The 57,671-nt window shown below is 58.2% G+C and carries 35 protein-coding genes and 5 pseudogenes (2 of these 40 cut by a window edge); 13 read left to right on the top strand and 27 right to left on the bottom strand.

Annotation, left to right across the window (positions count from 1 at the left end; all coding sequences use genetic code 11):
• From QSV46_RS31490 to QSV46_RS31480, 3 genes are all read right to left on the bottom strand, one after another.
• A protein-coding gene (locus QSV46_RS31490) for an aminotransferase class I/II-fold pyridoxal phosphate-dependent enzyme (protein WP_314960766.1) crosses the window boundary here: on the bottom strand, nt 1–1,021 show its 5' portion. It extends 218 nt beyond the left edge of the window; 1,021 of the gene's 1,239 nt are visible here — the first part of the coding sequence; its start codon is at nt 1,019–1,021; its stop codon lies off the left edge, out of view.
• Nucleotides 1,022–2,086: 1,065 nt separating this feature from the next.
• Nucleotides 2,087–3,085, bottom strand: a complete 999-nt coding sequence (locus tag QSV46_RS31485; protein ID WP_314960763.1) for a RimK family alpha-L-glutamate ligase — start codon at nt 3,083–3,085, stop codon at nt 2,087–2,089.
• Between the two features lie 559 nt (nt 3,086–3,644).
• Nucleotides 3,645–4,136 carry a GNAT family N-acetyltransferase gene (locus QSV46_RS31480; RefSeq protein WP_314960761.1) on the bottom strand — a complete coding sequence of 164 codons (492 nt, stop codon included), beginning with the start codon at nt 4,134–4,136 and terminating at the stop codon, nt 3,645–3,647.
• Nucleotides 4,137–4,700: 564 nt separating this feature from the next.
• Here QSV46_RS31480 and QSV46_RS31475 point away from each other — a divergent pair.
• Nucleotides 4,701–5,201 carry a GNAT family N-acetyltransferase gene (locus QSV46_RS31475; protein WP_314960759.1) on the top strand — a complete coding sequence of 167 codons (501 nt, stop codon included), beginning with the start codon at nt 4,701–4,703 and terminating at the stop codon, nt 5,199–5,201.
• Nucleotides 5,202–5,967: 766 nt separating this feature from the next.
• On the opposite strand, the gene QSV46_RS31470 is transcribed toward QSV46_RS31475, so the two are convergent.
• Entirely contained in the window at nt 5,968–6,183 is a 216-nt protein-coding gene (locus QSV46_RS31470; protein WP_314960757.1) for a hypothetical protein, read from the bottom strand.
• A gap of 1,487 nt (nt 6,184–7,670) precedes the next feature.
• Here QSV46_RS31470 and QSV46_RS31465 point away from each other — a divergent pair.
• Nucleotides 7,671–10,361 (top strand): amidohydrolase family protein, encoded by a 2,691-nt coding sequence (locus tag QSV46_RS31465; RefSeq protein ID WP_314960755.1) that lies wholly within the window; start codon nt 7,671–7,673, stop codon nt 10,359–10,361.
• Nucleotides 10,362–11,398: 1,037 nt separating this feature from the next.
• On the opposite strand, the gene QSV46_RS31460 is transcribed toward QSV46_RS31465, so the two are convergent.
• Nucleotides 11,399–11,836, bottom strand: a complete 438-nt coding sequence (locus tag QSV46_RS31460; protein WP_314960752.1) for a cytochrome c — start codon at nt 11,834–11,836, stop codon at nt 11,399–11,401.
• Entirely contained in the window at nt 11,833–13,428 is a 1,596-nt protein-coding gene (locus QSV46_RS31455) for an NAD(P)/FAD-dependent oxidoreductase (protein ID WP_314960776.1), read from the bottom strand. The genes QSV46_RS31460 and QSV46_RS31455 overlap by 4 nt, the downstream gene beginning before the upstream one ends.
• Nucleotides 13,429–14,364: 936 nt before the next feature.
• Between QSV46_RS31455 and istA the strand changes: the two are divergent.
• A pseudogene (gene istA, locus QSV46_RS31450) lies at nt 14,365–15,603 on the top strand (IS21 family transposase).
• Nucleotides 15,604–15,663: 60 nt separating this feature from the next.
• Nucleotides 15,664–16,149: an ATP-binding protein gene (locus tag QSV46_RS41475; RefSeq protein WP_409997230.1), complete on the top strand. Its 486-nt coding sequence runs from the start codon at nt 15,664–15,666 to the stop codon at nt 16,147–16,149.
• Between the two features lie 309 nt (nt 16,150–16,458).
• Here QSV46_RS41475 and QSV46_RS31440 read toward each other — a convergent pair whose 3' ends face one another.
• From QSV46_RS31440 to QSV46_RS31360, 17 genes and pseudogenes are all read right to left on the bottom strand, one after another.
• Nucleotides 16,459–17,196: an outer membrane protein gene (locus QSV46_RS31440; protein WP_314960749.1), complete on the bottom strand. Its 738-nt coding sequence runs from the start codon at nt 17,194–17,196 to the stop codon at nt 16,459–16,461.
• A gap of 217 nt (nt 17,197–17,413) precedes the next feature.
• The gene (locus QSV46_RS31435) at nt 17,414–17,728 is read right to left on the bottom strand and encodes a hypothetical protein (RefSeq protein ID WP_314960748.1); all 315 of its coding nucleotides are present in this window, start codon (nt 17,726–17,728) and stop codon (nt 17,414–17,416) included.
• 1,842 nt (nt 17,729–19,570) lie between these two features.
• Nucleotides 19,571–19,957, bottom strand: a pseudogene (locus tag QSV46_RS31430) (chitooligosaccharide synthase NodC); the annotation flags it as partial.
• An 876-nt stretch (nt 19,958–20,833) separates the two neighbouring features.
• Nucleotides 20,834–21,184: a hypothetical protein gene (locus QSV46_RS31425; protein ID WP_314960746.1), complete on the bottom strand. Its 351-nt coding sequence runs from the start codon at nt 21,182–21,184 to the stop codon at nt 20,834–20,836.
• Nucleotides 21,185–21,805: 621 nt separating this feature from the next.
• The gene (locus QSV46_RS31420) at nt 21,806–22,081 is read right to left on the bottom strand and encodes a hypothetical protein (protein ID WP_314960743.1); all 276 of its coding nucleotides are present in this window, start codon (nt 22,079–22,081) and stop codon (nt 21,806–21,808) included.
• 337 nt (nt 22,082–22,418) lie between these two features.
• Nucleotides 22,419–23,447, bottom strand: coding sequence for an LLM class flavin-dependent oxidoreductase (locus QSV46_RS31415; RefSeq protein WP_314960740.1), 1,029 nt, complete (start codon nt 23,445–23,447; stop codon nt 22,419–22,421).
• A 218-nt stretch (nt 23,448–23,665) separates the two neighbouring features.
• Nucleotides 23,666–24,763, bottom strand: a complete 1,098-nt coding sequence (hisC, locus tag QSV46_RS31410; protein WP_314960737.1) for a histidinol-phosphate transaminase — start codon at nt 24,761–24,763, stop codon at nt 23,666–23,668.
• 255 nt (nt 24,764–25,018) lie between these two features.
• Complete coding sequence (locus tag QSV46_RS31405) at nt 25,019–25,993, bottom strand: nodulation protein NodZ (RefSeq protein WP_314960733.1); 975 nt, start codon at nt 25,991–25,993, stop codon at nt 25,019–25,021.
• Between the two features lie 195 nt (nt 25,994–26,188).
• Nucleotides 26,189–28,192 (bottom strand): carbamoyltransferase, encoded by a 2,004-nt coding sequence (locus tag QSV46_RS31400; RefSeq protein WP_314960732.1) that lies wholly within the window; start codon nt 28,190–28,192, stop codon nt 26,189–26,191.
• Between the two features lie 194 nt (nt 28,193–28,386).
• Nucleotides 28,387–29,175: an ABC transporter permease gene (locus QSV46_RS31395; RefSeq protein WP_314960729.1), complete on the bottom strand. Its 789-nt coding sequence runs from the start codon at nt 29,173–29,175 to the stop codon at nt 28,387–28,389.
• 3 nt (nt 29,176–29,178) lie between these two features.
• Nucleotides 29,179–30,093, bottom strand: coding sequence for a nodulation factor ABC transporter ATP-binding protein NodI (nodI, locus tag QSV46_RS31390; RefSeq protein ID WP_314960727.1), 915 nt, complete (start codon nt 30,091–30,093; stop codon nt 29,179–29,181).
• A gap of 4 nt (nt 30,094–30,097) precedes the next feature.
• Nucleotides 30,098–31,810 carry a nodulation protein NodU gene (nodU, locus tag QSV46_RS31385; RefSeq protein WP_314960724.1) on the bottom strand — a complete coding sequence of 571 codons (1,713 nt, stop codon included), beginning with the start codon at nt 31,808–31,810 and terminating at the stop codon, nt 30,098–30,100.
• 11 nt (nt 31,811–31,821) lie between these two features.
• Nucleotides 31,822–32,451, bottom strand: coding sequence for a nodulation methyltransferase NodS (gene nodS, locus QSV46_RS31380; protein ID WP_314960722.1), 630 nt, complete (start codon nt 32,449–32,451; stop codon nt 31,822–31,824).
• A gap of 24 nt (nt 32,452–32,475) precedes the next feature.
• Nucleotides 32,476–33,831, bottom strand: coding sequence for a chitooligosaccharide synthase NodC (gene nodC, locus QSV46_RS31375; RefSeq protein WP_314960719.1), 1,356 nt, complete (start codon nt 33,829–33,831; stop codon nt 32,476–32,478).
• Nucleotides 33,828–34,487 (bottom strand): chitooligosaccharide deacetylase NodB, encoded by a 660-nt coding sequence (nodB, locus tag QSV46_RS31370; RefSeq protein WP_409997227.1) that lies wholly within the window; start codon nt 34,485–34,487, stop codon nt 33,828–33,830. Before nodB ends, nodC begins: the two co-directional genes overlap by 4 nt.
• A gap of 14 nt (nt 34,488–34,501) precedes the next feature.
• Complete coding sequence (locus QSV46_RS31365; RefSeq protein WP_314960715.1) at nt 34,502–35,134, bottom strand: NodA family N-acyltransferase; 633 nt, start codon at nt 35,132–35,134, stop codon at nt 34,502–34,504.
• A complete protein-coding gene (locus QSV46_RS31360; protein WP_314960713.1) occupies nt 35,131–35,547 on the bottom strand; it encodes a response regulator transcription factor in 417 nt (138 codons plus the stop codon). The genes QSV46_RS31365 and QSV46_RS31360 overlap by 4 nt, the downstream gene beginning before the upstream one ends.
• Before the next feature lie 447 nt (nt 35,548–35,994).
• Between QSV46_RS31360 and QSV46_RS31355 the strand changes: the two genes are divergently transcribed.
• From QSV46_RS31355 to QSV46_RS31330, 6 genes are all read left to right on the top strand, one after another.
• Complete coding sequence (locus tag QSV46_RS31355; RefSeq protein WP_314960712.1) at nt 35,995–36,939, top strand: LysR family transcriptional regulator; 945 nt, start codon at nt 35,995–35,997, stop codon at nt 36,937–36,939.
• A 2,594-nt stretch (nt 36,940–39,533) separates the two neighbouring features.
• A complete protein-coding gene (locus QSV46_RS31350) occupies nt 39,534–40,238 on the top strand; it encodes a MerR family transcriptional regulator (protein WP_314960711.1) in 705 nt (234 codons plus the stop codon).
• Between the two features lie 336 nt (nt 40,239–40,574).
• Entirely contained in the window at nt 40,575–41,096 is a 522-nt protein-coding gene (locus tag QSV46_RS31345) for a hypothetical protein (RefSeq protein WP_314960710.1), read from the top strand.
• 1,254 nt (nt 41,097–42,350) lie between these two features.
• Nucleotides 42,351–43,187, top strand: a complete 837-nt coding sequence (locus tag QSV46_RS31340; protein ID WP_409997226.1) for an SDR family NAD(P)-dependent oxidoreductase — start codon at nt 42,351–42,353, stop codon at nt 43,185–43,187.
• A gap of 175 nt (nt 43,188–43,362) precedes the next feature.
• Nucleotides 43,363–45,186, top strand: coding sequence for a nif-specific transcriptional activator NifA (nifA, locus tag QSV46_RS31335; RefSeq protein ID WP_314960707.1), 1,824 nt, complete (start codon nt 43,363–43,365; stop codon nt 45,184–45,186).
• Between the two features lie 401 nt (nt 45,187–45,587).
• Nucleotides 45,588–46,454, top strand: a complete 867-nt coding sequence (locus tag QSV46_RS31330; protein ID WP_314960704.1) for an electron transfer flavoprotein subunit beta/FixA family protein — start codon at nt 45,588–45,590, stop codon at nt 46,452–46,454.
• Nucleotides 46,455–47,087: 633 nt separating this feature from the next.
• Here the strand turns inward: QSV46_RS31330 and QSV46_RS31325 are convergent.
• The 4 genes and pseudogenes from QSV46_RS31325 to gmd form a co-directional block, all read right to left on the bottom strand.
• A pseudogene (locus QSV46_RS31325) lies at nt 47,088–48,271 on the bottom strand (MFS transporter).
• Between the two features lie 349 nt (nt 48,272–48,620).
• Nucleotides 48,621–50,447: a glutamine--fructose-6-phosphate transaminase (isomerizing) gene (gene glmS, locus QSV46_RS31320; protein ID WP_314960702.1), complete on the bottom strand. Its 1,827-nt coding sequence runs from the start codon at nt 50,445–50,447 to the stop codon at nt 48,621–48,623.
• 218 nt (nt 50,448–50,665) lie between these two features.
• Nucleotides 50,666–51,643: a GDP-L-fucose synthase gene (locus tag QSV46_RS31315; RefSeq protein ID WP_314960699.1), complete on the bottom strand. Its 978-nt coding sequence runs from the start codon at nt 51,641–51,643 to the stop codon at nt 50,666–50,668.
• Complete coding sequence (gene gmd / locus QSV46_RS31310; RefSeq protein WP_314960696.1) at nt 51,624–52,709, bottom strand: GDP-mannose 4,6-dehydratase; 1,086 nt, start codon at nt 52,707–52,709, stop codon at nt 51,624–51,626. The genes QSV46_RS31315 and gmd overlap by 20 nt, the downstream gene beginning before the upstream one ends.
• A 3,287-nt stretch (nt 52,710–55,996) precedes the next feature.
• On the opposite strand from gmd, the pseudogene QSV46_RS31305 reads away from it, so the two are divergent.
• The 3 genes and pseudogenes from QSV46_RS31305 to QSV46_RS31295 form a co-directional block, all read left to right on the top strand.
• Nucleotides 55,997–56,234, top strand: a pseudogene (locus QSV46_RS31305) (biotin synthase); the annotation flags it as partial.
• A 60-nt stretch (nt 56,235–56,294) separates the two neighbouring features.
• Complete coding sequence (panD, locus tag QSV46_RS31300; RefSeq protein ID WP_314960692.1) at nt 56,295–56,648, top strand: aspartate 1-decarboxylase; 354 nt, start codon at nt 56,295–56,297, stop codon at nt 56,646–56,648.
• Between the two features lie 84 nt (nt 56,649–56,732).
• Nucleotides 56,733–57,671, top strand: a pseudogene (locus tag QSV46_RS31295) (aminotransferase class I/II-fold pyridoxal phosphate-dependent enzyme) (its annotated part continues 143 nt past the right edge of the window); the annotation flags it as partial.

The following is a 57,671-nucleotide window of genomic DNA, read 5'->3' as shown; positions in this document are numbered from 1 at the left end:
TGATCGTTCTAATCGGAAGCAATTTGCCTCGCTCGGCCGTGTCGAGGCGCCGGTCAAAGAGGTCGATGCGTTGCGCCAGTCGCTGCTGCCGCTCGCTCAACTCTGCCGAGACATGAATTTTGCACGAGCCAAGTGCTGCGCCGACCGCCGGCAGATTAGGACACTCTGAAAGTCCATCGATAGTTAAGAACCGGCGAAACAAAGCCTCGTGCTCGCTTGTTCCGACCATCAATAGGCCGCCATGTGCACCGAATCCCTCGGAAAGCGACGCCGCTATGCTTGTTCGATGGCCGAGCACTTGCGGAAACTGAGAGCGAGCAAGCCCTTCGCCTTTCCGTCCCGAGATCGATATACCGTGGACATCGTTGATATGGAGAAACAGGCCATAGCGTTCTTGAAGCCGACGCAGTTCAGCTAGCCGCGAATAGCCTCCTTGCGAATAAATATCATCGCATAGATATGCCACTGACGGATTCTCGCGGCACAATCGTTCCAGAGCCTCGAGGTCATTGTGGACAATCGTTTCCACGCGGGCTTCATCAGCGATGATCGGCTTGTAACAGACCAGAGAGCCGTGCTCCAAGCAATCGAACACGACAACCGGCCTTCTTCCGCCTGTCAGTCGGCCCGAACCAAGGATGCGCATCGCTCCTAAATTAGCAAGCAGGAGACTGGAGGAAAGTATGGCGTGCGCACAAAACGTCTGGGATAGCGTGTCCTCGAGTTGTTGAAGAAGGTCCAAACGGACATGCGGTCGGTCGCTGGACCCATCTAATGACTTTTGCGCCTCAATTGCGTCGATCGCCCCTGCGACAACCAACGGATGACGGTCGAGCCCCAGGTAAGAGCGTCGCACGAAATCGATTGCCTGCTGAGGGGCGTCCGCCCCCCTATCGAAATTAAGCGGGCCTGTAGTCGCATAACGTCCATCGACGGCGCTGAGATCTGCTGCATGGGCGGCATCAAAAGAATGCATGCCGTCACCGGCCATACATGCTGTGTTCGGAAAGAGCTCTCTCACGTGGTCTCCTTTAAATGATGCCTTGTTCAGTTTTCATTCTGATCCACCAAAACCGTGCAGCCGTCTGTGCCGCACGAGACTCAGGGACGTCTGGCCGAATGAACTGTGGTGCGACACATGCGGCCAATGAATCAACTAAACCACCGCCGGCCTGCCCTGGACAGCTACTAGATCAGACGGTTCCTACCCGGCAATCATGCCAGGATGTCGAGATGATGAGCATCCGCTGGACACTCAGCGCCTGGGCGCCGTCGCTTGTGAGTACTCACACAGAAGTCGAGGCTTGATATCGGCGCTTGATATCGGCGCCGCTGCGGTAAGTCGTGAGTCGGTGAACACCTAAACACCCACTTCACCGAGGTCTTAGACTCAGACCACCCGTCCTCGATCCCCATCCCGCTGACGATGTCGTGGAGCAAATATCATCCGGCCGAGTCTTTGTCACCTGGGGCATGGTGACGACGCGATGTACCTTGTTGGACGTGCGTGAGGCATGCCGGACGCGTGGACGAGCCCCTCCCTAGAATTGAACGTCGGGATCAGCAATCTCCACGATCGTGCTTCCCATGGAACGTCGCCGAGCGGCCGTCGAGACAACTTTCAGCCGAATGAGCGGGCATAGCGGTATGGTCAGTCATACGTCTACTGATTCAATCCCCACTAGATAGCGCAAAGGCAGCCTTCGCCGGAGTGACACCGCACATCTAGCTTGCGTTCGAAATCCATGACGAAGTCGCGCGCATACTGTAAGGTCACGACGTGGCCGCTGCATCATCGTTTCCCGAAGAGGTGGACGCGTTTAAGCGCTTTTTTCAGTCATCGCTGAGATATTCGAGGCGGAATGGAGCCGGGTACGATTGTAGAAGCCGCCGATTAAAGCGAAGAGATCGCGCGGGTCCGCGGCGCAGGTCTTACAGTGATGATGAACGAACTCTGCGTTCAGTTGTGTGGAAGAAACGCTCATCATCATGGCATCGTCGAAGCAGTTGTCCGTGTCGCCCCAAGACAACGCCGGTAATATGGGCGAACAAAGCACTGAGTTACGTTCATGATTCGTAAGGCACTTCATGACGACGAACTCCTCGCGAAGTGAGCAGTGATTAACTCGGACACTTTGTCCGAGCGGTCTACCCCAGAAGCACACTGCAAGTCGTACAGCCCTCCCGGATTTACAAGATTTATTTCGATTATGTAAGGGTAAGCCATGTCTATCCCTGCGAAATTGATTCCATGTGCCATCAGCTTTCGACCGATCGACTCGGCTAGCTCGATTTCATCTTGATGCAGATCCGCCAGGATAGGCGTTCCTCCTAGTACTATGTTCGACCTGTGATCATCTGGATGACCGACACGACCGTGCCAGGCGGCCGCCTGTCCGCAAGCAACGATGATGCGTTTTTCGCCGTGGACCACTTCGGAAATATACTGCTGAAGAACCGTGTACTCGGCTTTGAAGCCGCCTAGCTCGCCATAGCTATCTTTGTGCGCACTCGTATTTCCGGTAAGGCATTGCAGGATTGCTCGGACATTGGGCCCCTTTGGGGTAAGTAAAAAGACGTTTTGCCCACAGGTGGAATTTGGCGGCTTAGCTACCCACCACTGATCTGAAGTTTCCTGGTAGCGATCCCATAGGAGCGAAAAGTCATTCGATATGTATGAAAGGGCTCTGTTCGCCTTTGGCACGACGTGGCCCAGTGCATGTTTTGGAGTAAGGAACACCAGACCTTCGACGCTGTTAACGAACGACGTGGTCTGAGAAGCCAGCCAAAGCATCTGCCAAATGTCAAGGGATACACGATCCTGAGGATGGCCCATGACCCAGACTAGTTGGCATTCGTCGAGAAAATAGGTAGTTCGAGTTCCTCCTGCCGCGCAGCCGGGATGATAAGGCTCGGCATTTTGAGGGACTAGGGCTCCGTTTGTGGAAAAGCGATAATCGTCTGCCGAAATGGAATTCAACTCGCCGAAAATTACTTCCCATCCCAACCGGCGAAACGCGTTGCTGATAGGGGCGTCGTTCTCGCCTAAACAGTTGAGGGTGTTGGTGAGTATCAGCAGTCTCATTACATTCTCCTAAAGCTGATTCGCATCTGAGTTCCACACCGCGCAGGTACCTCTACTATCAAAATTCAAGCACAGCTCGGTTTGCAGCCCAGCCAGCCTGGACTGGGCTATGGGCGCAGTGCTGCATCAGGCAGACAGCAACTCGCGTGCCAAGCTCATGTTGGTTCAGTAGGCGACTGAGTTCGTCCGAAAAGGTGGCCGTCCATCGAGACGGGCTGGAAGCTTAGATCGGACATGGTTCGTGCCGCTGTCGGGGGTAGGACAGGGATTGTAGAGCGAATGCTCGCGGCCGTGCGCTTGGATGCTTCGCCCGGGTTGGAGCCGCAGGCGCAACAACGTTGTCGGTCGAATCACGACGGCGTGCAAGGAAGCGCATCTCCGCAAAGAAAAGCGCATTTCGCGACAGCAGTGCTGTCCGGTATCCGTGGCCGCCGGCATAGATTTGTGCGGCGCAGGGCGGTTGCAGCCGTTGAGCTGTGGTGGACACAAGGAACGCTGGGCGTTCGATCGGTGCACTTGGAAAGTCTGCTTGGCTGGTTAGCCGGACGGAGGGCCGACATCATCGCAATTGCTTCCACAGCCATACATCATTGTGCCATTCACCTCGAATACGTGAAAGTTCGCGTAACGTTGCGACACGTCGAAATTCGAACAAATTGAAGATTTTGATTGCGCCGACATTTCTTTCCAGGGTGCGGCCCAACAGCGCACGCAGTCCAAACGTTTTGGCGGTCTCAATCAAGTGCGCAAGCATCAGCCTTCCAATCCCCATCTCTCGGTGTTTTTCATCAACGTAACACGAAACTTCGGAGAGTTCCGTATACTCAGGGCGCATTGAGAGCGTGTTTAGGGAACACCACCCGATTACGTTCCTGCCGTCATGTTCATAAACGAAGGCTGTATAGGGGTCTTGATGCTCCTCAAGCCAAGCCAACCGTTCGGTGCGAGTGTCAGGCGACACTCGACTAACGGCAAAGACGCCTGGTGCCATCGCTTGATTGTAGATTGCGGCGATGTCTTCAGCATCCGAACATTTCGCGCGTCGAATCACTAGCTTGTCCCATTTGTTTAATAGCGCGTTGCAGGCTTGAGCGTGCCATGCACGCTACTAGCCTCTCGTCGAACGCGTCCCTTCATTGGTTGGGCAGTTGGACGTCCGATTTCACCCGTGCAAGGAGCGAGTGGAATCGGATTACCTACGTTCAACAATGCGAGTATTAGAACTCTGCACAAGCCATAAGCTCTGGTAGGTTTCGGAAAGTCCGTTATGCGTTAGCCTCGGTATCGAGGGCCTCGGGGCTTTTCTATATTGCTGTCGCTTCCTCAACATTACTGCAGCATGTTGCTTCGGTTTACTGCACAGGAGAGCCGCCGCAAATGCGCAAAAAGCGCAGCAATCCTGGGCTAGCCGATCAGGATTTATGGCGAAAGCGGCGATTGGAAGCCGTAGAGAACTCGGGGGCGTTGCTTGGGTCGCCTGACCGGGTAAAATGCTGTTTTCCAAATAATTCGCCGGTCAAAGTCGGAGTCAGAGTTCGGGGCGCTTCTCTTGAGGAGCATCTGGTGTTTCGCCGAGTCATGCCAGATCCCGATGTTAGACGAATGAGGGCTTCAAATGTGGTACGAACTGCGCCGGCTGCAAACAGGTGATCTACCCGAAGTAACGGACATCTATAATGCCGCGTGTCGGGACAGGGAATCGACGCAAGGAACACGTCCTTGGAGCGTTGCGGAAATGAATCAATTTGTATTCGCGCTTCGTCCCTCATTCGTCTCCTACACGTGTATCAGCAACGGCAACGTGATCGGATGGGCAGCACTTACTCCGCACCATATCAATGAAGGGGTGCGGCAGACGGCGGAAATGTCGCTCTTTGTTCAAGGGGCGTTTCGTCGTAAAGGAGTTGGATCCGCGCTCGCGCATGCTGTTCTGAGTCAACAAAGTACAGCAAATCTACATTGCATCTTGGCAATGACATTTGCTGACGCGCCGAACGTTATTTCTTTTGCAAAGCGAAAATGTAGCCTTTCGGTTGCCGGATGTCTCCCGGGGGCGTTTTCCGACAAGGGGAATAACTACGACATTCTTGTCCTGCAAAGACTTATAGTGCCATGAACTCCACGGAGTATAAATTGGTGTTTCTAGCAGCCGTAGAGTGAACTCCCGCGGACGTGGCTATTCGAAAAGTTGACGTGGGAAGGTGCGAGATGTCGGTCCGTGTGACTGGCTTTCCGCGAGGATTATCCCGAGGTCGCCTGAGTCATCTAATTTGAGAAGATGGTTGGCGTGGGATAATTGGCGTAGCGTCATGCCAACTGGGGCCGGGTGGCGGTACGGGCGACCAAAGGCAGCCGAACGAACTGGAGTTGTGGTTGCCACTATGTAGTCGGGATGCCAGTTTCCGTGCGCGGCACTGGGTAGGCGAGGGCGCGTCCGTCCGACTGCGGCTCTAGGTTTTACCATCATGCGGATGCGGTTGGCACCTACTACTTGCTCGATAGCTTCCGCTTGGATGCGCGTCTTGAGTCGTTTCGCTGCAAGTTCCTCCGAGTCGGGTTCATCCAGCACACAGCATCAGCCGAAAACCTCCTCAGCCGAGTGCCCTTATCTGCATCTTCTTCAGCCGCTTGGCCTTTTTTGGAAGAGGCGGCCCCCGCTCGGACGCTCGCAATGTCGCCAACCGAAACGCCGGCCTCAAGGTCTTTCGAGATCCCGATAGGAGATGCTCTTGGCTAAAGCGACTGCTTCTCAGCTGTGGTTCTCCTCATCGGCCAAAGCGTTCAACATGACCAAACCCTAGGCACAATCTCCCGCGAGTATGCCTTCTCTCTTTGCTTCTCGTCGGGCCGGAAATCTTTATGGGCGCAAACGCGTTGAAGAATTAGAAAATGTCGAGCTCGATCTCTTGCACCAGCTCGACAATACCTTCTGAATCTTGGCCAATGCTGCGCGCGTATTTTAATGCTTGGGCGCGGTTCACGAACAGTCCGCCAAAACGGCCATTCTGGTCGCGAGCAACCCAGGTGCCTCGGCGAGTCCTGCCAACAAGGACCCTGACCCCCGAAGGGATACGCGAAGGAAGTTCATCCAACTTCATTTTCTGTCCGGGAATGTGAAAGTGTTGCTCTGCTCTTCACCCGGGTGCAAATCTCTGCGTGTTGTTTAATCGCGGGTGAGCTTGCTACACATTGGACCAGTATCTCCAGATCGGTGGCGTAATCAGTGCGCTTCGGCAGTGACGAACTGAGGAGCCGGTGGCCCCTGCCGCGGTTATAGCGGCCTGCCTGCAGTGGTTCACTTGCGGCGATGATCATTATACGGCGTGACCTCATTCCAAAGCTTCCTAATCTCTTTCGCGAGGGCGACCAGTTTCGCCCAATCGGTCGAAGCCGCCGCTCTATTGCGATCGAGAAGTGGCCTCCTTACGGGCAGGTTGGCCTGGCAACCGATAGTCGCAACAAGCGCTCGCATATTGCTGTGTCTTATATCAACTGTTTCGGTCGGTAGTTGACTGAGGGCGAATTGCGCGTGGCGCCACGGAGCTGCAACAGCCAGTCAACGGATGACGGTCACATAAGGTTAAGCAAGTACGTGATGCCAACGGGAGAGCGAACACAAGCTTTGGTGGCACGTACGACGGTGAACTGAGGCGTTGAACGGAGTGCGCACTGCGAGCGGTCACGAGGCCTGGCGACCTGTTGCGTCATTACTTTGGTGGGACTCTGTTATTTATAGGGCTGACATTCGATAGAAAATGTGCGGCAGCGTCATTGGGAAGTGGACTGGCCCAATATCTGCTTGGCTTTCGCCGCAACAAACGAAGGAGGAGATCTATGCCACTGCAGCACGCGCGTTCCACAACGCTTGACCAAGCAAGAGCTCTGTTCTTCTTTCGCGTTCACCCGATCGTAAGCAGCGGTATCTTGCCGAAGAGTAGAGTGAGCAATACCGGCGCTTCTTGGAACCGTCGTAATTGCCCCAGTCAGCGAATGTCATAGGGCGAAAGCCCCGAGAGATATGGCTGCCGCTCAAATTTCGTTCCGGATGTCGAACGACTAGGCTCTTGGGCGCCATAGTCCATTCAAGGCCGCGATAGAACGGCCCACGATCGAAGAAAGTTGTTGTATAATGACGACAACCTCACGACGCGCTGTCAGTCGTCGTAAATTATTGTCGATAGGGGGCGGTGCGATACTGGCCCCTTATGGCGCTTCTCTATTCTCCATGTCTCCTTCCAGGGCCGTACACTACGCGACCGTTGTCGAGGGAACGAACATCTCTGCTGCCGTTTCGCCGGACGGGCGTAAGGTCGCATTCGACCTAGCCGGGAGCCTCTGGCTTATTGGCATCGAGGGCGGGGTCGCGCGGCGGTTGACTGACAAATTCGGCGACGTCGCGCAACCGCACTGGAGTCCAGACGGGAAGGAGATCGTTTTTCAATCCTATCGCGACGGAAATTGGCATCTCTGGACAATCTCTGCCGATGGGAGCGGGTTGAGGCAGCTTACGCGTGGTCCGCACGATCATCGCGAACCAAGCTACTCTCCAGATGGTCGACGCATCGCATTCTCGTCGGATCGCGGCATGGGCTACGGCATCTACGCTTTTGATCGGGATACGGGCGCGGTAGAATCGTTGGTCGATTCCGCGACCGAGGAGACCGAGCCGGCCTGGTCCCCAGACGGACGAACGATTGCGTTCGTCACCAACAGGTCATCACTGGACGTGATGGACGAGTTGGGTAACCGGACCACCCTAGCCTCCGTTCACAGCTCAAGAGACATCCTTAATCAAAACGAGGTCCACGCTCCCTCCTGGACTCCCGACGGGGATCTCACCTACCTTATTCTGAACAACGGGGCGGCGCAGTTGCATGGGCCCCGCGGTATTATCGTGCAAGGCGAAGACATTTTTCCTTTTCGGGTGTCATGGTTGCCGACTGGCGAGTTCGTATACACGTCGGGGGGCAAGATCCAGCGGCGCGCCCTGGAGACCACGCAGTCTTCTGTTATTGAGTTCTCCGCGCAGCTTCCAATCGTCAAGCCGAAGTACAAGAAAGTGCGCCGGGACTTCGATTCGGCCGGATCACGTCCGGTTCTCGGTATCGGCAGCCCGGCCTTGTCCCCCGATGGCCGCAATATCGCGTTCCGCGCTCTCAACGATATCTGGACGATGACGATAGGAGACCGGCCGCGCCGCCTTTGCTGCGATGAATTCCACAAATCCGACCCGGCATGGTCGCCTGACGGGCACTGGCTGTCTTATTCAAGTGACCGCGGCGGCAAGCTAGATATCTGGTTGCGCGACCTGCGCACCGGGGAGGATCGCCAACTCACGCACTTGTCCGATGCTGCGTTATCCGGTTCATGGTCGCAGGACGGCAGATCGATCGCTTATTTGGATCAGACCGGCAGTCTTTCTACGATTGAGATCGAGAGCGGCGCTGTTCAGAAAGTCTATGGTCCTTTATGGGAACCGGGCAGGCCGAGTTGGGGACCTGATGGGCGGACAATCGCCCTTGCAGCATTCAAACCTTACTCTGCTAGCTATCGGGAGGGGCTGAGTGAAATCCTGACCGTCGATCGGATAACCGGTGAGGTCGAATACCAGTCCGCTCTTCCACACCGATCGCTCAGTACGCGCGGCGACGACGGGCCTGTGTGGTCACCTGACGGGACGAAGGTCGCTTTCGTGCTGGCCAGTCTGCTGTGGATCGCTCCGGTCGATACCCGATGCCGGCTGACCGGCCCGCCACGTGTGATCAATGCGGAGGTTACGGACGCGCCGACGTGGAGCGGTGACTCCAAAACGTTGCTTTATCTATGTAATGGAGATTTGCGGTTGCTTGCGGCCGACGGGGGAGAGCCGCAAAGCGTACCGCTTTCGTTGCATTGGGCAATGGCCAAACCGGCGGGCCGGACAGTGCTCCGCGTCGCACGCTTGTGGGATGGCCGCAGTCCGGACCTTCGGGAGAATGTCGATATCCTCATCGACTCCAACAAGATCACCGGTATTGTGTCGCAGGACGGCGATGCTTATGGCGACGCCAAAATCGTTGATGCTCCTCGGTCGACAGCCATGCCTGGGTTGATGGACATGCACACCCATCGCCAAATGCAAGGCTATTCATATGGCGACCGGCAAGGCCGGTTGTGGCTTTCGCTGGGGATCACGACAACCCGCTCCGTCGGCTCGCCCGCTTATCACATGGTGGAGGACAGGGAATCCATCGACTCCGGGGCACGGGTGGGTCCACGTCATTTTGCGACGGGGGAGGCGATCGACGGGTCCAGGATATTCTATAATTTCATGCGCCCGGTCACCGAGCAGGGACAGATTGCCCTCGAGTTGCAACGCGCGGAAGCCTTGTCGTACGATCTCGTCAAGACCTATGTCCGATTGGCGCCCGAGACGCAACGCGATGTCATTGCCTGGGCGCATGCCCGCGGTCTGCATGTCACGTCGCACTACCAGTATCCCGCCGCGGCTTTCGGCGCCGACGCGATGGAGCATCTTGGCGCCACCAGCCGGCTCGGTTACTCGCGAAGCATGAGTCGATTGGGAGTCGCCTATCAGGACGTCCTCGAGGTATTCGTGCAGAGCGGCATCTCGTGTACGCCGACCATCTTCACCGCCAACGCATTGCTGGGCGAGGATCGTTCGTGGATCGACGACATCCGGATTAAAACGTTTTATCCCGCGTGGGAGTACGCACGACTCGAAGAACGCGCCAGACTGATGGCAGGTCCAAATGGGCTGACCACGATGGCCGAACTCGAACGCAATGTCGCGCAAGTCAAGGGAGTGTTGCGCGATGGTGGCCGAATCATCACTGGGACCGACGCGCCGATCGATTTCCCGGCCATCAGCTTACATCTCAATCTGCGGGCGATGGTTCGCTATGGTGTGAGTCCATATGAAGCGCTGTTGACGGCAACCCGCTATCCTGGCGAATTTCTTGGCGAACCCTTGGGGACGATTTCCGAGGGGGCGCTTGCCGACATCGTCCTCGTCGAAGGAAACCCGCTGCTGCATATCGAGGATGCCGCAAAGGTCAGCCGTGTGGTCAAGAACGGCCAGGTTTTTAGCGTCAAGGATCTGCTGGTTCCCTTCGCTGCAACGCAAGTTCGTCAGCACGGAAGGAACAAGACGTTGCCGGAAGTTCGGAGAGCCGTGAACGACGCTCGTTTCTGGTGGCACGGAGAGGAATTCGTTGAGAACAGCAGGGCCTGCTGCTGCTGCAGGGCGACACCGCGGCTACGCTGCACGGGTTAGGGTTTGAAATTTTGCGGCGGAGTTCATGATTCGATGCGGCGGTCGGTCTTGGGCCACCTGAAATCATAGTTCTGGAGTAAGCTCACGGCGTTGTGCTCCTTGCAAAGAGTTCCCTCGCTGCAATGATTGCTAGCTGTTTGCCGTATTCGGCAGTGACTGCATCGGAAGAAGTTGGTCTCTTGACGGCGCGACTTGCGATCGTCGTGGACCAGCTTGCGCTTCGGCCAGGGCTGATAACTACTGGGATAGTCCACCCTGTCTCCCCTGAGGCTGGAAAGGAGGACCTGTTCATGGATCGGAATGAAGCACGAGCGGTCTTTGGAAATAAATAGAGAGAGCCTTTTCCACAGCGTCGGCTTTATGGCTCTGCTGACATTGTTCAGCGTGCGAACCTTCGGTGTGATGCCGATGTCGGGCGTTGAAAAAGTGTCCCGAACCCCGGTGGGGATGGAGGCCTAGCAGTGCGACCACGCATTCGGCGGATGATTTCCCTGCGGCAATCCTTGTCGAGCGACACCTCTTCAGCTTCTTCACCTTCTTCACCTTGCTACTCTCGTGGTCGGGCCGCTTCAACCGTAGCATCTGCCTCAGCAGGGCGAGGGCTGTCCGCGGATGCGTGAGTTGTCGACGTTTCATCGCCTACAGCCCCTTCAACGGCGATCATCGCCGGAAAGCTTTCGCTCAGACCGGCTCAAGATTCCGGGAGCAGGCCAGATCACCAACCGCGGCGAAGTTGGCTCACCACCCGCGGTAAGGATGTTCGAAGCCCAAGCTCGCATAGTGACCGCCGAGCTCGCCGACGATCCTGAACGGCTTGCCTGAAACAGCTACGACGCGAAAGTGGCACGTTTGATTTTGTTGAATTTTCCGACGGAGGCGTGTATGAATCGAATGACAGCATGCAACAAGCGCTGCCATCCACAATCCTCGGATAACTGGTATCAACCACTACCCGAAGAACGCCGGCTAACCGACTCCCGGCGGTCTGCCCCGCGAGAGGGGCAAGCAGAACGTCATTCTTCGTTATCTTGCGCCCTTCACCTTCGCGCCGCTTGCACGTCGCTGGCCTTGACTGCATCTGAGTAGCTGTTTCCGAAATGCGTGCGCAGGTAGTTCACGACCGCGGCGATCTGGTCGTCGCTCATCATGTCGCCAAAGGAGGGCATGCCGCGACGGCCGTTGAGGACGACATCGATGACATAAAAGCGCGCTTCGAGATTGCGGTTGGCGACTAGCGGCGGATAGCTGGCTGCGGCGCTCGCGCCCATCGCATCGACCATGTGGCAGCCGCGGCACACATTGACATATAGCTGCTCGCCAGTCGTCTCGACAAAGCGATCGCTGGAGGAAGAATAGTAGCTCTTTAGCGCCTTCGGATCGTTTTGCCCGAGCACGGGATACGACGACCGCAACAACAGCGCCGCTATGGCTGCGAAGGTGACATGCTTAATGCCGCGGACGCATCTTCGCCTCATGGCTTGATCACCCGCTCGTGCAGCCGCGCGATAGCGTCTAGTGAGGAGAGGATCGCGCCTTCCTGCCAGGCCGGCAAGGCCGACACGTGCTCGCCAGCGAGCAAAATGCGCCCGTCGATCCTACATAGATTGCGATAATGCTGCTTGCGCGCCTCCTCTGACCATTGGCCGCTACACCCAAGCGTGAATGGCGCCCGATGCCACGCAACCGCGATGCCGTTCTCGAACTCCGTCCGGTATTGAGGATGGATGACAGCGCCGAACTCGACCGCGCGCGCCACGCGCTCATCCGGCGGCATGGCGGTGAACTCGAAGGCGTTGGCGCTCTCGAAAAGATAAGCACCGAGCAAGATGCCGCGGCCGCACTTGTTGTAGTCGGTGCTGGGATAGCCGATCTCACGGATTGGCAAATCCGTGTAGCTGATGCCGCCATAGATCGCGTCGTCCTCCTCCCAGAATCGGCGTTTAAACTGCAGCCCGACTTTTACCGATGCCCCATAAGGCACGGCATCTATAGCCGCCTTCATCGCGGCGCCGACATTGATAGGCAACTGGCTCAGGATCGACAACGGGATCGTGCACAGGCACCAATCGGCAGTGACCTTTTGCAACTGCGCGGAATTTTTGGCGTCCACGTAGGTCACGGTGACGCCGCAATCGTTCTGCCAAATTTCCGTGACCTTTGCATTATAGCGGATGAGTTCGCCGAGTTCGCGCGCGAAGGCCTTGCCGATCTTATCCATGCCGCCGACGGGCTGGAACATTGTGGTCTGCAATTCGTACCTGGCGAAATTCCAAAAATAGCGCCACAGTTGCGACTTCAAGATATCCGAGAGCGCTATCGGTTCGCTCGGAACGGGAGACGCGGACAGCCCTCCGCCGGGCGGTTTGGCATAGCCGCGATATGCGGAGGCAATTAGGCCCTCTCTATATTTGTAGTTGTGATCAAGCGCGCCCCACGATTTCAGTGCAAGCAGCAGGATTTCCTTGTCCTTCACGGAAACAGCCTGATCCAACTCGCCCTGGTTTGCGACTTTCGCAAGCAGCTCCGATATCTGGCCCTGGAAATCGGCCTTTACTGCGCGGATTCGCTGCGGCGCCCCGCCGAAAGCGCCCGAGGCGTGTAGATACGCGTTGTGATTGACCTGGATGAAGGGCTCGAGCGCAACGCCAAGCCTCTTGCAATAATCCAACAGCGCGCGATGATGATAGGGAATCCGCCATGGCCCCGGATCGAGATGAAGGCCCTTCTCGAAGGCGCAGGTCTGCTTGAAGCCGCCGAGTTCAACAAAAATATCGCCACCGCGCAGGGTCCAGTTTCGCCCGCCGGGGCGGTCGTTGAACTCCAGCATCAGGACCTTGTAGCCGGCCTCGCGTAGCTCCAGCGCCGCCGTCATGCCGGCAAGGCCCGCACCAAGAATGAGCACAGAAGCGCCTTTGGCATCACCGTCCAGCCGGATCGGCCCTGTGTAACGAGATTCAGAGGCAAAGCCGAGCGCCGTCATCGTGTGGTACATCGCGGCACTGCCGGCCACGGTACCAATCAGCGAGAGCAGATCGCGTCGCCGCACTGTGAGAGGCTCGTTCTGCATAGGCATTCGATCGCCCCCGAACGGCTCAGGCCGCATCTGCCAAGGAAACGCGAGGCTGCTCTGCATTAGGTGTGATGTTGACGGGAAGTTCTTGCCGATGGCCGTGCTGATTCGCAGCTTGTAACTTGCGCTGCAAACGGACGCTGGTCTGGCAGGCGGTTATTGCAGGAAGATCAGCGGCGCGGCATAGCTGGCTGCAATGATGGCAGTGCGGTAAAAGCGCATCCGGGTTGTTGGGTGCGACGCCTGGTGGCAAACATCGACTTGATGCTGAAGGGGCCGATCCCAATTGATGAGAGCCGTAGATAGGCGTCCGGCGCCTCACTGAGCGTGGCATAGCGTCCTCCTGGTTTGCATCGAAGACAAAAGCAGGATTTGCGCCACCGACAGGCGCGGCAGGCGGACAGCTCTCTATGAGAGCAATGTCGCCATTCAAACAGAGTGGCGTGTTTCCAGACGCCGGCAGCGTCTGCTCTTCGACGACATACGGTGCGTCCGAAACACGGTCCGCCTCTTACCATCGACTGGGTCGACGCGGCGGGTAAGCAGCCCACTTTGTTTGATGGGTTGTATGAAGCGAAGCGGGCGGCACCCAGAATTCAATTCTCTCTCTCGTCCCATTGCCTTGCAGGCGCTCGCCACAAGTACCTATTCGGCCATGTGAGCGCTGGCTATGCTGCTTCATCAGCATCTCTCGTTCGCACAATAATGTCCGTTCTTCCACCTGAATTACCCTGTTTCATCGCTGTCAGACCGGAGGAGAGCCGTTTGAAGACCTGCCTCCGTCCGTCACACAAGCCGGATGTCGCGTGCCATGGAAAACTGCCCCCTCAGTGTCAAGAGGAATTGCCCCCACCTGGGATAGCTGAGGAGAGAGTGAATGAAGCGGGAACGAATCACTGAAGGCTCGCCGGGAATGATCCACGGGGGCAGGTGATGAAGACACCGGATGACGTGGCGGAGATGATGCCCCTGAGGACGTGCGGGTGGGGTGTGAAGCGGATTGCGCGGCAGCTGGGCTGCAGCCATCACACGGTGAAAGACTACGTGGCGGCGGGCGGGGTTGAGGCCGGTTCAAGTCGCCTGAGCGGCCGAAGCGTCTCGACGGCCTTGAGGGTTGGCTGCGCGAGAGGCTCATTCGGCATCGCGGCAATGCCGATGTGCTGCGCCAGGACCTGTTGGCCGAGAAAGGCGTGGCCGTCAGCCGGCGGACGCTGCAACGCGCCGTGCAGCCCTATCGCCAGGCGCTGAAGGCGGAGGCGCTGGCGACGACGCGGTTTGAGACGCCGCCGGGTCGGCAGCTGCAGATCGACTTCGGAGAGCGCCTGGTTGAGATCGGAGGGGCGAAAGTCAAGGCATTCGTGTTCGTGGCAACGCTTGGACACTCGCGACGGCTCCATGTGCGTGCGTTCCGGGCCGAGAGGCAGGAACATTGGTTCGCCGGGCTCGAGAGCACATTTACGACCTTCAGCGGTGTGCCGGAGGAAGTGCTGATGGACAATCCACGCGCGCTTGTCGTGCGCCACGACGCGGTGAGCCGGTCGGTTCAGTTCAACGACAAGCTTCGCAAAACATTGGGGCTTCCGTCCCCGCGCCTGCGCGCCATATCGGGCGCGCACGAAGGGCAAGACGGAGAACGGCGTCGGCTACGTGAAGAAGAACGCGATCGCCGGTCATTCCCTCCCAAGTTGGGAAGCATTCGAGGCGCATCTCGACAGATGGGAGCGTGAGGTTGCGAACGTTCGTATCCACGGCACGACCGGCGAGGCGCCCACCATCCGTTTCGCGCGTGATGAGAAGATACATCGGTTGAAGCCGCTCGGCGGGCAGCCGTCGTTCGGGTCGTTGCGTGACCTAACCGCGTCGCCGGCAATGATTGCGCCGTCGAGATCGACACGCACAGCTACTGGTGCCGTGGCGCCTTATTGGCGAGCGCGTAGCGGTAACGATCGCGGCCGGCGATGTGCGGATTCGCCATGGATTGCAGCAGGGAGCAGTGCACAAACAATCGGAGGGGCGTTGGCTGCGGATCGTCGACTCCGCGCATCTCGATGTCGCTGGGCGCAATGGCGCGGTCCGCCAGGCGGAGATCGCGGTGGTGCTGTATCCGTCTTCACCGCCGTCGTTGTTACGCCTCTTGGTGAATACGAAGCTGTGGTCGGAGGAAGCGTCTGATGGCGCGGGCAAAGAGATAATGGAAGAAACGATCGATCCGCTCGATGCCATGCTGGCGCGATTGCACCTCTCCGGCATCCGCGATCAGGCTCGACAGCCTGCTCGACGAGGCCGCGCGCGAACCTGTCGGCGCGTGAGACGCTGATCCTGCTGTGCAAGCGCGAGATCGCACGCAAGGATCATCGCCGCATCGAGATGGCGCTGAAGCTCGCACACTTCCGTGCCGTCAAGGAATTGGCGGGTTTCGACTTCGAGGCGCAGCCGTCGGTCGATCCAAAGCAGATCCGTGACCTTGCCGCGTCAGTTTGGAAATCATCTTGGGAAATCGGAGCCATACTGAAAGTTAGCAAGAATACAGTCAACTTTCATCTCAAGACCCCAAATGCGAAAGCTAGGTACGAGCAGCCGCAGCCAGTGCGTCGTCCAGCCGATTCGCCTAGGCATCATCTGAATTGTCGGCGCCGCTGCTGTTATTCACTGCGCCGACGTATTGAGGTGCCGCGCGTTCAAACGGGATTGGCGTACGTGCAGCGGGTATCGCGATGAATAGGTGGCCTGTCCGTCCCGACGGTCCCCTCGGAGCGCAGCATCTAGCCGTACTCTGCCGAGCAAGTTTGTCGTGTAACAAGGAGGAGTTCACACGAATTCCGTCAGTTCGAGGCGCACCGTGGACATGGGGGCGGACCGTTTCGCCGGACTGCTGATTGCGTGCGGTCAAACTGAATCAGTTGGGGCAAAGCGGGTCAGGCCCGCCTTCCGACATGAGACAATGCATGTTTGCTGTACTCTAGGCCGACACGTTCAAAAAAGCCCCGGCCATTGGCCGAGGCTTTCGACCGCCGTTTGAACGACAGATCAATATTTGAGAAGAATCGGACCGCCGAACTTATAGTTGAGCCGCGCCGTTATAACATCGAACTCCTGGCGGATGCGATCGGTCCCCCCAGCGGATGCGGCGAAGTTCATCGTGCCGGGCAGCATGAATAAGTGATCGTACTCGAGGCCAACCGACCAGTTCGGTGCGAAGCCGTACTCGATTCCGGCTCCCAACGCGCCGCCCCAAAGAACGTGCTCGGTGTTTCCAAGCTGCGCGCCCGTGAGGGGCGAGCTGATGTGATAGGTGTTGCTCGTCGCTGCGGCGCCGCCTTTCGCATAAAGCAGGACGTTGTCGAAGGTATAGCCGATCTGCCCCGTTACCAGGCCGAACGCATCAATCTTGGTTTGGTTGACACCCGAAAACGCGACGCTGACATTCGAGCCGGTTAAATCAGCCCAGTTCCCCTGGCCTTCAACGCCAAGCACGATCTGGCCCTTCTGCCATCGATAGCCGATCTGGCCACCAAGGGTCATGCCGGTCGCATCATGACAGCCCTCGGGCGTGCCGCCATTGAAATCCCAGCAATTCGGGCTTGAGCCCAATCCACCGTTCATACCGAGATAGTAGCCGCTCCAGTCGTAGATTGCAGCCGCGACAGGCTGCGGAGCTATGGTGTAGAGAGGCTGGACGGGCTGCGCAGCCAGATCCGCGCCAAAGGCGGGCGCCACCGCGTGAAGCGCCACAATGCTCACAGTCGCGAGCAACAAGTTCTTCATTTCTACTCTCATGTCTTGAGTGCCCCGAGCCTCGTGCGTCTTAACAACGTCTGCGCGAATTGCTGTAACTGCACCGCAACATTCGCGCCGAAAGGAATGTTCGAACCGAACGCTGCGTCAGGTTGCGCCATTCCAGATCATCTCCAACCGCTCCGCAAATGTTCGATCGTGTGCCAATATAGGTGGCTTGATCTGGACGAAAATCGGGCTGCTGATCTCAGCGGATTAAACGCACCGCAAGCCAGATGATACCCAGCCACACCGCAACCGAGAAGAGCAAAGCGCTTTGCAACGTCCTTGCTCTTATGTCGTGGCGCCATCGAAGGAGCTGCGATGAGCAGCCGGTGAAGCGCCGGCCCCGTACAACAGCTATCAGTTCATCGTAATCTGTGAATCGGAAGAGAGAGCGATGCTTGCGAATATACGCCAGCCGCTCAGTGGGTGAGAGGCACCCTGCCCATACCTCCCATGCCTCATCTTCAAAATACCTGCGATCCTCAAGGAGTTCGGCGAGACGCTCGTCAGGCTTCATGATGCATCCGTTGTACTGACTGTCGCGGATCGAGTTCTACGAAGGAAGCCTCACCTTCGAAACCTCTCATCTTAGGTAGGTTTGTTCAGCGAATCGAATTCGGCGAGGAAGCCTTGGTCAGGGTCAATGCGGCGCTGATCCTGCGCGAGATGAAATTCGGAGTCGTGCGAGGGCTCTGATCTCTCTTCTCGCCCGGTGCAACCGCGACGGGCATTGAAGCGCTGTAGATGCGCTAGAAGAGTGAAAGGGGCTCCTTGATGAAGCTGCGGCGATCGTGCTCGCGTCGTATTCCGTTCAAGCGCCAGCTCACGTGCAAGACATATCTTCTCAGCGGTTCGAACCAGCGCTGATTGGAATTGGGTCCTGCAATGGCTCCCGCTGTGAATCTGTGCTTGGCGAATTCCGGCGGTTGGCGCGTGCCGATCGGCAGTTCCTTTACTTGAGCAAGGCCGAACACAGCGGTTGGAAGCAGGGCGCGCGGGAACTCGGAGTGGCGGCGGAGCAGGAGTGGCGGAATGAAAGAAAGCACCATAGAGCCGGTCGCGCTCACGTCGCTTGGGGGTAGACCTCCTGCGTACACCGTAGCCTGAACCAAAGCCGCCGAAGAAGATCATGGTGAGAAAAAGGAGTGCTGTCGTCATCTCGATGTCTAAAGTCGAAGGATTGCTCGTGTTACGTCACTCCCGCCATTGGTGTTTGACTAGTTGATCGGCGCGAGGCGGCGGATGCCTCGTTCCTACAACGTGACCCTACGTGCGATTCAAGTCCCTTCGGCTAATCCCAGCCGAAAAGTATTCTAACGCGAGGTCTCCTGCAGCAGAAGTGTGCGCGACTCAGGCATAGTCTTCAGATGCGTGGAGCGGCCCACGCCGTGATCGTTGCAGGAAACCACATTCGTTATGGGCGATACCTGTGGTTTGGTGAGAGTGGTACGCTTGTCTCGGCGGCTTGCCCACGCCTCGGTGGCCGTAGAAGACGTTCGGCGGCAGCTGATACGTGGACGAGGGCCATTTAGCTGCGCAGTCGGCGTGCGTTAGCACGCCTGGACTATTTCCGTCGGGGCGACGGGAGGCGGTCGCATTGCAGGGCAAGGCGTGCCGCACTCATCCTCTGAGACCGACCGCCTGAATTACAGGGTTCTTGCCTTGAGAATGTCGAAGAATTGGTCCTGCCACCAGTCCCGCGGCCTGCCTGCTGACGAGATGAATCTAGGCTGCCTGCATATACATCGCCCGGCGATCTCGAAAGGACTGCCGGTTCTGAAAACTCGGGTGATGTCTTTTATTACCCGTTCGAGTGATCAACCTCCTTACGCGGAATTCCGCCAGCTGCTAGGCGGAACCCCGATTCGATTAGAAGAGCAACAGTCGGACGTTTGATCAGTCAATCGCCAAGAACGCAGGCGCCATGATTTGGCTCGGGCTTCACTTCACTTCACCTCACGTCTCGTTCCCCAAGCTAGAAAAAGTTTGGCGATTTGCGTACGATTGGCGATAGTACGCCGATCGGCGATAAACTTGCGCCTGCCTCGCAAAAAAAAGTTAGTCAGGATGCGGAGGTCTTCTGGATAAAAGAGGTCACCGTGTTTTCTGCTGGCACTGTTCGCCTGCTGGCGCTCGCCTCGGCTGTTGCGACGACTGCCAGTGTTGCTGCGACCAGTTCGCTTGTGAGTTCGTCGAGCAGCCCGATCGCTCCGCGCGCGAATCTGCCCTGGCAGATCGGTTGAACCAAGACCTTCAATTGGAAAGCAATGCGGTGCTTAAGGGGCTGAATGCGCGTGCAAACAATGCCCTTCAGTGTATCGGTTCGGGGGCGCGTACAAAAAATTGCATGTATTTCATTTTCGTCGAGCAAATGTGGCAGTCTGCGCGAGAGCCAGTCGCTGTTGCTCAAGTAAAGAGCGCGTAGGCTTTCATCGGGAGAAGATGTTGATCGGGGTGTGCAGCGCGAATCTGAGAATTGGAGCTCGCTGGCGCGAAGCGCCGCTACGCTACATCGAATCATGGTCGTCGCGGCGACGGTCAGACCGGTCCACCCGGGCAGGCTGTCCGTGAGCGCGAGCTGAGCGAGCGCGGCAATCGATGAGATGGCGAGCAGCAGTGGCCGAAAGGGTTGTCCGAGCACATCGAGCGTGAGGTACCGATCGACCAGGGCCGCAGGTGCAAATCGAGCAGCGTCGCGATAAGTGCTTCGCACCCAGCGGAGCTGTTGCCGGATATGTGGCAAGAGCTTGTCGTGCGCTGCGCCGCTCCTGCTAAGGTCGGCTAGAGATCCGAAGGCAAGCTGCCCAGGCTGTCTTATGGCTGGCGCTGAAGCCAGATCAATGCCTGCAAGCAGCTCGCGCGTGCCACGATAGCGAGACCACGACTTGCGCCTATCTGGACGCAAGGGGTGATCATGTGATGGCGCTCCCTCGTCATCCGCACATTGCGTTGAAGATCGCGAATACGTCGTCACGCACCTTATCCTGAATCATCCTTGCTATAGCCGGCGGCTAGCTATGTGGATTCGGAGAATACTGTACAATCTATTGTTTTGATGGGAGGTATCCATGCCGCGGGTGGGCGAAGAGGAATCCATCAAAGTCGGGTGGGTGAGCCGATCCTCTATCCAATCGATGGGCGCGTACCGAAGAACGGCTGAACGTGCGACGTTCGGTTCGGTGAGGGGCAGCCAAGCATCACGGGGCGAAAACGCGAACCATGATGCTTGAGCTGAATCAACTCAAGCGGCGCTTCCCACGAACAGAGTCGAGCCCGCGCCCACTGCCCGATGACGACGAGTGGCCGGTCATTTCAATGATTAAACGAAAAAGTTGAGCGGACTCGCTCGTTGGCACGACCCAGAGGACCGCTAAAACTTGGCCAGAGAGAGCCTGGTTCTGGATAATCGAGAAGAACCTGAGTGTGCAGCTTTTCGATAGGTTTCAACCAAGTCTGCCGGCCGCGGGAGACAGTAGCTTCATCAGAGTCATCAACTAGCGAGGTGCTGTCGCTCCAATCCATGAGCTTCAAAGTTCCTCAGGAACTCAGTCGAAGCGCCAAGGCTAACATCAATGGTGCACAGCCAAGTGTTGCGGCGGGTAATGAGTGGAGCGGACATGGATCAATGCATCCTGGGATTGGCGCTGCAGATGCCGACTCGGCTAAGAGTATCCTCAGTACGGCGCGGTTCGCTGGTCATGAACATTTTCGTTGCAAAGTCGAGCGACCTGAATGCTCGGTCGCGGACTGCCTGCGGCAAGTCAGGAGTCGCGTCGATCGCAGCGCGCGCGTCGCTCATAATCTTATCTTTTGCGGAAAGGAGCTTTGCATCTAACATTGCGTGAAGCGTCTCTCGGACGTCAGATGAGATCGAACTGTCTCCATCGATCAATTCTCGAAGTTTCCAAAACATACGTTCGACTGCTACCATAGAACTGAGGACTGAAATGAGTCTTTGTGACATCATTGCCATCTTCTTCTCCAGCCAGATTGTGGCGAGCGTTCCAGCGAAATCAGATCCGTTCCCGTTTGACACCGCGCGAGGCGCCCCTGAAACAGGCGAGTGACTGAGATGCAATTTCTCTGTTAGGCCCCTGGGGCATGAGACGCAGGTCGCTAGGGGAGCTCGCAAAGCGTGCGATTTGCGAGCGAGGCATTTATCTTTCCTGTGCTCCAGGCCCTAACGAGGTCGCGTGCGGTGATTCACGTCCAAGACCGACATGGAAAGGGTTCTGTTTGCCACAATGCCGCCAGCGGCATCGGAGTTGGAGTTCTCCAGCAGGCATCCATCCGTTTCCGCTTGTTCAGGTGGATCGCTCTGCTAACCAGGCGAAACCGACTGAGTGATCCAGCTAGCAATGGTGGTCATCCGATGCCCGCCCACGCATTTTGTGGTTGCATGGGTGCATCGAGATTGAGTCTCCCAACGGCGGTGCGCCACGTTGACCTTGATCGATATCTTGACTCTCCATCGATCGACTGGTCGAGCTCAGAAGAGCTGTTAACTTAAACGCAAATATCATTTTCTTATGCCGGAGTCCGTGTCTCGGATTGGTTTCACTTCGTCTGTCTTACTCTCCTCGTCCCTGCACGGCTATGCTGTGCAAACCGTGCATTTCACCCACCACCGGCCACCGCGTTTCTCTGCGCGCAACTTGCCGCGGCGGATCCGAGAGAGCACGGCTTCGGGGCTTATGTGGTTCATCGCTGCGAACCGCTGAACAGTGAGGTAGTCCTCATCGAGAGGTCGCGGGGTGCTAATGCCGTGCTCGGCCAGCAAAATGCGCAGCGAAGCCAACTCTGCCAGCACGACATCGAGCTTACGCGCGATCTCTTCCGTCTGAGCGAAGCGCTGCTGGGATCGCGTCACGACAGGTCCGCTCGAGCAATAAGCCGCACCTCGGTTTGTGTAGAATGCGATCGACGAACCGGCGCGCCAAAGCGGAACGAGCGTGAGCCGACTTTGCCTGCCCAGGCGATCCACTGCTCGGGTAGTGTCAACGCACGCAATGTGGAGGACAGGCCGTTCATTGCCGTTACGCCTCCCGTTTGGTGATGCAGTCCAAAGGGTCGAATCCGCGTCGAAGCCGTTTGGACCGCAAGAGCGGCGTTATAAATGCATTGGGCTCCGGTACTCATTGGCCTCGGCGTTGCCATTTGTTGCCTAGTCAAGAGCGAAGTTACCGGAATTGCTGTTGGGCTCACCGTCAGTGCTGTGCCGCTATGAGCTCGGAGTGAATCGCCGTTGCCGTGTTGAGGCAGGCATCCAGTGTCAGAGATCCGAAGGCGGGCTGACAAAGAAGATAGTTGGCTCCTGCCTCTTCCACATGATCAAGAAGAGTTTGGCGCACCGAAGCGCCCGTTCCGACAACGCACAGTTCACTGTGGATTGCGGCATCCAAGGTCAGGGGCAGGTTGGATGGAGGCGGGATGTCATTGAGCTCGTACAGGAACTTAAAGCTTTTGAGCCATGTTTCGTAAGCTGGCGCGGCGAGGGAACGGGCCGCCGCTTCAGAGCTTGCGATTACGACCATGCGGAGCAATGCGAGAAACGGTGCTGAACCGCTGGCGTCACGCTCGGCGCTTCTATGAGCGTGATAGCGATCGGTGACCTTGCGAACGGCAGAAGAAGGCCCCATGCACGCCAGATTTGCGCCATTTGCCGCCGCCGAAATAGCGGACTCTGGCCGATTTGTAGCAATCCAAGTTGGGGGACAAGGACGCTGGTGAGGTGAAAGCGTCAAAGGAACGTCGCTTAGCGCAAAATGTTGCCCTTGGTATGAGAGCGGGCCGCCATTCATCGCGCTAACGAAGATTTGGGATGCTTCCTCGTAACGGCTTGAGGCAACGTCGGCTCCAACCCCAAAATAGCTCAGTTCGATCGGCAGGGAGCCGCGGCCAAGGCCGACCTCAACCCTGCCGCTGCTCAGGTGATCCAACATGCAGATCTCCTCGAATGCACGCAGTGGGTGATAGAGGTTGAGCAGCATGACCAGTGGGCCAACGCGAAGTCGCCGTGTGCGTTGTATGACGCTCGATAGAAACAAGTTCGGCGAAGGGCCCCTTCCATGCGGAGAGCAGTGATGCTCCGCCAGATGATAGGCATAGAAACCGAGCCGGTCGTAGGCCTCCGCCAGCGCGAGGCGGTCCGCATATTGCAGGGCGATATCGCGGCCGTCCTCGTCAAGATGATCAAAGATGCCGCAGGTCAGGTTTGTGGGAAGAACGTTTCTCACTCAGTTATCTCCTATATAGAGGGGACCGAAGTCCGCCGGGTTGCGTGGGTGCAAGAGGCGCGCGCTGGCAATGCGCTGCATAGGCTGCGAAGCCGTTCTCAACGGCGCTTCATGCGCTGACTGGATGAAAACTGACTCCGGCTGCGTCGCGAAGCCGCATCAAGTGTTCGTCCGGATGGAGCACGAACGGGGATCGGTGACATCAGTGGGAGGGGCCACTAGCCACGGCATCCTACTTTCTTAAGAATGCTGCCGACAGCTGTAAGAAAAGCATCCATCTGACGCGTTGTACCGATACTAACCCGAATGCACTCCTCCAAGCCGGCATCCGGAAAGAAGGCAACAAGGAGTTTGTGGTCTTCCAACGCCGCCTGCCACCATCTGCCACTCTGGCCTAAGGGCACACGGGCGAGGAGGAAATTCGCGTGGGAAGGCGTTACAGAGAACCCAAATTCTGAAAGGGCGGCCGCTACACGCTGCCGCTCACGCCTGACGTGGCGATGGTTCTCCTTGTAGGCGTCGCGATGCGCAAGGACGCTCATGCCCACCGCATGAGCGACCACATTCATGTTAAAAACATTCTGGATGTTGCGAAGCCGCCCAATTAGCTCGGGATGGCCGAAACCGAAGCCGACGCGAATGCCAGCGGCGGAATAACTCTTGGAAAACGTGCGCAGGACCAGAAGATTCGAATGGCGCTCAACAAGGTGTAGGCCATGCTCAGGTGCGAAATCGACATAGGCTTCGTCCAATACGATCAATCGGTCAGATCGTGTAACGAGGCGTTCAATCTCTGCGACCGGAACAAAGGTTCCGGTCGGATTGTTTGGGTTGGCCAGCAGAATGAATTTGGCATCTTTAGTGGGACCGAAAAGCAGCTCATCCATCGGCAAGGAGCAAGGTTCAGACCAGGGGATTTCAATGAAGCGGGCCCCTTGCAACATGGCAAGCTTGCGATTGAACGAGAAGCCAGGCGACATCATTGCGATGCCATCGCCGGGGGCAAGAAAGGCTCTGTAGATCAGACTGAGGAGTTCAGATGATCCATTGCCAGCTATCACGCGATCGGTTGCGATGCCATAGGCAGCTGCGGCCGCTTCTCTCAAGCTGACATTGTCGTCTTCTGGATAAAGGTATTGCAGCTCAAGAGCCGCAATTGCGCTTCGCATCACGATGCCTGGCAAAGGAAATGGGTTCTCATTTGTGTTCAGTTTCACGCAACCGCCGTCCGGGGTAGGCCGTCCGGACGGCAGAGCACCCAGCTCGCGGGCGACCGGCGTGAGCGAGGAAAGCAGAGTTCGCAATTTCCCATCCAACTTGGTATTCTCCCTTGGTGTGTCGACGAGAGCGGTTGAGGGCGCTCATCGAGCTTAGTCGATATGCGCGGTGTGTGCTTCGCAGGCATTCGCCTTACCAGCCGCACCGCATCCGTAATAGTGCGCCGGTCAGCCATCGCTTGCGCCATACACCGTTTCTGCGACTGGTTGCGAAACTCGATGGTGTCGAAGCCAGCAGTATCAGGCAGATGATCTAGCCGACCATTGCTTGGGCTCGAGCAGACTCGTGGTACTTCATGAGGCCGCGAAATGCTCGTATGGGTTATCGATCATGGTCAGATGCTCCGGACTGCTCAGATCGAATTCAATAATGCGTGGCACGAGCAGTCGAGCGTAGCGCGTGAAGGCGCTGGTTGGAGGAAAGCGGATCACGGTAGCGCATCGCGCAAGAAGATACATGTCGACGAGAGCGGAAGCTCCACCTTCAATTCCCATTTCTGCACTATGCAACGGCCCTGCCCGATCGGCCTGGAAACGTTTTGGTACGGCGAAGACATCGGGAAACATATCCGATACGTGATCGAGCACCTGGGCACTGTCCGTGCACAGGAAGACCTTTACAGGCTTTGGATATGGCAAAGCCTTGGCTTTACGGATTGCCATGCAGACCTGACGAAGGGCGAGCTGCGAATCGGCCCAGTACGGCGCATGCTCCATGATATCTTCGCCATTGCCGTGCCGAACATGGACGCCGATGATGCTATGGCCGCTAAAGTGCTCCTCCCAGAACGCGTCGATCCGCGCTCGAATCTCAAGCCTGAGTTTGATGTTCCGAAAGATCAGTCGTTCAGCTTCCTCGCCACAACGCCACATCAGGCAAGCGTCACAGACAATGGTGTTGGCTTCGTTATCTTCTCTTGACTGGAACAGCTCGGTCAGTTCGTCACGTTCTCGGAAGATCTGCTCATCCGGGCGATTGATGCAGTCGATCGATGGCCTATTCCACCACCGCGGGAAGAAAGGTCCGGGAAACGAGAACTGGTTGACCCGATCATCGCAAATCACCGGCACTCCAGCGATGTCCTCAACCGGCTCGAAGAACACCGGAAAGGCGTTGCTGAACTGTTGGTCGATGTAACAGGAACCGCGCCAGTCGATGACGAGCGTCCGCCCGGTCCGCTGCGCGTACGACCAGGCTGACGCCAGCGACCAGAGGCAATCACCAAAGCCGGTACGCCTCCGAGAAATAACAAAGCGTTCCTTCGTCAAACTATCGAACCCTTCTCGTTGCGCAAGATCAGTTTTGTGTGGCGCACCTACTCTTCTGCGATTTTGATCCCCGCCAATGGACCGCTGATCACCTGGACGCAAGGCGATCAACCCGCAAGCCTATCCTCCACGGCGCCGCGATTGGCACGTCATGCAAGAGGTGTCCACGGAGCGCTCTTCCGCATTGCTCACCTTTTACGACCGCGCAGGATGCAGCCGAATACGGCGCTGATCCCAGAGCCCGCGCAGTTCGTTCACGAGACCCTCGCGTCTAGTCCTGTCAGAGGTGACCCTTGCGAGAAGATCGGCAAGAACAGCTTCCTTCTCTATTTGCATCAGCATGTCGAACAGGTCATGCGAGACGCGCACGCTGTTATGGCTGGAGTGACCCGTACGGATCTCGCAGACTGTCTCCTGACGTTCTCGGTCCGCATGAGCGCGAACCCGGTAAAGAGATACATGGGGTGGCAGTGATACAGCGAGTGCAGTCCAGCTTTCGAGCGTTGTTGCCTGCTTCTTGACGAGGAATGACCCGACCACAAGGCCATCCAGCTCGGTCGACAAAAACGCCGTAATCGCATCGGCAACGGAATCTATGATCGGTTCGGCATTGTTGTTGAATGACGTATTAAGTAGAATCGGGACGCCTGTCCGGCTCTTGAACGCATTGATGAGTTCCCAGTAGGCGGCATTGTTCGTGCGGGAAACCGTTTGCAGCCGGGCGGTACCATCGATATGCGTGATCGCCCCCAGGGAAGCGCGCTTGGATTCCCGCACGCGAACGACGAAATTCATGAAGGGATATTCTGCGCGACCATCCGGCAAATCGAAGAACGCGCCCGCATCCTCCTCCAGAACCGACGGCGCAAATGGTCGATAACTCTCGCGCTTCTTGACCATCGCGTTAATCCGCTCCTTGTTTGCGGCGGGCCTCGGGTCCGCAAGAATACTGCGGTTGCCGAGCGCACGAGGGCCGAACTCGGACCGGCCCTGTACCCACCCGATCACGGCGCCATCAGCGATCCACTCGGCTGCTCTGGTTGCGACGTCAGCGGTCCGTTCCATCTCCAGGTGTCCGGCCCATCGCTTCAGTTCCTGTTCGATGCTGTCGTCGCTGCCGACATCTGGCCCCCAATAAACTGCCTGGAGTCGCTCGCGGGGCGCAGGCTTCCCGGCCTGATTCGACACCATCAGTGCCGCACCCAATGCGCATCCGGCATCATGCGCAGCCGGCTGCACGAAGATGTCTTCGAAGAGGCCTGAATACAGGAGTTTTCCGTTGAGAGTGCAGTTGTGGGCCACCCCGCCAGCCAGGCACAACCGTTTCATTCCGGTCGACTCACGGTAATGCCGAAGAATATGAAACACGATCCGCTCCAGCGCCTCCTGCAACGATGCGCTCACATCTTGATGCTGTTGCGTGAACGGCATTCCCTTTCGCCGGACCTCGATATTGCGCAGCAATGCCGGGCCGATCCGGTCGAGGTGAACGCGGTAGCCACCGTTTGCGGAGAGCTCATAGAATTGGGCAAAGAGCTCGCGGTAGCGCGCGGGATCTCCGTAAGGAGCCAGTCCCATCACCTTATACTCGTCGAACAAGCCGTAACCGAGATATCGGATGGTCTCCAGATAGAACAGTCCGAGAGAGTTATTCTCTGGAAACGTCGTAAGCTCGGTCATTTCGGCACCCGACCCGACTGCCAAGAGACCCGAGAGGAAGTCGCCACAACCGTCGATCGCGAGAACCAGGCTTTCTTCAAACCCCGACATCGCCAGAGCGCTCACGGCATGGGCCTGATGGTGGCCTACGAATGACACCCGCGAGGGATCAATTTCGGTTCCGAACTCCGTTGCCAGAAGGTGCTGTAATAGCAAATTGGCATTTAGCGGAATTGAGATCTCAGGTTGTGAGATGAACAACCGTTCGAGCATCGCGTTGCAGTAGGGTTCGGTGGCGTAGAACGCAATACGATCGACGTCGCGAAGCTCCACACCCGCAGCTGCAAGACAGTATTCAATCGCACCGCTCGGGAGCTTGTTTGAGTGTTTGATCCTGTTGAGGCGCTCCTCTTCAACGGCAGCGATCACGCGCCCGTCCCTGACAAGTACTGCGGCGCCGTCGTGCAGAAACGTGTTCGGTAGTTCAAGCGGATTTTCATAGACCCTATCGAGCCCGCCACTCAGTCCTAGACACAGCATCTTGTTCTCCGTTCATCCTGAGAGGCCTGTTGGCCTATTTCGTGTCGCTTGCTCTGCGAGTAGACCGCACATCGCGGCGGGCAGATCCGGCATTGCTAGGGTAACGAGGGCCCACATAAGCGTCGCACGCGAACCGCGTTACGCCCGATATCTGATCTCGCCCACGCGATGCTTCGCTTGAGGTCTTGTTACTCTCACCGCATCAGCCGTTGCCGAAGCAGCGCGGCCGAGACGAGGAAGGGAAACGCTGCGTAGATACAAAGTGCGCCCACATGCAAGCCGACGCTGTCCACCGGCCGACCGAGCATTGCTGGGCGAATGAGATCGACCGAATGAGTCAGCGGCAAGAAGGCCGCTATGCGTTGAAATGACCCTGGCAACTGGCTCATTGGGAAGATCGTCCCGCTCAAATACATCATGGGCGTGAGAATGAGCGACTGGTAGAAGATAAAATAGTCGTGGCTCGGTGCAAGTGCTGAAACGACCATTGCGAGGCTCGCGAACGTAATGCCAGTGAGGGCGATGGCTGGTAACGCATAGGGGATGGATGACCACTCCGCATAACCCAGCGTGACGGCAACAATCGTAATCGCCGTCCCAGCGAGCAAGGCCTTGCTCGCTGCCCATGCCACTTCACCGAGAACAATGTCGCCGAGCGTAAGGGGCGTACAGAGCACTGCCTCCCACGTGCAATTTGTCTGCATGCGAGCGTAGGCCGCATAGATCGTTTCGAAGGTGGCGGAGACCATCGCGCTGGTGGCGACCATGCCAGCGGCGAGAAACGAGATGTATGAGGTCCCCTCGACGCCACCTATGATCATTCCAAGGCCAAACCCGAGACCAAACAGAGAGCTCATCGGCTCGGCCAGATTCCCAAGAATCGATGCCAGAGCGACTTTCCGCCAGACCAGAAAATTCCGGCGCCATACCGCGATCCAGTTCCATGGATTAGCAGGGAGCGCCGGCGCGAAACCTTGCCACATCGTTCAGTCCTTCATCTCTCGCCCGGTTAGCCGCAAGAAGACATCCTCCAGATTTGGAGGACGCTGCAGAAGGCGGAGATCCGTGCGGTGGGCAAGCCGAACGCGGACCTGCTCTGGATCCGTGACATAGCAGAACAGCGTCTCTCCGCTTACTTCAGCTCGCTGCACTTGGGGTCTGACCAGCGGCAGCAGTTCATGCGGATTACCACCGTAAATCTCGATCACTTGGCAGCCGATCTGCTGCTCGATCAGCGCGTGAGGCCGGCCTTCGGCGATCTTGCGGCCGTGCTCAAGCACGCATAGGCGGTCGCACAATCGCTCCGCCTCTTCCATGAAATGGGTGGTGAGAAGAATTGTTTTGCCGCGCCCTAACAGCGAGCGCAAGCGTTCCCAGATCAGGTGACGGCCGTGCGGATCGAGGCCGGTCGTCGGCTCGTCAAGCACCAAGAGTTGCGGGTCATTAATCAGGGCACGAGCCAGGGTCAGGCGCCGCTTCATGCCACCGGACAGTTGGCCCACCCGGGCATCCGCCTTGTTCTCCAGGCGGGCGAATTCGAGCAGTGACGGCGTGACCGCTTTGACCTCGGTCGCGCTCATGGCGAAGTAGCGACCGAAAACGAACAGATTCTCGCGCACGGTGAGCTGAAGATCAAGGTTGTCGAACTGAGGAACAACCCCGATGCCCCGGCGCGCCAAGCGCGCACGTGCCGGCACCGGCTCGCCAAGCACGCATATCTTACCTGCGTCGGGCGATGCAACACCCAGGATCAAACGCGCGAGCGTGCTTTTACCCGCGCCGTTCGGCCCCAGCAGACCGAAACACTCTCCCGGCGAGACCGTAAACGAAAGAGAGTCCACGACGACCCTGTCGTTGTAGGACTTGCTCACCTCGAAAAGGTCGACTGCCGCGGTTGACATTTGCTTACGCCATCGCCACGGACGTTGTTCGCGCCGCTTCCTGGGTCGCGCGCTTTTTTGTCCAAAGCAGGCCGTCACACCATACGTGATCGACGCGTCCCCACTGGCACGCGGCGGCAGCATCCGGGAAGAAGCCGCGTCCATGCAGATTGGCGCTGGTATTGCAAAGCAGCGGAATGGCTGTGAGCTTCTCGTACTCGATGAGAAGCTCGGCCACTTTATGCGGAGAGGTTCTGGAAACCGTTTGTAGGCGGGCAGATCCATCGAGATGCACGACGGCGGGAATTTTGTCCTGCCATTCCGGTCGCGTCTGGTGATCGAACAGCATGTACGGATCGGGTACCCCAGGGCTAAAAATCTCCGCCGCGCGATCCTCCAGGCATATCGGCGCTACCGGCCTGAAATGCTCGCGAAGTTTGATGTCGTTGAGATGATCCTTCATTCCTTCCCAGGTCGCAGCTGCGAGAATGCTTCTGCCACCCAAAGCCCGTGGTCCGAGCTCGGCGCGTCCAGCAAGGAAGACGACCGGCTTGTCGCCCGCGAGGATTGCCGCAAGTTCGCCCATCGTGCAGGGCGCGCTCTCCCATTCGGGCGGGACTTCGCTGGCACAAACGGCCGGTCCACTGTAGACCGACCATTCCAGAGCTTCAAAGCCTTGCTGTGCCGCCAGTGCAGAGCAGGCAGCACCGATGGCTGAGCCGCTGTCGTTCGGAAAGGGCGGCACCCACACGACATCGAACAGGCCGGTCGCACGAAATGCACTATTCCACTTAATATTCAAGCCACAGCCGCCGGCTATGCAGAGGTTACGTGCCCCCGCGAGATCCGAATGTCGCTCCACAACATCAGAAATTGTGCGAACCAGCAGACGCTCTAGAAAGACGTGAAATGACGCAAGGACGTCTTCGGCTTGCTTGGCCTTTAGTCGCAGTGCGCAAGCATCGAAGAAGTCGTGCAGAGCTTCAAGTGGCGATTGTGAGCTGTTGGTTTCTGCAAGCTGACGGCAAGCTCCGTCAGCCTGCGTGGCAAAGTGCACCTCATAGAGTTCCTGAAACGTTTCGATAATCTCCCCGTCGGGCGATCCCAGCGCGATATAGGCCATCAGCTTGCCGGCTACACCGAGATCCCAGCTGGTCCGGTCCGCCCGCCTGTAAGGTCCAAAGTGATGTCCTGCCGTCGCATAGGCGTGACCTATCATCGGAAACAGGCATTCGATGAAACGGATGCCGTCGGGCTCGACATAGTAAAGGCGTGGAAACATGCAGCCGTCCCACACCAAGCAGAAAGCAGGTTGTGCGGATTTGGCAAACGAGCTGGCGCAGTATGCGGATGCAACGTGCCCGGTGACATGGGGATAGCTTTGATAAGGATATAGCTTCCCGTCAAGCATGAGACCGATGCGATCGCGGGACGTCAGGGGGCTGTCGCCTTGCCGTTCGACATACGGCGCGCCCTTGAGCTTGACCGTCGTCAGCCCACTAAGGACTTCAAACTGCGATTCGAACTCTCCATCCCAGCCATCAATGACGAACTGATCAACATCGCTCGGATGCAGCCCGTGCTCCGCCAAGGCGCCAACAACGGAATCCAGGTTGTCAATGGTTTGATAACGCGGATTGTTGTTCAGCTTCTCCTGTTCGACACAAAACACCAGCCGGCCGTCCTCGATCAGAGCGACTGCCCCGTCATGCGTCAACTTGATACCGCAGATACGCATAGTGGCTCCTTTCAAGCTCGGCCGTTGGGACGGACCGAAGATTGCTCCGGATTGCGAAAGCGGACCAACAAGCAGTCTTCGTCAGCTGACTGCCCCTGGCACTCCGCACGTTCGACCTCAATGAGCGCTTCAGTCAACATCGCGATGACTGTCTCGGCACCAGCGACATGCCCCCATCGCCTGCAGGTGGCATCACGTGCAGATCCGAAGATCAGATGCCCACCTGGAGCAAGCATCTTCACCATCTTGTCGATTGCGATACGCATCCGTGTCACATCTTCGAGATAGTAGAGAACTTCGGCGACCACGATCAGATCGAACAGCTCTTCGGTCGAGAACTGCAGAATATCGGTCGCCGCCCAGTTGATATGTGACCACCTTTTGGTCCGCTGGACTGCTCGACCGATCGCTCGCGGCATAACATCGATGACCGTGAGTCGTTTGCAGTGAGGAGCAAGCTTCTCTGTGAATGCACCGGCCGCGCACCCGATCTCGAGCCCGTTTGAGACCGCGCCGCTCGACATCGATAGCCGTAGCAATTGGGTGTGACGCATACGTTCGAACGGATTGTCGTCAAGCCGCCACGGGTCGTCGTTAGCCAGCTCCCGTTCTAACGATTGATATGTATTGTCTACACTCACGAGTTAACTCCCCTACAAAACTGCTTAGTCAGTCTCGGCCGCAACGTCATCCGACGCGATCAGCCGTGAGGAGGCGCGGAAAAGACCTGCCCTGCGAATTGAGCCGGGCGTTCCCGATCCTGGGTTAAGGCTTGGTCCAGTTGTCGCGTCTTCGAGCGAGGCCTTCGATTCATCAACGTCTGATTTCGCTACTTTGCGCGAGAGCCAGTCGCTGTTGCTCAAGGTACAGAGCGCGTAGGCCTTCATTGGGAGCAGGAGGAAGATGTTGATCGGGGTGTGCAGCGCGAATCCAAGAAATCGAAGCTCGCCGGCGCGAAGGGCTGCCACGCTGCATCGAACCATGGTCATCGCGACGATGGTCAGACCGGTCCACCAGGGCACGCTGTCCGTGAGCGCGAGCTGAGCGATCGCGGCAATCGACGAGATGGCGAGCAGCAGCGGCCCGAGGTTCTGTCCGAGCACATCGAGCGTGAGGTACCGGTCGAGGCCAGGCAGCAGGTGCAAACCGAGCAGCGTGTCGCGGTAAGTGCTCCGCGCCCAGCGGAGCTGTTGCCGCAGATACGGCAAGAGCTTGTCCGGGACCACCGTGGCGGCAATAGCGTCCGGAACGTACTCGGTTCGAAATCCAGCCTTGAGCATGAGGATCGTCAGATGGCGGTCCTCACCGAAGTCGCTCGGCTTTCCCCGGAAAAACTGTGTCTCGTACTGATCGAGCAGCAACATGAGCGCGGAACGGCGGTACATGGCACACGGCCCACAGCAGCACATGACCGCACCAAAGCGCGTCTGCGCCGCACGCTCCTCGTTGCAAGCCAACCAGTACTCCATGTCGATCAATCCAGTCAGCCAGCTGTCGTGGCGGTTGCTGGCCGTCAATTGCCCCATGGCCGCGCCGACGGCTGGATCCCGCATCTTGCGCACGAGCTTGCTGACAACATCGCTGGCGATTTCCGTGTCGGAATCGACGTTGAGCACGAGATCGCCGAATGACCGGCGTATCGCGGCGATCTGCGCCTTGCGCTTTCCAACGTTGCTTGGCAGTAGAATGACGCTGACCCTCGGGTCATGTGCGTAGCTTGCGTGCACGGGTGCCGCTGCACCGAGATTTGCGGAGCCGTCATCGACCACATAGACCTGCAATCGCCCTTGGTAGTCCTGGCTTGTAATAGACTTCAGGCAGGCCGCCAGCGTGCGCGGGTCCTCGTTGAAGCAGGGCACGATGACATCCACGCTGGGCAGAGCATCGGTGTCGACCGGGTCGTACGGCGGCAGTGAGGCGTCGGTTCGCAGCGCATAAAGCGCCTGCGCGCTCTTATGGACGCTGGAGAGCAACGCGTAAGAGGCAACAGCAACGGTGCTGATCGTGGCAAGCGAGGTCATGGGCATTGATCTATTCGGTGAGATTGAGGAAGCGACCGGATTGCAAATCCACGGTCGTGCAGTGCTGGAATGAGCTGAGCGAGCGCCATTACGGTCTGGTCGCGCCGACCAGCATGAGGGCGGCGTCCCAACTCGTCGGGAGGGCATCCGTCGTGCAGGAGCACGACTGCCCCCGGTTGGAGCGAGGCCAGCACTGCGGCAACAATTGCCTCCACGCCGGGACGAGCCCAGTCTTGCGGATCGACTGACCAGTGCAGGGCCGCCAGATCGGCCTTTGCCGAAGCGGCGAGGGCCTCCTTAGTCCATATCCCGTACGGCGCGCGAATGTGCCGCACAGAGGCTCGGGGGCAGGCCATTCCGATGACCCTGTTCGTCGTGACGATTTCGTATTGCACCTCGTCCGGCATGCATTTGGACAATTCCGGGTGCGTCATTGTGTGGTTTGCGATTTCGTGCCCTTCGGCAATGATGCGCTGGATCAGCTCCGGCTGGGCGGCTGCATATGCACCGATCACGCAGAAGGTGGCGGGGGCCCGGTGCTGGGCCAGCACGTCCAGGATAGCCGGCGTGCAATGCGGGTTTGGACCATCATCAAAGGTCAGATAGACGCAGTGCTCTCCGCCGGCCTCGGCGTAGTCGCTCCGCGCTTCAGTCACGTCGTTTGTTGACGTCACAGCTCTGGCCCGTTCCGTTCAATCATCTCACCGGCCGGCCATTCGCTCATTGGCCTGGCAATCGGCATAACGAGGCCGACCACGTCCTCCACGCGCGTCGGAGGCACAGTGAGAGAGATATCCGGACGAGCAGACCGAACGCGGAGCCCTGGTAGAACAGTCGCCAAGCCCTGTCGCCCGAGCAGTCTGGTAATATGTTTCTGCAGGGCAGATCGGACCGTGCCAAAGCCGAATGGCACGCCAAGATCTCGCAGTACGGGATACATCACGCGGATGGAGTGGCTGATTCCGAGCCCCTCCAGATCCGGGCGTACCCCGTACAATCCGAGCTCAGCCACGAGCAGATCGACCTCGCCAACTTTTATGAAGCGGCGCAGCGCGCCGAGGTGAATCGCGACGCCACGATCATCGTAGCCAATTGCCCGAATCTCAGGCCTTGCGCCCGCCCAGCTTCGATGACCTTCAAAGGGCTTTGCATTGAATTCCCCGGTCGGACCATAGGTCTTGCGGAAGAAGTCGGACAATTCAACATGGTCAGCAATTTGAAGCTCATTCTCCCAGCACAGCCTCCAACGAACTGGAGGGCGCGCCGAAACACCTCGTGTGGACGCGGGCGCGATCACGTTCATGGAGAGTAATTCCTATTCGTTATCTGGCTCCTGACGCAGGCCAGCAGTTCGCCACGTTCGAAAGGCTTGCTCAGGAACTGGAGTCCATCTTGCAGGACTGGGCTCACGTGGTCTCCGGAGTGGTCTGTGAGCAGAACGGTGGGGATCGCGCCTCCGGATGCAACCAGATGATGGAAAAGCTCAAGACCGCTCATCACGCTCGACTGCATGTCCGCGATCACGCACGACGTGATCAAACGGCGGCCCGATTTCAAGAACCCGTCTGCGCTCTCAAAGGGTTCGGGCACGTAGCCCGCGGAAAACACCACATCCGTGAGAGCTTCACGCACTGACCGATCTGTATTCACAATGCAGACGACGTCGAGCGTGTGCGCCACTCGCATCAGATTCGCAAAGGACGCCTTCGCTTGCATGTTCCGCACGATTTCACCCCAGCAAGGACGCAATCCAATCGACTGCGGCCACAACACATTCGGCACCCGCAACCGGGAGGGTCCGACTGGACGGAAATCTACGGCCAAGTTGAGCGTTCGCTCAATTCTACCGCGGTAGACGGCGGATATAGAATGGGTTGGCAAAGCCAAACGATGGTTTGCTCGTCGTATACGCCCGCGCAAGTTTGCGGATCCGCACCGTCCGAACTCGGCGAGATATGGCTTGCGCAACATGCGCGAACCTGCGACCGCACGGTCCAGACGTCTTGATCGATCCCTTGCGCTGGGCTGAGACGCGCAACGATTTGTAACCATTCTGATTGATCTGACTTCTCGCTAAACCATCGTTTGCTATCCTCATTCGGTACAAATGGTAAAATCGATTGTATCGATAGAATACATTCACACCGTGGATCACTCAGGATCATGCGTTTCAAGGGCCTCGATCTGAATCTCCTCGTCGCGTTCGACGCCCTGGTGACACAAGGCAATCTCACCACGGCGGCAAGAAGCATCAACCTCAGTCAACCCGCCATGAGTGCCGCCGTCGCGCGGCTACGCACCTACTTTCGAGATGAGCTATTCACGATGAGGGGCCGAAAACTGGTTCCAACGCCGCGGGCTGAAGCGCTCGCAGCCCCGATTCGCGAGGCTCTCGCTCACATCCAGCTCTCCATCATTTCTCCGGACCACTTCAATCCGTCCCAATCAAATCGGCGATTCAGGATCATCCTGTCCGACTTCATGACTGTCGTATTTTTTCGAAGGATCGTGGACCGCGTCGTGCGGGAGGCTCCTAGAATCCGCTTCGAATTGCTGCCACCTTCAGAGGAACCCGATGAGCTTCTCCGGCGCGGTGAAGTTGATTTTCTGATGTATCCGGAGATGTTCATGTCGAGTGCGCATCCAAAGGCGGCACTGTTCGAGGACACTTTCGTTTGCGTGGGCTGCCCCATGAACAAGCAGCTGGCATCGCGACTTACGTTCGAGAACTACATGTCAATCGGGCACGTGGAAGCTCAATTTGGACGTTTCTTGAGGCCCTCCTTCCGCGAATGGCTCTTGCTCGAGCATGGTTTCAAAATACGCACCGAGGTCGCTGTGCAAGGCTTTGGCATGATTCCGCCTATGTTATTGGGCACCAACCGTATCGCGAGCATGCCCTCAAGACTCGTCAGCCATTTCGCAAATACGATGCCCCTGCGGGTTGTCGAACCTCCGTTGCGACTTCTGACATTCACCGAGGCCGTCCAATGGCCCGCCATTCATAATACTGATCCCGCAAGCATTTGGATGCGCAACATATTCTTCCAAGAGGCATCCGCGATGGTCTCTCCGCCCGAGACCAGCCAATTTAACAGCCCGTTGTAGGATTGTTCGGGCCGGTTGCGACCTGCTCTCGGTTAACCAGATCTACGCCAGGCTCGAAGCTTCGGTCCTCTGACTGACGTTGGGCAAGGGCGAAAATTGGCGCGCTTGAGCGCGGTTTGATCGGGTCGTTGGCGCTATTGATCTTGCGCTGCCATGACGATCTTGCGCCTCATACAGGCCGCTCGGCGGCGCTCCCTAATAATTTTGCGTTGATCCGGGCCGGCTCCATCGCGCCGGTCCATGTGAGCCGAGCACAGAGCTCGCGAAATGATCCGGCGAGCAAGGTGAACAATATCTGGCCTCAGCACTAAATTTTTCTTATCACACGCTGCGTCAGGTTGTAGACCAGCACCTGCGATCGAGGCTGCAAGGTGGACGCTGGTAGCGCACCCGCACCGCTCATCGCCTGACGTTTGGCATTGTCCTTGCCGTGAACTGGCCCGGCGATCGAAGTAATGCCGAAGCACACCAGTAGCTCGACGTCTATGTGGCGGGCGACCTACAGGGGCGATGCTCGCTTGTTTGCGTCGGAACAGTTTGTTCTGCCGAACGCCAACGCCCGCCACGGTCGCGCCCGCGAAGCCCAACGCGAGCTGACCCAAACTGGGGAGAGCCGACGGGCAAGTGAGAGGTATCGCGTAAGGCTGGAATTGAGGTTGGGGCACGTCATCTCAACGGCGCATATCTTACCCTTATTGTGCTCGATCCGGGATGATCGGGCGCAACCGCAAACGCGCTGGCCGCGAGCTCAAGCTGGATCCAGGCCATGAGCTCGCGGCGTTGTCGCGTTGCGCGCGTGCTTCGGTGATGAGTGTTTATGATGACAGGACGGCAACTGTGCCAATGTCCGCGCACGGGACAGAAGGGCTCACCGTTCCAATTCGCCAAGCCCTGCTCCACCTCCATCTCTTGATACTTTCGACCGACATGTTCACCCAAGCCAAATCGGATCATGCGCGGGGGCCTCTTTCGAAAATGTCGTGGCGGGACGCGCGCGGTGCCACCGCCATCGGTCTCGAGTTGCTGCCCCTCACCGCTGAGCCCGATGGGCTCCTTCGGCGCGGTAACATGATTTGTCTATCTTCCCCGAAGCATCTATGCTCAGCGCGCGCACCCAAAGCGATGCCGCTCGAGGATGATATTGAGTGAGTGAGCTGCCGGACGAGCAAGCCAATACCGCGACAGGAGAAACTTCGAGCCTATGTTCGATAGGATACTTGCGGTGAATCCCCAGACACTGCCCCTCAGATTCGAGGGGTCTTTGGCTTGAGCATGGTCTCAAGATGCGTATTAAGATCCTCCTCCCAGCTATAGCATCATCCTCCTTTGCTATTGTGGACCCCATGGCGCGGCTGCCAGCAGGGCTCGCCAAGCGTTGTGCAAAGACTATGCCGCTACGGATCCTTGCACTTCTAGTGCATTGCATCTGGCGAGGCCGTCCGATGTACTGCGCTGCGCGACACTGATCCGGCATAGGTCTGGATATGCGAGTTATTGCTGTGCACGTCGGCGTTTGCGCGGGCATCCCGCGTGGTGGCGAGGCCCCCGTCGACCTGTTCTGAGCGCCCTCTACCTTCAGCGGATGCCGGAGCGCTCCTTCGAAAGTCGGTCCTCAATCGGAGCAACGCCTCGCCCGCCGCGCCAAATGCGCTTGCGTTGAGATGCATGCGGGGACTGATTTTGAGGCCCGCCTTCGCTCATTCTGCCGATGCTTTGCCGCCGCGGACTTGCGCCATTAAAGAGCAGCCATCATCTTGTGGCATTCCAAAAACAGATGTAGCCATGCGCGAGCAACGCCTTCGCGCCCCAATGCCATCTCAACTGGACTACCATAGGCGCCGAGCCGGCGGCGCGCACGACGTGGCGGTAGAACTGATTTGCGATGATTTACCAATCAGCGCCAGGCCCAACGAGGGACATCACAGGAAGGATTGCCATCGAAAGAGGCCCATCTGATCAGGACTGTGTCTGGGTCCGCCGTTTCGTGAAGCAGCATCTAAAGATCAAGCGGAGCTGCATGCACATGGCGGTCGCTTCTCGCGCCGATCAGACAGCAGAGGGCCACCGCTGCGGCAGCATCCAGGAGAAATTACATAGTTTCAGCTGGCGAAGCCTTGGACAAACGTAAGCGTATGCCGTGTTGCACAACGGCATCACGCGGCTCCTCCTGACACGTTCTTTCGCGCACGTCGCCGCTCCGTCTCGTTTTTGCCCCACCACGGCCAAACGGCTTCGTCACGTGCGGCGCGAGTGCGACAATGAAAGGAGCCTACTCTTGGGTGAGTCGAGTGGAGTCTACGATCCTGAGGATCTCGCGATGTTGGGACACCTTTTTGATCAAGCAATCACATGTTTACCGACATGCATGCGAACCAGCGAGAACCGCGCGGCGATCGCGAGACTTGTTCTGCAACGCGCAGCGAGAGGTGAATTGGGGTCGCTGGCGAACTTGATGCTTGCACTTGTCTCGGCCGCTTGAGCAACAGCGTGCTCTCAGTCCTTCTGCGGTTCGCAGCAAGAGACGCATCATCTAGATCATTGAATTAACTTGATTCTCACGTGGCGTCAGGTTGTAGGCATGCAAATGGAGGACCATGACAAACGCCAGACCACGACGGCGCCTATGGCGCATTGGAGAACTTGCAGAGGCGACCGGTGTAACGGTACGCACTCTGCATCACTACGAACATATCGGGTTGTTGATGGTCTCGGAACGTACTGTTGGCGGTCACCGCATGTACGACCATGAAAGCCTACAACGCGTCATTCAGATTCTCGCGCTGCGTGATCTCGGCTTCTCACTTCCTGAGATCCGCAAAGCAATCGAGGGGCGAACGTCTCTCACGGACCTGTTGGCCAACCATCTGGAACGGATTGAACGTCAAGTCGCGCAGGCGACATTATTAAGGGACCGAATACGCAGTATGACGACGCAAGGTGAGACACACGTCAGTGTCGACCAACTGCCGGCCACGTTAGACGCAATGTCGCGGATTGAGGAGCCTACCCCCTCGGCGATCTGCGCCGCTAATGCAGCTCGGTGGCGGAAGATACGCGACGAGCTACGAAGCTGCATGGATCAGGGCGAGCCTCCATGCAGTGAACGAGCAAAAGCGGTCGCGCGTCAGGCCCGTTCGCTGCTGACTGAGATCGGAGGAGCTGATTCGACTGTCTCAATGGTGCTCAAGGTGCTGACGCGATTGACCGAACCACACAATCTCGCCGGCTGGGATGCGAGCCTCATGCAATACCTCGATCTCGCCCTCGCCGCGCTAGAGGACCAGCTCGGAAAGAGTTGACGCCCGGTTGCGCACGCTATCGGTTACCGGAATGTCTTTAAACCCACTGGGTTGATAGTGCCCCTTCGAGTTTGAGGACGATCGTTAGCCCCTAGCATCTCGCCCTCGAATCTGCGTTGTCTGGGACTTTTTGGGTTTTTGGCTCTGTGGCTCTTGGCAACCAACCTCGACCAGCACGCGTCGAAGTACTTGATTCGTACGTAACGTCAAATTGTACCATCTAACGCATCGTCGCAGCGGCGGTGCGGACAGAGCGTCGGCTAGACCGAGGGAGACTCCAATGCTCGGCATAGCTTTCGGATTGTTCCGATGAGAGGCCTCGGCGAGAACACGTCAGTGGAAATCCAGATCGTCTATACCGCAGGCTATTGCAGCGAGATCGGCCTAATCATGCATCAAACTCGGGAGGCGGGCGCACGTCTGAGTGTGATCGTCGGCGATCCGCTGATCACAAGCGACTTTTTGGCCATTGCGGGCAACGCCGCAAACCGCACGCTCTTCACCTTTATGCCGGACCCGACGAAGAATGCTGCAGAGCCAGCCGCCGTCGCCAGGCTCATGACTTCGAGCCTATCTGCCGCGGGTTACACGCTCAACGCTTATGCCGCGGTGCAATCATGGGCAGGGTCCGTCAAACAGGCCGGCACCTTCGATCCCACCCCGGCCGCTGCGGCCCTACGCTCTGGCTCAATCAAAACGACCATTAGCATGGTTCGATGGACTCCAAGGGAGACAATGCCGCTCCTGGCTTCATCGTTTACCGCTGGCGCAACAATAGCGTCGAGGCGGTCGAGCAGAACGGATCGCTCGTCCCAGCACCGCACGGAGCGTTCAAATGATGAACCATCGTCGATATAGCAATCACGCGCTGCTCTCGTGCCTCGCAGTTGCTGCAGTCGCAGCATTTCTCGCCCTCGCGGCACTGCTATCACAGGTGTCGTGCGCGCCCGAACTGCAGCCCGAAGAGCACGTTCCCATTCGCCTGGTGCCACTGCAGTGACCACCACTTTCAGACTCGTAAGGCAGACGAACATTGGCACCTTCTTCCAGCTAGTTAAACTGATGCGCGTCTCACTCTCGGGAGTGAGCGGTCCGCGCCTCTTCAGAAGGAACGCACCATGTGGCAAGATGTCAGCCGCGCGCAGTCTGTCAGACGATCGCGCGAGTTCAAGGCAAGCATTAGCAGCGTTGTTCGGCCGAGTGGACGTGGCGTTCCATCCGCTCGGCCAGGTATTCGCTGGGATAACGCCGTGCGGCGCCTGATCCGTGCCGATCGCTACCGGCCTTTGAGCCGGGCTCTGATCCGGTGCGGCGCTTAGATCTAAGCCGACCCATCGCCCCAAACACTCGCATTCAGTCGTTGCTTGCGCATCCGGCCCCGAATAGGCCCCCGGCGGCCTTGCCGCGCAATGCATCGGGCCGTCAGGTGTAAGTCGAGTCGCGCGGAAAGGTTATGGCTCGTCATCATCGGGCCGAAACCGCCATCGCTGGCCAAACGTTGCAAAGCACGGCAACGTCGGTCTCTGGGCCGCCCGGGAAATCTAACGTAGCAGACGGTCACGTCAGAATGTCCCAGCACCAAAGAGGTCCGTCCGGTCGATGGATCGTGCCTGTGGACAATCCTTTAGCGGTCAGCGCGCTTTCTTGGCAACGGCCGTGTTCAACCCTGCGGTTTTAGAGTCGTTTCGGCTATAGCTGATGAACAGCACGCTCGGCACCCCACCCATGGCGGAACTGATTCGGATCTGCGCTCGCGATACAAGGGATGAGCATCTCGGACGAACTGGCCGTCGGTCCCGATCTCCGCCAAAGACAGTTGATCTATCTCCGCCAACCCCAATAAGGCACAGACCATCCGTGAAGTGCGACGCAGTCAGCTCGCTGGGAATCAACAGGCTCTCGGCTCGAAGACGTAGCGCGCACGCATTGGGCTGCTCGCCCGGGAGCTCAACGACAAGGATCGCTACGGGGTCCCTGTCGTCGAAAAGCAAACAGGCCAGTTGTTCGGAAGCTGCCATTTGGGTCGCAAAAGTGCGCCCCTTTTGCCCTGCATCGCGTTGGCCCAGATCCTGCACCAGGTGTACAGCGGAGGGAAGCGGGCGGGAGCGGCGTGTGAATCTAGGTGAAACAAATGACAAAGCGATCGCAGCTCAATCGTCGGAAGCGGACCCTGGCAGACCGATTCACGCCGATCAAACGCGCCGCCTGCTGCGTGAGCGGAAAACGCTGGTATTGACCGGAGCATCGCGCGGTATCGGTCGCGCCACCGGACAATTGTTTTCGGAAGCTGGTTGGCGCGTCATTTCTTGCGCGCGCCGACCATTCGACGCGGCACGCTGCCCATGGGATTCAGAGGGCGACAGCTATGTCGAAGTCGACCTGAGCAATCATCGGACGCTGCCGCGCGTGATTGCCGAGATCAAGGAGCGCCTCGCCGGCGCACCGTTGCATGGACTGGTAAACAATGCCGGAAACTCACCAAAAACGCCGAACGGCGCCCGGCTGACGTCGCTGGCGACCTCGGTCGATACTTGGATGAGCGTGTTCCACCTCAATCTGGTGGCGCCGATCCTGCTCGCTCAAGGTCTGTTCGATGAACTAAAAGCGGCTGCAGGCTCGATCGTCAATGTGACTTCGATCGCCGGCTCACGGGTGCATCCATTTGCAGGCACGGCTTATGCGACTTCGAAAGCTGCGCTCGCTTGTCTCACGCGCGAAATGGCGCATGATTACGCCTCACATGGCATTCGCGTCAATGCGGTCGCGCCCGGAGAAATCAAGACGGACATTTTGTCGCCTGCCACCGAAGCGCATCTTGTGCCAAAGATCCCACTTCGCCGAGTGGGCACACCCGAAGAGGTCGCCAAGGTCATTTTCTTCCTATGTTCCGATGCGGCAAGTTATGTCACTGGCGCGGAAGTCCCGATCAATGGCGGGCAACACTTATAAGTGAATCCGCCCCTGACGAATCTCGGCTAATCTGAACTTCATCATGGGGCGAGTCCGCGTAGCTAGTTGGACAGAACAAAGCGACAAATCTAGTCACTGTAAGTGCTGCCGACGTGCCATGAAGAGGCGTGATCTCTCGCCCCGCCACGAGAACTGGATGTCAGATCGAGGGGGCATGCAACACGAGTCCAACAAGTCCGATCAAGGTGATGGGGAGGATCAAGAAAGGAACGGAGGAGTCGTTGTGCTGGAGAGCGTTTCCCTGCGCGAAGCATCAAACTCACTTTCCGACGCGGACCCTTCCGGCTATATTGTGCCGTCGCAAGAGAAATCGCTAACCACGATCTTCGAAGTAGCGCACATGCTCACGGGCCTATGCCGGCTCGAATCCAAGCTGGCGCGCGTTATCGAGCGTCTGCCATCGCTCGTGCAGATGCGGCACGGCATCGTGTGTTTGTTCGATCAGGACGGTGAGCCGGAGATCGTCGTGGACGAGGCCCGGAGCGAAGGCCACGATGCGCGCCGTGAGGTGCGCTTGCCGCAAAAAGCAATTGATCAAATCGTGGCGTCGGGACAGCCGCTCATGGTCGAGAACGTAGCGCTACATTCGGCCTTCAGTCCTTCGGACGTCGAGATGCTAGATGCCGCCGGTAGTACGCGTGTTGCGTTCATCGGCGTTCCCATAGACATTGACGAGAAAGTTGTGGGCACGCTGAGCATCGACCGCATCGCGGACAACGGGACGCGCGCGCAGCTCGAGAACGACCTCCACCTGCTGACCATGGTCGCTAGTCTTCTGGGCCAGACGGCGAAGCTGCATTGCTTCATTGTGCCCGATCGCGTGCGCGTTATGGACGAGGAGTTCCGGCTGCAGAAGCAGCTCTCCGAAATCAAGCCCCATGGGCGGGAGCGTAAGAAGGTTCAAGTGAACGGAATTCTCGGCGACAGCCCTGCGCTGTGCGCGCTGCTTGAGAAAATCGAGGTGATCGCAAAAACGAACAGCACGGTCCTGTTGCGTGGCGAAACGGGTACCGGCAAAGAGCTGGTCGCGAAGGCTATTCACGAGCATTCAGCGCGCGCCAAACGCCCCTTCATCAAGCTGAATTGCGCAGCCCTGACTGAGACGGTGCTGGAGTCCGAATTGTTCGGTCATGAGAAGGGGGCGTTTACGGGCGCATTCAACATGCGCAAAGGTCGCTTCGAGCTCGCCGACAAGGGAACGTTGTTCCTAGATGAGATCGGCGAGATCTCGGCGTCGTTCCAGGCCAAGCTCCTGCGCGTGCTTCAGGAGCAGGAATTCGAGCGGGTGGGCGGCAATCAAACGATCAAGGTCGACGTCCGCGTGATTGCAGCCACGAACAAGGATCTTGAAGATGCGGTGGCAAGGAAGGAGTTTCGTGCCGATCTCTATTACCGCATCAACGTGGTTCCTCTGCTGCTGCCGCCCCTGCGCGAAAGACGCGCTGATATTCCGCTTCTCGCCGCTCGCTTCTTGAAGAACTTCAACAATGAAAACGGCCGTGCTCTAGTGTTCGATTCAAGTGCGATTGAGTTCCTCATGAATTGCGAATTTCCCGGTAATGTCCGCGAGCTCGAGAACTGCGTGCAGCGGACCGCGACCCTCGCGCAAGGATCGTCGATCGTAAAACATGATTTTGCATGCTGCCACGGGCAGTGCCTGTCGGCCAAGCTACGGAGGTGTGGACCGGATGAAATGGCGCGACAGCCGAGCCCGAATTTCTCACTGCCCGAGAGGCTGAGCATGCCGCCGCCAGAAGCTATAACGGCCGTTCAGCCGGTCAGTAGCGAGCTGGCACCGCTAGGGCCACCCGGGCGACCCGCAGTGGGTGCTGCGAAACTCACCGATCGCGAGCGCGTCATCGCAGCCATGGAAAGATCCGGGTGGGTACAGGCGAAGGCGGCGCGCTTGCTTGGACTAACCCCGCGCCAGATTGGCTATGCCTTGCGAAGACACGGTATCGAGATCAAGCGCTTCTGAGCAAAGCGTCAGGCTCGCTCCTCTCTCGCGCTCGGCCGGCTGGGATAGGAGAGCGTGGCAAGAGGCGATTGCCAACTCTGAAGCATTGCTAGCCTATGCTTTGGTTGGGATACGTTGGCCGGTGAAGTATAGGGCGTCTCCGCGTCGGCTGGTCTTGTCATCGTCTGCTTGCAACATATTCGCCCTGAAAACTGGCTTGGCGTGGAACCGGCGCGTGATTGCTGCGGCTCCGTTGCTGCCCGTAACTCAGATCAGCTTAAGACCACGCCATGCTCAAGCCGTCGCAGTTGCGCCAACCGACTCGCCGTCAGTCTTTGCATGCCTTCCGGATCAGCGAAATGCCTGGGTGGTATGACATTTGCTGCTCGTCGGGAGCCGGCTCAGCATCTTAGGAGAAGTACATGCACAGCATCGTCTGCATCAAACAGGTCCCCGACTCCGCTCAAATCCGCGTGCACCCTGTTACGAATACGATCATGCGCCAGGGCGTGCCGACAATCATCAACCCATATGATCTCTTCGCACTGGAAGCCGCGCTCGAGCTACGAGATAAATTCGGCGGCGAACTCACCGTTCTCACAATGGGGCCGCCCTCGGCCGAAGAATCTCTCCGAAAGGCACTGACATTTGGTGCCGATCGAGCTGTCCTGCTCACCGATCGTAGCTTCGCGGGCTCCGATACGCTGGCGACGAGTTACGCGCTGGCGTGCGCGATCCGCAATATCGGGAGGGAATATGGCCCGCCGGACGTCATATTCACTGGTAAGCAGACGATCGACGGCGATACGGCGCAGGTGGGACCTGGCATTGCAAAGAGGCTCGGGATCCAGCAGCTTACTTATGTTTCCACAATCAAAGCGTTGAACTTCAAAGTACGCACGATCGAGGCGGAACGGCGCTGCGAAGGCGGCGTCCAGGTGCTGCGTTCCAAGCTGCCGTGTCTCGTCAGCATGTTAGAGGCAACCAATCAAATTCGCCGCGGTGCGATGATAAATGCGTTGCGTGCCGCACGTGCCACAATCGTAAAATGGAGCGCCCAGAATGCCGGCGTGGATGACATGGCCAAATGCGGTCTGAGGGGGTCGCCGACCGTCGTCAAACGTGTTTTCGCGCCCTCCCCACGAGCGGAGAAGGCGACGTGGGTGGAGGCGGCCGAGCAGCCGGCGCAAGCATTGATCGACGCCATGTTCAATCGTAACCCTATGCTTGAGGCGGAGCTCGCACAGCTCGCGCGCGGTACCTCATCTGCGCAAGCTAGCGGTGCGTGAAGTCGCGGCTGATCGAGCGGAGCCGGCGATGGCCGGATCGTGGTCAAGCATGGGCCCGTCGCTCGGTTGCACGAGGCCGCATCGATCTTGTCGGTCGCTCCTCTCCAAATACGACAAGCAGGATGAGTATTCAACTTGCGTATCTGGGCGCCGAGAGGCAGGTATCGGATCAACATACCAGACGTCTCGTTACGCTAACGTTTGGCGACCTGCGATACACCAATTCACTGGAGAATTCATGGAGCCCGTAGACGCGCCCGTTCAGTTGTATGGCAGCCGCATAGAGCGCCCGCTGAATTCACCGCGTGGAGCTCGCGCGAGGGATATATCCCCTCGCGCGAGATCCGCCGCATTTCACGTGACTGCAACCTGCGGGCACTATCATCGCGGTTCTACCACAGGACGGAATCGAAGTTAGCTGATAATGCTCAGCCATTCCCGGTCAACATCATCACCGGCACGTCCCGACACTGCCAAGATCGCATAGGAAGAACCGTGACCGGCAGAGTAACCCGCGCACCACCCTAACATCATCAAGGACCGTCACGCACCAAGTTCAATTCAGTCTTGAGCCTTCAATGTCGCGGTGGGCGCGCATGCAAATACGCAAAACATTGCGCGGTTAGGCCCATGTTAGACCGCTCGAGTCGCGACGGCTTCGTAACTCTCTTGGTGTTTCCTGGAGATCGTCAGTGCGGCGAAGATGCCGAGCAAAGCTGCAAACATCAACCAGAAACCGGGGGACGCCTCATCATCGGTCCGTTCGATCAGGCACGTCAATGCGAGCGGCGTAAACGTGCCTAAGAGAGCTGCGGCGAGTGCGAAGGCCAAAGAAAAGGAGGTTGTGCGAACGTTGCGTCGGCACGATTTCGACGAGAGCGCCCAACATGGCGCCGCTATAGGTGCCAAAGTAGAACGAGAACATTATCTCCACTGCCAGCATCTTGCCAGAGCTTGGGTCGGTCACAAGCCAAGGCAATGCGGGATATAGAGGCCGGCAATCGTCAGCAGGACCGGCTTACGGCCGATTTTGTCTGAAATCGCGCCGCCAGTTGAGATCCAGATAAAGTTCGTCACGGCGACTAAAAGCGTCACTAAGAGCCTGTTCTGCGGGGACAGCTGGAATACGTGCTTGCCGAGCGTAGCGGTGTACAGTGTGACGAGATAGAAGGTCGTGCTCGTCAGCATTGCGATCATCATGCCGAGAATGACTATGCGGCAGCTCGCAGCTGTGGAGGCGAAGACCTCGCGGACGGTTGGTGATGCTTCATGACCAGAAACTCCGGAGTTTCATCCGGCTTCCTGTGCAGGAAGATAGTGGAACGATCAAGCAGCTAAAGCAAGAGCGGGATCCGCCAGCCTCAGGCAGAAACCATTTCGGCCGGAAGTGCTTCGCTCGAAAAAATATGCGATAAGAGCCGCGATCAAAGATCGCAACCTGCTGGCTCGAGGACTGAAACGAGTGTAAAAACCGCGGCTTCCCGCTGTGGCAATCTCGGAGAGGTCGGCGGAAACGCCGCCAACCGCAACGCCGGCAGTGCAACAGCCGTCCGAACGCGCGATCACGGGTGCGGCAATGCCGATCGTCGCATAGCCGGAAAAAAAGCAATGATGATGGTGCTGACCGCCATGATCGCAGGCGCAATCATCGGGCCCTGACGACGGCCAATCTGGTCAATATAGGCTCCAAGCACGATCGCGCCAACAGATCGCATCAAGGCACCGAGCCAGAACACACCGAAGTGCCCGAGAAAGTTGCCGCTCGTCTCGCGTAAGATGGCGCCAATGCGCGATTTGGCATTTTGACCCGTGCGCAATGGACGCTGGTGATAGGACGAGGTCCTCTCGGTTTGAAATGGCCGGTTGCCAGAGAATCTCACGCCAGCCGAGTGCAGTTTCATGGTCGCGAATCTGCGATCAGGCACTATCGGTCCACCCGTAAGCGCCGGACGGATGCGATTCGTTGTTTGCAAGAAGACGCGCCAGCCTCTAACCTGATGAGCCGTAGAGTTTGCGCACGAGTCCCAGCTTCCCGACCATGGACCGGCACAACCAAGCGCTATGCGGGGCGTCGGGCCTGGAGCTGGGCGGCACATCGTGATGAGATCTGCCGGGGCTTTGCGCGCCTTCGGTATCGATACCGATTCCAGGTGGCGTCACCTTAGCTTATTCGACAGCGACCGATTTCGCAAGATTTCGCGGTTGGTCGACGTCCGTGCCCATCAAGTTGGCCGTGTGATAGGCCAGGAGCTGCACCGGAATCGCATAGACGATGGGGGTAAATGTCGTCCCCATCTCCGGCAGCACGACCGTCGCGAGTGTATCCATGGACACCTCCGCAGCTCCGCTAGCGTCCGTTATCAAGATAATTTTGCCGCCGCGTGCGGCGACCTCGTGCATGTTCGAGATGGTCTTTTCGAAGAGCCGGTCGCAAGGAGCGATGACGATTACGGGAACGCTCTCGTCGACCAAGGCGATGGGGCCGTGCTTGAGCTCTCCGGCCGCATAGCCCGCGGCGTGGATATAGGAGATTTCCTTCAGCTTCAGGGCCCCTTCCAGCGCCACTGGAAACGACGTGCCGCGACCAAGATATAGCACGTCACGCGATTTGGCGATGTCGCGTGCGAGCTTCTCGATCTGCGGCTCGCTGGCAAGCGCCTCTGTAACCAGCCGGGGAATTTCGATCAGCGCTCGCACGAGATCGACCTCGTCGCCGTCCGAAAATTCACCCCGCGCCTTGCCCGCAGCGACCGCAAGCGCCGCCAGGACGACAAGCTGGCATGTGAACGCCTTGGTCGAGGCAACACCGATTTCAGGTCCGGCGAGTGTCTGTAACACTGTCCCGCTTTCGCGCGCAATGGTCGAACCCAGAACGTTCACGATCGAGAGCGTATGCAGGCCTTGAGACTTGGCGTAGCGGAGGGCGGCCAGCGTATCGGCCGTCTCGCCGGACTGCGAGATGAAGATAGCAAGATCTCCCCTGCGCATCGGTGCCTCACGATAGCGAAACTCGGAGGCAACATCGAGCTCGACCGGAATACGAGCCAGCCGCTCGAACCAGTATTTGGCGATATGGCCGGCATATCCTGCCGTACCGCAAGCCGTGATCGAGATCTGTCCGATCGCATTGAAATCGAACGGAAGCTCCTGCGGCAATGCGACGCTCTCGTTGGCGATATCGACGTAGTGTGCCAGCGTCTGCCCGATCACCTCTGGCTGTTCGTGGATTTCCTTTGCCATGAAGTGACGGTAGTTTGCCTTGTCAACGAGAACCGACGACGTGGCAGATTTCACCACCTCCCGGCGGACGACTGTGCCTTGTGCGTCGTAAACCACGGCGAAGTTGCGGTTGAGCACAGCCCAATCGCCGTCCTCAAGGTAGGTGATCAAGTCGGTAAGGTGCGCTAGCGCGATAGCATCCGATCCGAGATACATTTCGCCCTCGCCATGGCCGATCGCAAGCGGTGAGCCCTTCCGCGCGCCGATCATGAGGTCGTGTTGCCCCTTGAATAGGATTGCAAGCGCAAACGCGCCCACTAGCCGCGGCAGCGACGCTCTTACTGCATCCTGCGGCGAGCAGCCATTTTTCAGATATGAGTCGAGAAGATGCGCCACCACCTCGGTATCTGTTTCAGAGGCGAAATAGGCGCCATGCTGTTTCAGCTCCGCGCGCAGCTCGCGGAAATTCTCGATAATGCCGTTATGGACGACTGCAACGTTGTCCGTTGCATGGGGATGGGCATTACGCTCGGTCGGCTTGCCATGGGTAGCCCAGCGCGTATGCCCAATCCCGGCATGGCCTGAGAGCGGATGGCTGCGAACGCGTGTCTCAAGGTTCCTCAGCTTGCCCTCGGCACGCCGAAGCTCGATATAATCTCCTTTGAGCGCTCCGATGCCTGCTGAGTCGTAGCCGCGATATTCCAGTCGCTTAAGTGAATCGATGAGTCGATCCGCGACCGGACCGCGCCCCAAGATGCCGACAATCCCGCACATGCTAATCAGTTTACCTCAAGTTCAAACAGAGCGTGCCGCAAGGCGCGCCTGACCAATTCGCTCGCTCTAGCTATGGACCAGTCTAGCCCGTGCCTGCCTTCCGTCGGGGGCAGGTCACCCGGCGGTGCGCGAGCTCCAAGCAACACGTGGAGCCCTGTCGAATTCGCCTGAAGATCGTAAAGCAACTCTCTGGAACCGAACCGTGAGCGCATCAGCGGCTAGCAGCTGCATGGGTCTCTCGTTTTGTCCGATGTAGCCGGTGCCGCCAAGAAGGCCTGGTAGGCCTGCCGCATTCCATGTGTGAGCCATGTCCTCGCGCGCCAGCCGAGGTTCGCGAGACGGCTGACGTCGAGCAGCTTGCGCGGCGTGCCGTCGGGCCGGGAGGCATCGAAACTGATCTCGCCGATGTAGCCGACGACTTCGGCGACGATGCGGGCAAACTCGGCAATGGTGATGTCCTCGCCGGTGCCGATGTTGATAAGCTCCGCGCTCGAATAGGTCTTCATCAAGTGCACGCAGGCATCCGCCATGTCGTCGACATAAAGGAACTCGCGCCGTGGCGTGCCGGTGCCCCAGACGACGACGCTTCTTGCGCCCGTAACCTTGGCCTCGTGGAAGCGCCGGATCAGGGCCGCGACGACGTGGCTGTATTCGGCATGATAATTGTCGCCGGGTCCGTAGAGATTGGCCGGCATCACGCTGATGAAGTCGCTGCCATATTGGCTGCGATAGGCCTCCACCATTTTGATCCCGGCGATCTTGGCTATCGCATAGGGTTCGTTGGTCGGCTCCAGCGGGCCGGTCAGCACGGAATCCTCGCGCAAGGGCTGCGCGGCCAATTTTGGGTAGATGCAGGAGGAGCCCAGAAACATCAGCTTCTCGGCGCCGTTCTGATGCGCGGCCTGGATCACGTTGGCCGCGATCGCGATGTTGTCGTAAATAAACTCGGCGCGCAGGGTGTTGTTGGCGGCGATGCCACCCACCTTTGCAGCGGCGAGGAAGATCACCTGCGGCCGCGTCTTCGCGAACCAGTCGAACACCGCGGCCTGGTTGCACAGATCAACCTCGCGCCGGTCCACGGTGACGAGCTTGACGTCCTCCCTTTCGAGCCGGCGCGCAAGCGCGCTGCCGACCATGCCGCGATGGCCGGCGACGTAAACGCTCTTGCCGTTGAGCTCAAACGGTGCATTTGCCATTGGTCGCATCCCGTTTTGCCTCCGCCAGATCGCTCGCCACCATCTCGGCGACGAGTTCCGCAAAACTCCGCTTCGGTGTCCAACCGAGCACCTCGCGTGCCTTGCTGGCATCGCCGACGAGGAGATCGACCTCGGTGGGGCGGAAATAGGTCGGATCGACCTTCACCAGGGTCTCGCCGGTATTGGCATCGATTCCGGTCTCGTCGACGCCCGCGCCGCGCCACTCGACGCGACGGCCGATTTGCGCAAAGGACAGCTCGACCATCTCGCGCACGGAGCGCGTCTCGCCGGTGGCGAGCACGAAATCGTCCGGCTTGTCGGCCTGCAGGATCATGTGCATGCCCTCGATATAATCCCTGGCATGGCCCCAGTCGCGCTTGGCTTCGAGATTGCCGAGATAGAGCGTCTGTTCCAGCCCGACCTCGATACGCGCGACGCCGCGCGTGATCTTGCGGGTCACGAAGGTCTCGCCGCGGATCGGGCTCTCATGGTTGAACAGGATGCCGTTGCTCGCGAACATGCCATAGGCCTCGCGATAGTTCACCGTGATCCAGTAGCCGTAGAGCTTTGCGACGCCGTAAGGCGAGCGTGGGTAAAACGGCGTGGTCTCCTTCTGCGGGATCCCCTGGACGAGGCCATAAAGTTCGGAGGTCGAGGCCTGGTAAAACCGCGCCTCCTTCTCCATGCCGAGGATGCGGATCGCCTCCAGCAGGCGCAGCACGCCGATGCCGTCGGCGTTGGCTGTGTATTCGGCGCTTTCGAAGCTGACGGCCACGTGGCTTTGGGCCGCGAGATTGTAGAGCTCGGTCGGCCGGATTTGCTGCACCAGGCGGATCAGATTGGTCGAATCCGTCATGTCGCCGTAGTGCATCAGGAACGGCACCTTGCCGACATGCGGGTCCTGGTAGAGATGGTCGACCCGCGCGGTGTTGAACGAGGACGAGCGCCGCTTGACGCCGTGCACGACATAGCCGAGCGACAGAAGATGTTCGGCGAGATAGGCGCCGTCCTGTCCAGTCACGCCGGTGATGAGAGCGACCCGCCGTTTGCTCGCTTGGTTTGACAAATCTCTTCTCTGCGCATGTTATGTGGTCCCGCGGTCGACGACCTTTAATCGCGTCGGCCTCCGATGCGGAAGCGTCATGCTCTCGAAGCACCGAGTTCTGGACGTGTATAGACATTGCATCGATCGCTCAACTGTACGGAGGTAAACGTTCCACATCGAAACCGTTTTGAAGGACTATACGAAAGTTTGTAATCCGGCGGATTTCGTTCGTTCGTGGGGAGTCGCTCCACTGCTTGGGTGCGACCAGTGGAATTGCGACGCGGACAGGTGGTAAGGGAGCCGTCGGGGCCGAGAAGCCGTTCCACTGTCTCTGCTTGCTCAACTCGCGCGGCGAGCCAGGCCATCAGATGGCCGCCTCGGACATGCGACCCGTTCGAAGGGACGGTCGTTGGGCCCCGAATGAGGCAGGCATGCAGTCGGGCTCCTTAAGCTTTCGATGCGTATATCGAGGAGGCATTGGTAATCTCTAAGGCCTGAACCCTCCTAAGATTTCTCAGCAAGCTGTGAGCCTACTCATAATCCGACCAGCTCTCGTACGATCATTGCAGCCAGGCATGACGAAGATCGCGCGATAGGAGGATGATGCGTACCAAGCACTGTGCCAACGTGTATGCCTACAGCTGCTCCGTTTCGGCGCGAGCAAGCCATTTGCAGGTTCGCGGTAGGTGGATCATGACCACCTCTATGGCATCCAACTTCCATTCCACTCTGAGCAGCGAAGCGCTGATCTCCGGAAGGCGACCTCCGCCACGAGCAATAGCGGCGATGCTGCTCCGATCTTGGCATCCGGCTCTCCTGCACTCCCCGTTTCATCGCAAGATCTTGCAACGAATCTCCGAGGTTACCTCACCGAGGCGTTTCGAGGCATCACGGGCTTCTGCAATCTGAGCTCTGAATGACACATTCCCAATTGGTCGCCCGGAAGCTGTTGTACGGCGAGGCGCAGTCGCCAGCTGCATTGAAGACCTTACAATCTGACGCTACGTTCGATTCAAGCCCTTATGTCGAGAGTCGCGCAATTGGCGCGGGATCTGACGCGAACCACCAATGAGTCCAATCTCCACTATCATTGGTGTTTCCAAGCGCGCGTTCTCAACCAAGAGGACCGCAGTGGAGCTTACTCGACGCGCTTGCGTTTATTGCGAGTGGCTTGTCGCATCTTAGACATTGACAGAGCGGCCGGCAGATGACGGCAAATGAGGTCCTTCAGCGATAGCGCCAACCTACGGGATACTACGTAGGGCATGTGTCGTATTTTCTTGATCTAAAAACTGCATCGTCTTTTGCATGAAGCAGAAGAAGCCATTCTCCGACGCCAAACATTGGCGAGGCCGTGCGGAAGCGACGCGAGTAAAAGCGGAGTCGCTCAAGGACGACACATCCAGACGCAGGCTCCTCAGGATCGCCAAGGAATATGATAAGCTGGCTCGCCGCGCGGAGGTGCGGCAAAGAAATGAGGTTGACGGGTAGTTCTGATCCCGGGCGGAACGAACGGTTGCATCGAAGGGCAAGGCGTTGTGATCGCAGCGCAAGCCTCGCCGTCGGACGGCTCTAGGGCAAACGCCCTGATCGGCTACGGCAATGAGCGGGGCTGCTCAAACGTGCGGTCAGCGCATCCGAGCCTCTGGCCGTGTCGCTTGTGAGGCAGGGTGGTCGGCCACTTAGATGACGCATTGACGGTGTCTCAGGCGGCAGGCTGGCGAACCGCTGGAGATGGGAAGGAATGAGATGAAAGCCAACCGTCTGATCGTCGCAAGCGCGAAATTACAAGCCTCTCGCTCGACGAACTGACGAAGCATCGGCGTCGCTTTGCATCATCTGCTGAAGCCGGCGACGTGTCTTTGGGGACAAAGTAGCCGGTTCGCCGGATCATGCCACACGAATTGGCTTCCGCCGCCATTTGTGGCTGTGAGGCGCTTCAGTCGAGCTCTAGCATCTTGGACCAAACACGGATAGCTCAACGCCATAAAGTTGCGGATTAAGCGAAGCGGCGAGCAGAAGCTCCTGCTGGCAGGCTTGCGTAGCCGAACCATCGTAGACGTCTGCGCGGATCGTCAGCGTGAGGCAAGTCCGCCACGAAGTCACGCATGACGAGAAAATCCAAGCAAAAATTATAGTCGAAAGACCAACCACTACAGACTCTCCGGTGGATGATTCCGGACAGAACCGATGTTCTTTATCCAGATAAGTCGGTGCAGACGATCAGGAGTATTTGGGACTGCCCATGATGGGCTGGCACCGCTCGATATATCAGTCGGAGGACACGAGCGGTGCCGGCGTCAACTCTATCGGCCGAAGGAAGGAGGAAGGCGTGAGGAAGCAAATTGTAGAAAGACTCGAAGCAGGGTGCATCGGCGATGGCCGATTAGCCACCGCACCGGGTTTTGGTCCTTCCGCTCACTTCTTCGTGCAGGGGTCTTCTCACCTCAAGATTATCGGCTTCGTCCGTCCGGGATGAAAGCAGGTCTCGGTGTCGGCGCGACGGCGATCTCCAAGCTGGGACGAAATGTGCCTCGTCAAAGACCTGTTTGGGATCAGGAAGAATGCGTCATGCTGCTGCAACCTCCTCGCTCGCAGTATGTCGACAATAGTCGCTGTCGGCTGCATCTCTGGAGGCCGATACGTCAGGTCATTTCGATGCCTCCGGCAGCCTCGCGGGCATCGTCGGGCTCGGGCCGTCTCAAGCGGCAACTCTGTTTGGGCAGATGAGTGCGGTCTCCCAACGGATTTCGCCGCGGCGGTGTTTAAGTCGAGCGGCGGCAAAGGACTCTGCTGCTCCTACACACACCGTCGATAGAGCCTAGTGACCTAATGGTGCACAGGCCCGCCAAGGACGTGCGGGTCACCACTCTGCGCCCCAGAGCCCCCGGCTGCGCTCCTGAAGGCAGCGCGAGGCAGCGCACGCACAAGCGGCTCGTTTGAACGCCGTCTATTGAGCGGAATGCGACGTGCATAACCACGCCAGCGAGGAATCTGCCGGAGGACGAATAGTGCAGGTCTGTAGATCCGGTATACATGGCGTGCGGTCAAACACATTAGTATCAGGAAAGGATCCTATGGAGCGCAACCACGGTACGCATCGGCTAGCTGCCTGAGTGAGGAGCGCCGAGGAGTGTTGTTGCGGGTTCCTCGATGCTGCGAGGGAATCCTGCGCCAGAGGCGGCTATGAGCCTGATATGAGCGCCATCCCGCCGCAACTCGGCGATAATTCTCGTTTAATACCGGGCAAGAGTGTTGGGTTGCGGAGCTACGCACGATGGTGTCGTCAATATGGTTGAGCGAAAGTCTTGATGGATCGCGCAAATGTGGTCGCCGCCGCACAGCACGCCAAGGCCGCCGGGGCGACTCGCTTCTGCATGGCCGCGGCCTGGCGCAGTCCAAAGGACCGCGATCTCGAGGTCTGCGACGCGATTGCCACCATTAAACGTGTTGTCATGGAGACGTGCGTAACGCGCGGCATGCCCACTCCAAAGCAAGCCGCGGCTCGCCGACGCCGGTCTCGCCTTTTACAATCACAACGTGGACTTCGCTTAGGTTGTCAAACCAATAGAGGTGCTGCGCGCAAGCGATCAGCGTAGGTGAAAAATGCAGATTGTCTTGATGAAGGGAACGATTCATTGCGCCTCGGTAACTGAAGCCGACCTGCACTATGAAGGCTCGATCTCGATTGATCGCGGGCTCCTGGACGCGGCCGGTATCCTGATCAACGAACGCGTCGAACTCTACAATCTTGAGACGGGGGCACGCTTTGCAACGTTTGTGACAGAAGCGCCGCAAGGATCCGGCACCGTAGACGTGAACGGTGCGGCGGCCCGACTGGCGATGCCCGGAGATAAGATAAACATCGTCGCATACGCGTCATTTGACGAGGAGGATGCAAAGATCTTCCGGCCGCGCATTGTGCTGGTTGATCGAGAAAATCGCATCCTGCCGGTTTGAATTCAAACGGCCAACGCGGGAAGGCCCTGTTCTTCGCCGCTAGTTGGAGTTTTGCGGCCTCCGTCGTTGCTCAGAGAGTGAAGAATGAGTTCCGTCATTGCCGCTGAATCGGCCAGCTATGTAGCAGGCTTGGAAGCGCTTAAAGAAAACGATCGCCTGCGCGATATCATGCCGCGCATCGGAACCAACTTTTCATCAAGCGATGATCTGGCGCTGGCGGGCGCGCTGCGCGTGAAAACGGCCATTCTGACCGCGCTGGAAGCCGGTACTCCGATCGGAGCCGGCGGATCACGGCTTCTGCGCGGCAACTACGAGGGGCACGAATGCCGCGCGGCAGAAGCAGCGCGGTTCTTCGGGGCGCAGACCGCGCGTTTCTTCGGCGGTGGCTATTTCGCAAGTTTTACAGTGCTGACAGGGCTGCCGCAACGGCACGACCTGCTTGTCATTGAGTCTCTGGTCCACGCCAGTACTCATGAAGGGGCGCGGGCTGGCCGAGCCGCTTTCAGAATCTGCGCCCATAAGGACCCGCAGGCTATAGAGAGCGAAATTCGCGACTGGCGTGCCGCGGGCGGAGCCGGGCAGGTCTGGATCGTAGTCGAGAACCTCTACAGCATGGATGGCGATTCCGCACCGCTTGAAGATTTGCTCGCGATCGCGGACCGGCACGATGTGTTCTTGGTCGTGGATGAGAGGGATGCCACCAGTGTTGGCGGCGAGCAAGGACGAGGTCTCACAGCGCCCTATGAAGGACGGGAAAATCTCCTCGTTGTTCATAGCCGCTGCAAAGGGCTAGGAGCTGCCGGGGCGCTTGTCACCGCCTCTGGCGTGCTGCGCGACTTCATAGTCAAGTGCTGTTGCCCGTTTATTTTCGCGACCGCCCCTGGGCGGTTAAATCGCATTGGCCGCATGGGAGACTTTGTTGATCTTGCAGGAAGAGCCGGAGCGGCAACAGCGGCTGGCGAAGCTTGTCGCGTTCACGCATTGGGAGATCGTTGCGCGAAGCGAGAGCAGTCCTTCGAACTC

The organism is Bradyrhizobium cosmicum (assembly GCF_032290525.1).
GTDB lineage: Bacteria > Pseudomonadota > Alphaproteobacteria > Rhizobiales > Xanthobacteraceae > Bradyrhizobium > Bradyrhizobium cosmicum_A.
The sequence above is the reverse complement of the archived record's forward strand: the minus strand, read 5'-3'. Positions and strand labels throughout refer to the sequence as shown.

Coding starts and splice junctions, on each gene's coding strand:
- QSV46_RS31475 (WP_314960759.1), top strand. CDS start 4,701: ATGTGGTACGAACTGCGCCGGCTGCAAACAGGTGATCTACCCGAAGTA.
- QSV46_RS31395 (WP_314960729.1), bottom strand. CDS start 29,175: ATGTGGCAAGGTTTCGCGCCGGCGCTCCCTGCTAATCCATGGAACTGG.
- QSV46_RS31470 (WP_314960757.1), bottom strand. CDS start 6,183: ATGAAGTTGGATGAACTTCCTTCGCGTATCCCTTCGGGGGTCAGGGTC.
- glmS (WP_314960702.1), bottom strand. CDS start 50,447: ATGTGCGGGATTGTCGGCATCTTGGGGCGCGGTCCGGTCGCGGATCGA.
- QSV46_RS31365 (WP_314960715.1), bottom strand. CDS start 35,134: ATGAACGTGATCGCGCCCGCGTCCACACGAGGTGTTTCGGCGCGCCCT.
- QSV46_RS31455 (WP_314960776.1), bottom strand. CDS start 13,428: ATGCAGAACGAGCCTCTCACAGTGCGGCGACGCGATCTGCTCTCGCTG.
- nodC (WP_314960719.1), bottom strand. CDS start 33,831: ATGACCTCGCTTGCCACGATCAGCACCGTTGCTGTTGCCTCTTACGCG.
- QSV46_RS31355 (WP_314960712.1), top strand. CDS start 35,995: ATGCGTTTCAAGGGCCTCGATCTGAATCTCCTCGTCGCGTTCGACGCC.
- QSV46_RS31460 (WP_314960752.1), bottom strand. CDS start 11,836: ATGAGGCGAAGATGCGTCCGCGGCATTAAGCATGTCACCTTCGCAGCC.
- QSV46_RS31435 (WP_314960748.1), bottom strand. CDS start 17,728: ATGAAGCCTGACGAGCGTCTCGCCGAACTCCTTGAGGATCGCAGGTAT.
- QSV46_RS31330 (WP_314960704.1), top strand. CDS start 45,588: ATGCACAGCATCGTCTGCATCAAACAGGTCCCCGACTCCGCTCAAATC.
- QSV46_RS31485 (WP_314960763.1), bottom strand. CDS start 3,085: ATGAGACTGCTGATACTCACCAACACCCTCAACTGTTTAGGCGAGAAC.
- QSV46_RS31315 (WP_314960699.1), bottom strand. CDS start 51,643: ATGGCAAATGCACCGTTTGAGCTCAACGGCAAGAGCGTTTACGTCGCC.
- nodU (WP_314960724.1), bottom strand. CDS start 31,810: ATGCGTATCTGCGGTATCAAGTTGACGCATGACGGGGCAGTCGCTCTG.
- nodI (WP_314960727.1), bottom strand. CDS start 30,093: ATGTCAACCGCGGCAGTCGACCTTTTCGAGGTGAGCAAGTCCTACAAC.
- QSV46_RS31400 (WP_314960732.1), bottom strand. CDS start 28,192: ATGCTGTGTCTAGGACTGAGTGGCGGGCTCGATAGGGTCTATGAAAAT.
- QSV46_RS31440 (WP_314960749.1), bottom strand. CDS start 17,196: ATGAAGAACTTGTTGCTCGCGACTGTGAGCATTGTGGCGCTTCACGCG.
- QSV46_RS31465 (WP_314960755.1), top strand. CDS start 7,671: ATGGGCTACGGCATCTACGCTTTTGATCGGGATACGGGCGCGGTAGAA.
- QSV46_RS31360 (WP_314960713.1), bottom strand. CDS start 35,547: ATGCAAGCGAAGGCGTCCTTTGCGAATCTGATGCGAGTGGCGCACACG.
- QSV46_RS31425 (WP_314960746.1), bottom strand. CDS start 21,184: ATGGCAATGATGTCACAAAGACTCATTTCAGTCCTCAGTTCTATGGTA.
- panD (WP_314960692.1), top strand. CDS start 56,295: ATGCAGATTGTCTTGATGAAGGGAACGATTCATTGCGCCTCGGTAACT.
- QSV46_RS31350 (WP_314960711.1), top strand. CDS start 39,534: ATGACAAACGCCAGACCACGACGGCGCCTATGGCGCATTGGAGAACTT.
- nifA (WP_314960707.1), top strand. CDS start 43,363: ATGCAACACGAGTCCAACAAGTCCGATCAAGGTGATGGGGAGGATCAA.